40 protein-coding genes, 1 tRNA gene and 5 pseudogenes are annotated in these 49,074 nt (G+C 39.9%); 18 read left to right on the top strand and 28 right to left on the bottom strand.

All coding sequences use genetic code 11. The annotated features are described in order from the left end of the window. Positions 1–61: 61 nt before the first annotated feature. The 9 genes from G6069_RS08115 to valS all read right to left on the bottom strand — a co-directional run bounded on the left by G6069_RS08115 (position 62) and on the right by valS (position 7,775). The gene (locus tag G6069_RS08115; protein ID WP_000622757.1) at positions 62–247 is read right to left on the bottom strand and encodes a hypothetical protein; all 186 of its coding nucleotides are present in this window, start codon (positions 245–247) and stop codon (positions 62–64) included. Positions 248–320: 73 nt separating this feature from the next. Then, a complete protein-coding gene (locus G6069_RS05300; RefSeq protein WP_197293598.1) occupies positions 321–1,112 on the bottom strand; it encodes an NYN domain-containing protein in 792 nt (263 codons plus the stop codon). A 383-nt stretch (positions 1,113–1,495) separates the two neighbouring features. Beyond that, on the bottom strand, positions 1,496–1,852 hold the full coding sequence (rplS, locus tag G6069_RS05305) for a 50S ribosomal protein L19 (RefSeq protein ID WP_000797732.1): 357 nt from the start codon (positions 1,850–1,852) through the stop codon (positions 1,496–1,498). A 21-nt stretch (positions 1,853–1,873) separates the two neighbouring features. Then, positions 1,874–2,563, bottom strand: a complete 690-nt coding sequence (trmD, locus tag G6069_RS05310) for a tRNA (guanosine(37)-N1)-methyltransferase TrmD (RefSeq protein ID WP_197293599.1) — start codon at positions 2,561–2,563, stop codon at positions 1,874–1,876. Continuing rightward, the gene (gene rimM, locus G6069_RS05315; RefSeq protein WP_197293600.1) at positions 2,564–3,109 is read right to left on the bottom strand and encodes a ribosome maturation factor RimM; all 546 of its coding nucleotides are present in this window, start codon (positions 3,107–3,109) and stop codon (positions 2,564–2,566) included. Between the two features lie 9 nt (positions 3,110–3,118). Continuing rightward, entirely contained in the window at positions 3,119–3,475 is a 357-nt protein-coding gene (locus G6069_RS05320; RefSeq protein WP_197293601.1) for a KH domain-containing protein, read from the bottom strand. Between the two features lie 16 nt (positions 3,476–3,491). Further along, a complete protein-coding gene (gene rpsP / locus G6069_RS05325; protein WP_000216132.1) occupies positions 3,492–3,722 on the bottom strand; it encodes a 30S ribosomal protein S16 in 231 nt (76 codons plus the stop codon). A gap of 73 nt (positions 3,723–3,795) precedes the next feature. Beyond that, entirely contained in the window at positions 3,796–5,142 is a 1,347-nt protein-coding gene (gene ffh, locus G6069_RS05330) for a signal recognition particle protein (protein ID WP_197293602.1), read from the bottom strand. 14 nt (positions 5,143–5,156) lie between these two features. Beyond that, entirely contained in the window at positions 5,157–7,775 is a 2,619-nt protein-coding gene (gene valS, locus G6069_RS05335) for a valine--tRNA ligase (protein ID WP_197293603.1), read from the bottom strand. 137 nt (positions 7,776–7,912) lie between these two features. On the opposite strand from valS, the gene fliW reads away from it, so the two are divergent. The 6 genes and pseudogenes from fliW to fic all read left to right on the top strand — a co-directional run bounded on the left by fliW (position 7,913) and on the right by fic (position 16,671). Further along, positions 7,913–8,320 carry a flagellar assembly protein FliW gene (gene fliW, locus G6069_RS05340; RefSeq protein WP_001105858.1) on the top strand — a complete coding sequence of 136 codons (408 nt, stop codon included), beginning with the start codon at positions 7,913–7,915 and terminating at the stop codon, positions 8,318–8,320. An 11-nt stretch (positions 8,321–8,331) separates the two neighbouring features. After that, entirely contained in the window at positions 8,332–9,393 is a 1,062-nt protein-coding gene (gene murG / locus G6069_RS05345; RefSeq protein WP_197293604.1) for an undecaprenyldiphospho-muramoylpentapeptide beta-N-acetylglucosaminyltransferase, read from the top strand. A gap of 107 nt (positions 9,394–9,500) precedes the next feature. Then, positions 9,501–11,585, top strand: a complete 2,085-nt coding sequence (gene hopI / locus G6069_RS05350; protein WP_197293605.1) for a Hop family outer membrane protein HopI — start codon at positions 9,501–9,503, stop codon at positions 11,583–11,585. A gap of 22 nt (positions 11,586–11,607) precedes the next feature. Next, the gene (gene hopL, locus G6069_RS05355; protein WP_197293606.1) at positions 11,608–15,330 is read left to right on the top strand and encodes a Hop family outer membrane protein HopL; all 3,723 of its coding nucleotides are present in this window, start codon (positions 11,608–11,610) and stop codon (positions 15,328–15,330) included. Positions 15,331–15,345: 15 nt separating this feature from the next. Next, a complete protein-coding gene (gene proC / locus G6069_RS05360; protein WP_197293607.1) occupies positions 15,346–16,143 on the top strand; it encodes a pyrroline-5-carboxylate reductase in 798 nt (265 codons plus the stop codon). Between the two features lie 5 nt (positions 16,144–16,148). Next, positions 16,149–16,671: pseudogene (fic, locus tag G6069_RS05365) on the top strand (protein adenylyltransferase Fic). Between the two features lie 14 nt (positions 16,672–16,685). Here the strand turns inward: fic and G6069_RS05370 are convergent. From G6069_RS05370 to G6069_RS05390, 5 genes and pseudogenes are all read right to left on the bottom strand, one after another. Continuing rightward, positions 16,686–17,449 (bottom strand): annotated as a pseudogene (locus G6069_RS05370) (TauD/TfdA family dioxygenase). 5 nt (positions 17,450–17,454) lie between these two features. Next, positions 17,455–17,932: pseudogene (locus tag G6069_RS05375) on the bottom strand (glycine-rich domain-containing protein). A 95-nt stretch (positions 17,933–18,027) separates the two neighbouring features. Beyond that, entirely contained in the window at positions 18,028–18,456 is a 429-nt protein-coding gene (ybeY, locus tag G6069_RS05380) for an rRNA maturation RNase YbeY (protein WP_197293608.1), read from the bottom strand. 55 nt (positions 18,457–18,511) lie between these two features. Then, positions 18,512–19,006, bottom strand: a complete 495-nt coding sequence (locus tag G6069_RS05385) for a flavodoxin (RefSeq protein ID WP_000516051.1) — start codon at positions 19,004–19,006, stop codon at positions 18,512–18,514. Positions 19,007–19,097: 91 nt separating this feature from the next. Beyond that, positions 19,098–19,679 carry a DedA family protein gene (locus G6069_RS05390; RefSeq protein WP_197293609.1) on the bottom strand — a complete coding sequence of 194 codons (582 nt, stop codon included), beginning with the start codon at positions 19,677–19,679 and terminating at the stop codon, positions 19,098–19,100. A gap of 124 nt (positions 19,680–19,803) precedes the next feature. Here G6069_RS05390 and ccoS point away from each other — a divergent pair, with 124 nt between their 5' ends. Then, positions 19,804–19,995, top strand: a complete 192-nt coding sequence (gene ccoS / locus G6069_RS05395) for a cbb3-type cytochrome oxidase assembly protein CcoS (protein WP_001090948.1) — start codon at positions 19,804–19,806, stop codon at positions 19,993–19,995. Positions 19,996–20,020: 25 nt separating this feature from the next. Further along, on the top strand, positions 20,021–20,995 hold the full coding sequence (locus G6069_RS05400; protein ID WP_197293610.1) for an NAD(P)-binding domain-containing protein: 975 nt from the start codon (positions 20,021–20,023) through the stop codon (positions 20,993–20,995). Between the two features lie 6 nt (positions 20,996–21,001). Here G6069_RS05400 and G6069_RS05405 read toward each other — a convergent pair. Further along, positions 21,002–22,163, bottom strand: a pseudogene (locus G6069_RS05405) (HP1165 family MFS efflux transporter). A 63-nt stretch (positions 22,164–22,226) separates the two neighbouring features. Here G6069_RS05405 and pgi point away from each other — a divergent pair. After that, positions 22,227–23,864, top strand: a complete 1,638-nt coding sequence (pgi, locus tag G6069_RS05410; RefSeq protein WP_197293611.1) for a glucose-6-phosphate isomerase — start codon at positions 22,227–22,229, stop codon at positions 23,862–23,864. A 303-nt stretch (positions 23,865–24,167) separates the two neighbouring features. Further along, complete coding sequence (gene hofH, locus G6069_RS05415; protein ID WP_197293612.1) at positions 24,168–25,583, top strand: outer membrane beta-barrel protein HofH; 1,416 nt, start codon at positions 24,168–24,170, stop codon at positions 25,581–25,583. A 481-nt stretch (positions 25,584–26,064) separates the two neighbouring features. On the opposite strand, the gene G6069_RS05420 is transcribed toward hofH, so the two are convergent. Beyond that, a complete protein-coding gene (locus tag G6069_RS05420) occupies positions 26,065–28,128 on the bottom strand; it encodes a carbon starvation CstA family protein (RefSeq protein WP_197293613.1) in 2,064 nt (687 codons plus the stop codon). Between the two features lie 208 nt (positions 28,129–28,336). On the opposite strand from G6069_RS05420, the gene G6069_RS05425 reads away from it, so the two are divergent. The 5 genes from G6069_RS05425 (at position 28,337) to G6069_RS05445 (ending at position 31,966) form a co-directional block, all read left to right on the top strand. Beyond that, entirely contained in the window at positions 28,337–28,990 is a 654-nt protein-coding gene (locus G6069_RS05425; RefSeq protein WP_197293614.1) for an amino acid ABC transporter permease, read from the top strand. A 1-nt stretch (position 28,991) separates the two neighbouring features. Beyond that, positions 28,992–29,663, top strand: a complete 672-nt coding sequence (locus tag G6069_RS05430) for an ABC transporter permease subunit (protein WP_197293615.1) — start codon at positions 28,992–28,994, stop codon at positions 29,661–29,663. A 1-nt stretch (position 29,664) separates the two neighbouring features. After that, positions 29,665–30,411, top strand: coding sequence for an amino acid ABC transporter ATP-binding protein (locus G6069_RS05435; protein ID WP_079341923.1), 747 nt, complete (start codon positions 29,665–29,667; stop codon positions 30,409–30,411). A 49-nt stretch (positions 30,412–30,460) separates the two neighbouring features. Continuing rightward, positions 30,461–31,294 carry a transporter substrate-binding domain-containing protein gene (locus G6069_RS05440; protein ID WP_197293616.1) on the top strand — a complete coding sequence of 278 codons (834 nt, stop codon included), beginning with the start codon at positions 30,461–30,463 and terminating at the stop codon, positions 31,292–31,294. 120 nt (positions 31,295–31,414) lie between these two features. Then, positions 31,415–31,966, top strand: a complete 552-nt coding sequence (locus G6069_RS05445) for a hypothetical protein (RefSeq protein ID WP_000120141.1) — start codon at positions 31,415–31,417, stop codon at positions 31,964–31,966. A 272-nt stretch (positions 31,967–32,238) separates the two neighbouring features. On the opposite strand, the gene G6069_RS05450 is transcribed toward G6069_RS05445, so the two are convergent. From G6069_RS05450 to G6069_RS05480, 8 genes are all read right to left on the bottom strand, one after another. After that, positions 32,239–33,462: a sugar MFS transporter gene (locus tag G6069_RS05450; protein ID WP_197293617.1), complete on the bottom strand. Its 1,224-nt coding sequence runs from the start codon at positions 33,460–33,462 to the stop codon at positions 32,239–32,241. A 129-nt stretch (positions 33,463–33,591) separates the two neighbouring features. After that, complete coding sequence (locus G6069_RS05455; protein WP_197293618.1) at positions 33,592–34,899, bottom strand: NCS2 family permease; 1,308 nt, start codon at positions 34,897–34,899, stop codon at positions 33,592–33,594. Between the two features lie 417 nt (positions 34,900–35,316). After that, positions 35,317–37,242, bottom strand: a complete 1,926-nt coding sequence (gene hopQ / locus G6069_RS05460; protein ID WP_197293619.1) for a Hop family adhesin HopQ — start codon at positions 37,240–37,242, stop codon at positions 35,317–35,319. Between the two features lie 533 nt (positions 37,243–37,775). Continuing rightward, a complete protein-coding gene (locus G6069_RS07980) occupies positions 37,776–38,000 on the bottom strand; it encodes a hypothetical protein (RefSeq protein ID WP_231628046.1) in 225 nt (74 codons plus the stop codon). Between the two features lie 76 nt (positions 38,001–38,076). After that, positions 38,077–38,778: a purine-nucleoside phosphorylase gene (gene deoD / locus G6069_RS05465; protein ID WP_197293620.1), complete on the bottom strand. Its 702-nt coding sequence runs from the start codon at positions 38,776–38,778 to the stop codon at positions 38,077–38,079. Then, entirely contained in the window at positions 38,775–40,016 is a 1,242-nt protein-coding gene (locus G6069_RS05470; protein WP_197293621.1) for a phosphopentomutase, read from the bottom strand. The genes deoD and G6069_RS05470 overlap by 4 nt, the downstream gene beginning before the upstream one ends. Positions 40,017–40,027: 11 nt before the next feature. Beyond that, positions 40,028–41,284, bottom strand: a complete 1,257-nt coding sequence (locus G6069_RS05475) for a NupC/NupG family nucleoside CNT transporter (RefSeq protein ID WP_197293622.1) — start codon at positions 41,282–41,284, stop codon at positions 40,028–40,030. A 105-nt stretch (positions 41,285–41,389) separates the two neighbouring features. Next, positions 41,390–41,467, bottom strand: a tRNA-Met gene (locus G6069_RS05480). 181 nt (positions 41,468–41,648) lie between these two features. Between G6069_RS05480 and G6069_RS05485 the strand changes: the two genes are divergently transcribed. Together G6069_RS05485 and G6069_RS05490 are read left to right on the top strand one after the other, a co-directional pair. After that, positions 41,649–42,941, top strand: a complete 1,293-nt coding sequence (locus tag G6069_RS05485; RefSeq protein WP_331459020.1) for an MFS transporter — start codon at positions 41,649–41,651, stop codon at positions 42,939–42,941. Positions 42,942–42,959: 18 nt separating this feature from the next. Continuing rightward, on the top strand, positions 42,960–43,721 hold the full coding sequence (locus G6069_RS05490; RefSeq protein WP_000312853.1) for a tRNA 2-thiocytidine(32) synthetase TtcA: 762 nt from the start codon (positions 42,960–42,962) through the stop codon (positions 43,719–43,721). A gap of 4 nt (positions 43,722–43,725) precedes the next feature. On the opposite strand, the gene G6069_RS05495 is transcribed toward G6069_RS05490, so the two are convergent. From G6069_RS05495 to G6069_RS05505, 3 genes are all read right to left on the bottom strand, one after another. Beyond that, positions 43,726–44,877: a cation:proton antiporter gene (locus G6069_RS05495; RefSeq protein WP_108302907.1), complete on the bottom strand. Its 1,152-nt coding sequence runs from the start codon at positions 44,875–44,877 to the stop codon at positions 43,726–43,728. 25 nt (positions 44,878–44,902) lie between these two features. Next, complete coding sequence (locus tag G6069_RS05500) at positions 44,903–46,282, bottom strand: HP1184 family multidrug efflux MATE transporter (RefSeq protein WP_197293624.1); 1,380 nt, start codon at positions 46,280–46,282, stop codon at positions 44,903–44,905. 168 nt (positions 46,283–46,450) lie between these two features. After that, positions 46,451–47,626, bottom strand: coding sequence for a sugar transporter (locus G6069_RS05505; protein WP_197293625.1), 1,176 nt, complete (start codon positions 47,624–47,626; stop codon positions 46,451–46,453). 271 nt (positions 47,627–47,897) lie between these two features. On the opposite strand from G6069_RS05505, the gene G6069_RS05510 reads away from it, so the two are divergent. Continuing rightward, positions 47,898–48,641 carry a carbonic anhydrase gene (locus tag G6069_RS05510; protein ID WP_197293626.1) on the top strand — a complete coding sequence of 248 codons (744 nt, stop codon included), beginning with the start codon at positions 47,898–47,900 and terminating at the stop codon, positions 48,639–48,641. A 231-nt stretch (positions 48,642–48,872) separates the two neighbouring features. Here the strand turns inward: G6069_RS05510 and G6069_RS05515 are convergent. Further along, positions 48,873–49,074, bottom strand: a pseudogene (locus G6069_RS05515) (DUF874 family protein); the annotation flags it as partial.

Below are 49,074 nucleotides of genomic sequence, written 5' to 3' on the forward strand. Positions count from 1 at the left end.
TTAGCGGCTTTTTAAAAAGCCCTTGCTGAAACAAGGAAATGAAAGTATAGTCATAGAAAGCTTAAGGTTTGCTTAAAATATAAAAATTTTTGACAGAGTAAGTTAAAATTTTAAAACGATTGGGTTTTGAGAAATCTAAATACCGCCAAAAACACGCACACATTCCCCATAAAACCACTATTATAAGCGCTAATTTATCTCTGTTCTCAAAAATCACTCCATAATAGAGAGCAAAAAATGAAATCATGGATTAGAAAAATCCGCTTAAGCTAACCCTTTTAAATTGGGTGCTTTTTTGTCCCCTTGGTGGGGGGATCGTGTTAGTTCTTCTTAAAGAGTTGGTCTTTAAATGGGTTGTTAAAAGGCTCGTTGGGGGAAAAGTTCTTTTTCTTGGAGGTGTACTGATTTTTTGGCAAGTTATCTACAATGTCAGCGACACTGCGTTCTCTCACATTGCAAGACTTCTTCAAGTCTGAAGGGACAGAATTGGGGCTTTCTTGAATGTTGGCGATGAAGACTTCAAAGCCTTTCTCCCAAGCGGCTTCTAACACAGGCACAAAATCGGTATCCCTGCTGAACAGCAAAATACACCCTCCTTGTTTGGTGCAATACAGCTTGGTAATATCGTGCACCAACAGCGCATCAACTTGTTTTTGACGCAACTTTAAGTAAGGTATGAAAATCTTGGCTTCTAGACCATTATAGACTTCTTTGTCTTCGAACTTATATACGAATTTGAACTTTATCCGCCCGACTCGTAATTTCACTTGATTTTGTTGGGCGATCGCATGGTTGAAAAATTGGATAATCCCTGATTTATTCACTCTTTCCTCATAATCTTTAGGATTCTTCTCTTTATACTCCTCAAGTTCTTCGTTTTTATTGCCCTTGATTCTAGGTTCAACTTCTGTGAAAGGCTCAGATACATAAAAATAGATCCGCTTCAATTCCTCTTCAGGCTCCAAAAACGAACGGATTAGTGCTAAGAGTTGATCGGGATTGTTGAAATTAAAATTAGGCTCTTTTAAACGCTCATCCGTTTCTTGGATTGCTTTCAAATCAGCGAGAAGATTTTCCCAATCCACAAAAATCGTGGTTTCAGTTTTTTCCATGCTTTCTCCCAAAATATGAATTTTGCCATAAGGGTTGAGTATAGCATGGGGATTTAAACATGCCTTGTTTCTTAAAAAAATAAAAGTTCTGTTAAGGTTCTGTTCTCATCAAACAGACACTCAAAGCCTTTTTTTAAATTTGACAACCAACGCTCCATTAAAGCCAAAAATTCAGTTTAACAGATAGCAGGTAGAGAAAAAAGTTATTGAAATTTTGCCTTGAAAAAAAACGAACGCTAACGCTAAAAAAAGTTTTAAAAAGTTGGTAATAAAAGCTAAAAGAAAAACTATTCTTAAAAGAAAGGGTTAAGAACTCATTCTAACCCTTAAAAACCAGAAACGTCTTCCTAATCAGTCTTTTTAAAAAAGAATCTTAACAGAAATTAATGGCGGACCTCTTTAATCCTTGCTGCCTTACCTCTCCTATCGCGCAAGTAGTAGAGCTTCGCACGGCGCACCCTACCCACACGCAACACCTCAACGCTCGCCAAACTTTCGCTATAAAAAGGGAAAATTTTCTCCACGCCGATATTGTTAGCCCCTATTTTACGCACGCAAAAAGTCTTATCCACGCCATTGCCTCTAATCGCAATGCACACGCCTTCAAAATACTGAGTTCGTGTTTTTTCGCCTTCTTTAATGGTAATACCCAATCTCAAAGTATCGCCGGCTTTAAATGTTGGCATGCTCTTGTCTTTTAATTGAGCGTCTTCAAACTGCTGAACGTAGCGGTTTTTCATGTGTTTTCCTTAATGTCAATTTCATGATTTGTGCTGTTTGAATAAATCAAGGCGGTAAAATTTTGTCCTTAATTTTGACAAATCAAGTTTTAGTTGCTTGATTCTAGCATGATTTCCTTTAGAATATTCTAAAGGAGCAGGGATTTTATTGATTTCTTTGGATTTAAAAACAGCGTTAGCGAAATTAGGGGCTTCCAAATAATGGTTTTCAAAGCTCTCATTTTCTAAAGATTGGGCGTTACCCAAAACCCCTTGAATGTGGCGAGCGATACTATCTATCAAGCACAACGCCCCAAGCTCGCCCCCTGTTAAAATAAAATCGCCTATACAAAAAACCTCATCAGCGCTCAATTCAATAGAGCGTTCATCAAAGCCCTCATAACGCCCGCACACCAAAACGACATGCTTTTTTTGAGCCAAACGCATCGCATCTATTTGCTTGAAAGGCTTGCCCACCGCGCTTAAAAAAATTGTGTGTTTAGGGTTTTTAACAGAATGGAGTGCGTTTTCTATCATCTCAGGGTCTAAAATTTGCCCCGCACCCCCACCAATGAGCATGTGATCCGCTTTTTGATATTTATTAGCGCTAAAATCTCTAAGGTTTAACACTTCCAATTCAAAAAGGTTTTTTTCTAACGCTCTTTTTAAAATAGAATCTTCAAAATAAGGCAAGATGAGTTGCGGGAAAAGGGTTAAAACGCTGAATTTCACTCAACTATTCTCTAAAAGCGTTTTAGCGTTATGGGTGGTTATTTTTTTGTCTTGCAAAAGGATTTCTTGGATATAAAAATCCCTATAAGGGATTAAAAAAATCTTAGCCAAACCTTTTCCAACCAAATTCAGCGTGGTTTCAACCATGAAATAATCTGTTTGAGAAATCCTTTGGATTTCTATGACTTTTCCTAGAATCTCGTTTCCTTCCACCACGCTAAGCCCTATTAAATCGCAATAAAAAAACTCGCCCTCTTTTAAAACGCAGAGCTTCTTGCTCTCTTCTTCGCTCATAAAAAGCCCTAAATTAGTCAGCTCTTTAGCCTTTTCGGGCGTGCGGATAGTTTCTAAAAATAACAGGTTTTTAGCATGCTCATAAGAATGGATCACATAGTCTTTAAAAGAAGAAGCGCAAGAGAAAGCGTTGGTTGGAGCGACGCTCACCTTAACGCCCTTTTTTAAACACTCCGGGAAATCGCTCTCTAAATGAAGCTTTAACCCCCCATTAAGCCCCACGCTTTTACCAATCCTACCCACTAAAAGCATGAAAAAAATTCAAGGCGTTTGATCGCCTAAAACATGGGGGGGATTTTTATCGCCATTTTTATCATTACTCGCAAAAACAACGATTTTATAAGAAAACCCATCTTTGGCTTTCACACCTGAAACGAACGCCTTAATCGCGCTCACCATTTTACCCTCTTTGCCAATCACATGCCCCATGTCTGATGGGTGGGTATAAATAGTGATTTGTTTGACTTTATCTTCTAAAAGCGTGTACTCCACGCTCAAAGCTTGCGGAAAAGAAACAACCTTTTTTAAATATTTTTCTAAAAAAGTTGCCACGCAATACGAATAGTCCTTACATTCAGCTTGAGAAAAAGGCGTGTTTAAAGGATCTAATTCGCGCATTTAGTCTCACAAAACCTTAGGCTTTTTGAGAAAGTTTTTCCACCCTCTCGCTCATTTTAGCCCCCACGCCTTTCCAATAATTCAAGCGCTCCTTATCAATCTTAACATCTTTAGGCTCGCTTAAAGGGTTGTAATACCCAATGGATTCAATCCAGCCTCCATCTCTTCTTTTCCTAGAATCGGTTACCACCACCCTATAAAAAGGCTTTTTCTTTCTCCCGATGCGAGTGAGTCTAATGACTGTCATTACAAAAATCTCCTAAAATATTCGTATTAAATTTGAGATTATACAACAAAAGCGCCTAAAACATGCTTAAAAGTTAGCGCATTTTAGGGGGCGTTTGATTTTTAGCCTGACTCATGAGATTCATCAAATCGCTAATACCCTTTTTATTGGTTAAGCGTTTCGCCATTTTGCTCGCTTGATCAAAGCGTTTGATGATGCGATTGATTTCAGACACTTCTAAGCCGCTCCCTAAAGCGATCCTTTTTCTTCGGCTGCCGTTTAAAATCTCGGGGTTTTCTCGCTCTTTTTTGGTCATGGAATTGACCATGGCCTTGATTTTTTTCACTTCTAAAGAACTTTCTAAATCCGTGTCTTTTAGTGCACTTGCCATATTCCCTAAACCTGGAATCATAGAGATCAGAGAACTCATAGAGCCTAATTTTTTCACCTTTTCAATTTGGTTTAAAAAATCGTTGAAAGTGAATTGCCCTTTTTTGAGCTTTTTGCTTAAATCTTTGGCTTCATTAGGGTTTAAAACGCTGGCGGTTTTTTCAGCGAGCGAGATAATATCTCCAGCCCCCATCAAACGCCCCACAATCCTTTCAGGCACAAACACGTCTAAATCAGGGATTTTTTCCCCGCTCCCAATAAAACGCAAGGGTAAGCCTAATTGGTAAGTGATGCCTAAAGCGATACCCCCTTTAGAATCGCTGTCAAATTTGCTTAACACCACCCCACTCACGCCTATTTCTTCATTAAAGGTGTTCGCGCTTTTGACCCCATCTTGCCCACTCAAGGCGTCTGCAACATACAGCACCTCATGGGGGTTTAAGACTTCTTTGACTTCTTTTAATTCTTGCATAAGCTCTTTATCAATGGCTAAACGCCCCGCGCTATCCACGAGCAAAACATCAAATTGCGCTTCTTTAGCCCTTTTTAAAGCGTTGTTAGCGATTTCTTTCACGCTTTTATTTTCTTCATAAAAAACTTCCACGCCCACCTGTTCGCCCAAAACCTTTAATTGATCCACTGCCGCTAGGCGTTGCAAATCGCATGCACATAAAAGCACTTTTTTATTTTTGGTTTTTAAATAATGAGCGAGTTTAGCGGTGGTGGTTGTCTTACCGCTCCCTTGCAAACCCGCCATTAAAACCACGGTGGGAGGCGTTTGAGCGAAAGTAAAACCACTGCTCCCTTTAGCGCTTAAAATTTCTAACAAACTCTTTTCTAAAGCGTCTAAAAATTGCTGCTTACCGATGCCACTCGCTTTAGTTTGACTTTCCACTTTTTTGAGCAATTCTCTAGCCACTTTATGATGCACATCGTTTTTTAAAAGCGTTTTTTTCAATTCATCTAACGCCCTGTCTAGTGCTTTTTCATCATCTTGAAAGCGGATTTTATTGAGCGCGTTTTTAAACCCATCGCTTAATGCTTGAAACATTTTCTATCCTTTTATTATGGTTGTTCTAACAAATCCAATTCTTGTTTAATTTTACTTTCTTTTTCTAAAAGCGTTTTTAAACCCTCTTTGGCTTTTTCTAGCACGCTTTTAGGTGCGTTTTTGACAAAATTTTCATTGTGCAAATTGAGTTTTAGTTTTTCTTTTTCTAGTTTTTCTAGCTGCTTTTTTAAACGAGCAACAAGCGGGCTTAAATCAAGATTTTCTAAATCCGCATGAGTTTGGCAAAATTCCCCCACATCGCTCACGCTTTTTAAAGGCTTGAGAGTTATCACGCTGACTTTTTCTAATTTCGCTAATTTTTGGGCGTAATTTTGCAAACGCTCTGTGTTTTCTATTTTTTCCCTCAATCCCACGCTCGCTTCTTTTAAAACAATCGGTGGGGTTTCTAGCATGATTTTCAAACGCCTTAAAGACACGATGCAATCTTTGATCACTTCAAATTCATGCTCTAGTTTTTCATCTTGTGCGATTTCTTTAGGGTAAGGCATGACCATAATAGAATGAGCGTTTTCTAGTTGAGTGTTACTGAGCTTGTGGTATAAAAATTCGCTGATAAAGGGCATGAAAGGGTGCAAGAGTTTTAAAGCCTCTTTTAACACGCTCCCTAACTCGTCTATCGCTTCATTTTCCACTTTAGAAAATTCAATAAACCAATCGCAAAATTCCCCCCACAAAAAGCGGTATAACAAAGTCGTGGCGTCATTAAAACGATAATTGTCTAAAGCGTTACGAACCTCTTTAGTAACAAGATTTAAGCGCGATTTCGCATAACGCCCCAAAGCCGTTTGGTATTCATCCAAACGCTCTTTATCTTTGAAAGATTCTTGTTTGAGTTTCAAGTAACTCGCCGCATTGAAAATCTTGTTGGCGAAATTCTTGTTATTTTCTAAATGCGTAGTAGAAAGCTTAATGTCCCTGCCCGTAGCGCACAAATTGGCTAAAGTGAAGCGCAGGCTATCCGCGCCGTATTTTTCTATCATCTCTAAAGGATCTATCACATTACCTTTAGATTTGCTCATTTTTTCGCCCTTTTCATCCCTAACCAAGGCGTGCAAGTAAATGTCTTTAAAGGGCAATTCGCCTAAAAGCGACTCGCTGCAAAAGAGCATCCTAGCCACCCAAAAAAAGAGGATGTCAAACCCGGTAATGAGCGTGGTGTTAGGGTAGAAATCTTTCAAATCGTTTTCATTAAACAAACCGCTTTTTTCTTGCCCCCACCCTAGAGTGGAAAACGCCCATAGCCCTGAACTAAACCATGTGTCTAACACATCTTTATCTTGCTCTAATTTTTCACTCTTGCAAGTAGGGCAATTTAAAGGGGTATCAAGGCTTACGAACTGGTGGTTATTCTCGCAAGTGAATACCGGTATTTGATGCCCCCAAAACAATTGCCTGCTGATACACCAAGGGCGTAATTCCCTCATCCAAGCGTTATAATTATTGATCCAATTAGAAGGGTAGAATCGTGCCAAACCTTGTTGGATTTTTTCAATAGAACTTTGAGCGATTTCAGGCTTGACAAACCATTGCTTAGACACATAAGGCTCTACCACATTATGGCAACGATAGCAATGCCCCACTTGATGCGTGTGTTCTTCTATTTTTTCCAATAAGGCGTTTTCTTTTAATCTTTCTACGACCTTATCTCTGGCTTCTAATCGCTCTAAATTTTCAAACTCCCCACAATGCGCGTTTAAAATCCCTTTTTCATCAAAGATTTTAATCGTTTCTAAATGGTGGCGTTTGCCCACTTCGTAATCGTTAAAATCATGCCCAGGGGTAACTTTCACACACCCTGTGCCAAACTCCATTTCCACATGCGCATCAGCGATAATAGGGATTGTGCGATTGATTAAAGGCAAGATTACTTGTTGCCCCACTAAATGCCTGTACCTCTCATCGTTAGGATTGACCATAAGCGCGCTATCGCCAAACAAAGTTTCAGGGCGCGTGGTAGCCACCACTAAATAATCTTTTTGATTTTCTAAATAATATCTAATATAATACAATGCCCCCTTACGCTCTTCATACTCCACTTCAATATCGCTCAACGCCCCATCTTTAGTGCACCAATTCACCATGTAGTTATCTTGAACGATGAGACCCTGTTCATACCATTTCAAAAACGCTAATTTAACCGCTCTTTGCAAGCCCTTATCCATCGTGAAACGAGTCCTAGAAAAGGCCGCGCTCACGCCTAAATGCTTCATTTGCTCTAAAATCGCTCCCCCGCTCTTTTCTTTCCACTCCCACACTTTTTGAATGAACTCTTCACGCCCTAAATCTTCTTTTTTAATCCCTTGATTTAAAAGCTGCTTTTCTACGACATTTTGCGTCGCAATGCCGGCGTGATCTAGCCCAGGCTGATACAAAGTCTTATACCCGTCCATGCGTTTATAACGCGCTAAAATATCTTGCAAGCTTAAAGTCAAAGCATGCCCTATGTGTAAGATGCCGGTCACATTAGGAGGGGGCATCATCAAGCAAAATCGTTTGTTTTTTTCTTGGATTTTTTCATTGCCATCAATTTCAAAATACCCCCTATGAGAGCAAATTTCATAAATCTTTTTTTCTATCTCTTGGGGTTGGTAGGTGGTGGGTTCTTGTTTCATTGTTATTATTATCCTAAAATAGAGCGTTCTTTCAAAAATGGTTGGTTTTTGGAACGCCTTTTGCTTTTACGCTTTTAATTGTTGCGTATTTTTTTAAAATTATACAACAAAGCATTTAAATTAAAAAGGATAGTCTAGTGAATTACTTTTTAAAAGCCCCTATTTTAGGATTTGAGCATATCAATGAAGTGCGTTTGGAAAAAATTGATTCCTTATTCAGCCGATTGGTTAGTCAAACGAACTCGCCCATGGCGTTGGATATGGTCTTAGTGAATCCTTATTGTTTGAGGGAATACAGCTTTGTGATACCCAAATACATAGAATTACTGCTAGAATTAGATTCTCATTCCAAAGTGGAGGTGTATTGCGTGGTCGTGTTGCAAAAAAATTTAGAAGATTCTATGGTTAATTTCTTAGCCCCTTTAGTGTTTAATTCCAAAAATGGCTTTGGCGCTCAAGTGGCGCTTTCTATGATGGATTACCCGGATTTTGGCTTTAGAGACCCTTTAAAAAGCTTTGTGATTCAAGAAAGAGAACGAGCTTAAAGGTTTTTAGCATGAAATTCGCTCTTACAGGGGGAGGCACAGGGGGGCATCTCTCTATCGCTAAAGCCTTAGCCATAGAATTAGAAAAGCAAGGCATAGAGGCTATTTATTTAGGCTCCACTTATGGGCAAGATAGAGAATGGTTTGAAAACAGCCCCCTGTTTAGCGAACGCTATTTTTTCAACACGCAAGGCGTGGTCAATAAAAGCTTTTTTAAAAAAATAGGCTCTTTATTCTTGCAAGCTAAAGCCGCTTTTAAGGCTAAAGAAATTTTAAAAAAACACCAGATCACGCACACCATTAGCGTGGGAGGGTTTAGCGCAGGGCCGGCGAGTTTTGCAAGCTTGCTCAATCACATACCCCTTTATATCCATGAGCAAAATGCGATCAAAGGCTCTCTTAACCGCTATCTTTCCCCTAAAGCTAAGGCGGTGTTTTCAAGCTATGCGTTTAAAGATAAGGGAAATCATGTTTTAACCTCCTATCCCGTGCAAAATGTTTTTTTTGATTCCGCTAGGACTCGAACTGAAATCAAGCACATTTTATTTTTAGGCGGTTCTCAAGGGGCAAAAGCGATCAATGAGTTTGCGTTATTAAACGCTCCTAAACTCACCAAACAAGGGATTAAAATCACGCATATTTGCGGCTCAGACGCTCATGAAAGAATGCGTTTTTTTTACCAGGAATTAGGGCTGTTGGATAAGGTAGAATTGTTTGCTTTCCACACCAATATTATAGAAGTCATGCGCCAAGCGGATTTGTGCGTGAGCCGAGCGGGTGCTAGCAGCGTGTGGGAATTGTGCGCCAATGGCTTACCCACGATTTTTATCCCCTACCCTTTTGCGAGCAATAACCACCAGTATTACAATGTCTTAGAATTTGAAAAAGAAAACCTGTGCTATGTTGCGCCACAAAATGAATTGTTACCCAAAAAGCTCTTTGAAGTGATTAGAAAGCTCAACCAAAAAGACGATCAAGGCAATAAAAACCTAACCATTATCAGCGCTAAATTGCAGCAAAAAATCGCTAAAGACGGCGCAAAAACCATCATTGAAACGATTTTGAACGCCTAAAATAGCCCATTTTAATCAACAATTAAGCGACTAACCATTAAACTTAAGCGATAAATAAGATAAAATTTAGGATAGCTCAAATCTTTTAAAAAGAAAAGGATAACCCCTTGCAAAACTTTGTTTTTAATAAAAAATGGCTTATCTATTCTAGCCTACTCCCCTTATTTTTTCTCAATCCCTTAGCGGCAGAAGATGATGGGTTTTTTATGGGGGTGAGTTATCAAACTTCTTTGGCCATTCAAAGGGTGGATAACTCAGGGCTTAACGCCAGTCAAGACGCATCCACCTACATCCGCCAAAACGCTATCGCTTTAGAATCTGCAGCAGTGCCTTTAGCCTATTATTTAGAAGCGATGGGCCAACAAACGAGGGTTTTAATGCAAATGCTCTGCCCTGATCCTTCTAAAAGATGTTTGCTCTATGCGGGGGGCTATCAACAAAACGCCCAAAATGGCGATACAGGCAACAACCCCCCAAGAGGCAATGTCAATGCCACCTTTGATATGCAATCTTTAGTCAATAATTTAAACAAGCTCACCCAACTCATCGGCGAGACTCTAATCCGTAACCCTGAAAATCTTCCTAACGCCAAAGTCTTTAATGTCAAATTCGGCAATCAAAGCACTGTTATTGCATTGCCTGAGGGTCTAGCCAATACCATGAACGCTTTAAACGATGATATTACCAACGCTTTAACCACGCTTTGGTATAACCAAACCTTAACGAATAAATCTTTTAATAGCGGTAATTCCGTGAATTTTAGCCCTGAAGTCTTGCAACACCTTTTACAAGACGGGTTAGCCACAAGCAATAGTAATCAAACCATTTGCAGCACTCAAAACCAATGCACCGCCACTAATGAAGCTAAATCTATCGCTCAAAACGCCCAAAACATCTTCCAAGCTTTAATGCAAGCAGGGATTTTAGGGGGCTTAGCCAATGAAAAGCAATTTGGCTTCACTTACAACAAAGCCCCTAATGGCAGTAATTCCCAACAAGGCTACCAAAGTTTTAGCGGCCCGGGTTATTACACTAAAAACGGCAACACCACGCAAGCGCCCTTAAAAGCATTACCCGCTGGAGCGACAATTGGATCAGGCAATGGCCAATACACCTACCACCCTAGCTCGGCAGTCTATTATTTAGCCGATAGCATCATCGCTAATGGCATTACCGCTTCTATGATTTTTTCAGGCATGCAAAATTTCGCCAATAAAGCCGCTAAACTGACAGGTACTTCAAGCTATAACCAGATGCAAGATACGATCAATTATGGGGAAAGCCTGCTCAATAACACCGTATCGTATGGGGATTTTATCACCAATTGGGTCGCCCCCTATTTGGATTTAAATAACAAAGGTTTGAATTTCTTGCCTAATTATGGGGGGCAATTGAATGGATCTAATAGTCAAACCCCACAATTAACCCCACAACAAGCCCAACAAGAACAAAAAGTGATCATGAACCAACTAGAGCAAGCCACAAACGCCCCCACCCCTGCGCAAATAGACAGGATCTTAGCCAACCCCTATTCCCCCACGGCAAAAACTTTAATGGCTTATGGGCTTTATCGCTCTAAAGCAGTGGTTGGTGGGGTGATTGATGAAATGCAAACTAAAGTGAATCAAGTCTATCAAATGGGCTTTGCTAGGAATTTTTTGGAGCATAACTCTAATTCTAATAACATGAACGGCTTTGGCGTGAAAATGGGCTATAAGCAATTCTTTGGCAAAAAGCGCATGTTTGGGCTTAGGTATTATGGTTTTTATGATTTTGGTTACGCTCAATTTGGCACAGGACCTTCTTTAGTGAAAGCCACGCTCTCTAGCTATGGGGCAGGCACAGACTTTCTTTATAATGTTTTTACCCGAAAAAGGGGGACTGAAGCGATAGATATCGGTTTTTTTGCCGGTATCCAACTTGCAGGGCAAACCTGGAAAACGAATTTTTTAGATCAAGTGGATGGCAACCATCTTAAGCCTAAGGACACTTCTTTCCAATTCCTTTTTGATTTAGGCATAAGGACTAATTTTTCCAAAATCGCTCATCAAAAAAGATCCCGTTTTTCTCAAGGGGTAGAATTTGGCCTTAAAATACCGGTGCTTTATCACACCTATTACCAATCAGAAGGCGTTACAGCGAAGTATAGAAGAGCCTTTAGTTTTTATGTGGGCTACAACATAGGCTTTTGATTAAACAAAATAAGGGAAAAATATGATAAAAAAAGCTAGAAAATTCATACCATTCTTTTTAATTGGCTCTCTCTTAGCTGAAGACAATGGCTGGTATATGTCTGTAGGCTATCAAATCGGCGGCACGCAACAATTCATCAATAACAAACAACTTTTAGAAAATCAAAATATCATCAACAGCGTAACCCAAAGCGCGATCAATATTGCAGGGCCTACTACCGGTTTAATCACTTTAAGCTCTCAAAGCGTCATTGACGCTTTAGGCTATGGCGTGAGTAACACTGTTGGCAACCAATTAGAGGGCATTTCTAATATCCTAAATCAAATTGGCAAAAGAAAAGACTTTTATTCTAGCCGTCAAATCTCTAGCATTTCCCAGCAAATCATAGGGCTTAAAGGAAGCTCTGATCCCTTAAAAGCCCACTCTTCACAAATCACAGCCAAACTCCTTTCTAACACCCAAAGCGCGTTTGATCAGGGCATCGCGCTAAGCTCTAGCATCATTAGTTCTGTTAATAGCCTTAATCCCAGCAACAACACCCAAGAAGTCAAAGCCCAGCTCCAAAACACCGCGCAATCCATGGCAGAATTATTGCAACAAATTGAACACAGCATCACTAAAACCACTAGCACCACTTACGCGCAATCCTTACTCACTAATCTAACCGATGCGGTGAATGCCTCTAGCAACAATACCACTTATGTGAGCGCTCTTGTTAACGCTTTAAACACTTTAGGGGTGGGGGTTTTCCCCACCACAACCTCAACGCATGTGGTGTTAAACCCACCGGGACAAGTCGTATTCTATCCAACTAATTCCCTTTTAGGCTCTACTTCTTCAAACAGCAACAACCAACAACAATACAACAACACCCTTTTAATGAACACCTTACAAGGGGCATTAAGCGCTAATAATCAAAATAACCCCAATGGTTGCACCAATCAAGTCCAGTGTTTGGAGCAATTCATCCAAAATTTAGCCCCTTTAGCCGCAACCCCCACTTCAAACAACCAAGCCAACCAGCAAGTCCAAGCCATCGCTCAAAAACTTCAAAGCGTCGCTATCAACGCTTTAGACAACAATGCGATCAACAACACCACTTATAATTTAAACAACTTGCACAACGCTTTGAATTTCCAAGCCTATGAAAGCACGATAGAACAATACAATAACGCTTTAAAACAAATTTCTTGGATCAGTTTTACTGAGCCTAAAAACTTGCTCAAAAACACTTCTAACAATTACCAAATCGGCACCGTAACCAACGCTCAAGGGCAAAATATCAGCGCCTATGATTGCGCAAGCGCTACCGGAAGCCTTTCTAGCAACGCTTCTAGCGGGATTTCATGCTCAGCCACAAGCTCCACAAGTTCCACAAATGGCTCTACAAACAGCTTTGACAATTCTTTAGTCGCTACCTCCAAAGTCCAAACCATAGGAGGCAAAGAGCAGATCGGCGTGAATTCTTTCAACTTGGTTTCTCAAGTGTGGAGCGTTTATAACTCTTTAAAAACTTCAGAAGAAAATTTGAAAAAAAACGCCAGTATTTTATGCACTAATGGGACGCAATCTGGGACAAGCTCATGCAATAGCTCTTCAGGGGGTTTGAGCATCAGCGGGAACGCCCAATTGCAAAACATTTTAAGCTCTACTAATGGGGCTAGCGCTACCGCTCAAGCTAAAAGCAACGCTCCCAAACTGAAAGCGATGGTGGTTGTGAATAATGAAGAAGAAGCTAAAACGGCCAATTTAGCTCAAAATAGCGGAGCTACCACTCAATCTCCTAACAGCACGGTAGTGGGAGCTTTAAACACCGTATTGCAAAATGTCAATAATTTCCAACAAAGCATTCAAAACGCTTTTCAAAGCCAAAGCAGTAATATCCAAGCTTGGGCGAACGCGCTTTATAACACTAGTAACCCTAATGGGAGTCAATCGCAAAATTTAACTGCTAGCAATAACCAAGATTTACGCATCCAATTGAGAGCGAATTTCTACCAGCTCATCAATACGATTGACCAGCAAGTGCCTACAGACATGAGCGCTTTAATCGCTCAAAGCCAACAAACCCAACAAACAAGCGGATCAGCAAATAACAATCCATGCAGTAATGGTAATGGAACCGGTAGCACCAACTGGTGCTATCAGCAGTGGTCCGATTCTAAGGCTTATTACAGCGGGTTGCAAAGCGCTTTAGGGTATCAAACACAAGCAACAACTCAAAGTAAGAGCAGTGGTGGGAACACTATCACCTACAACGTCCAACAAATCACGCTCACTAGCGGTGGTTTGCTCAATCAAATCATCACAAATCTTAAGGGCGTTAATGGGGGCAATGGCGCGAATAGCGGAAGCGGAAATGGCACTAGTCAAATCACCACAGCCTACCAGATGCTCACAGACGCCAGTGATGGGAAATTAGGGACTTATAATAGTAGCGGTAATAGTGGCAGTAACAACGGCTATCAAACATGCACCAACGGGAGCAACGGGACGAGTGGGAGCAATTGTTATGAACCCAACAAACAACAAAACACCACAAGCGCCACAAGCACAAACACAGCCACCACAACCGACAGCAATTTACAAAAAGTCTATAATGACGCCCAAAAAATAGCCGACATTATCGCTAGTTCAGGGAATAACAAAGGCGTTGAAAACGGCTTAAAACAATTCTTTGAAGCCTTAAAAAGCAGTAACGGCACGCTTAATAGTTTATGCACTAATGGTAGTAGCGGTAGCAGTAGCTCTACTTGCTCCGGTGGGCTTATCAACCTTTTAGGGGCAATCCCCACTAATGGGGTGAGCGATACGAATAATTTAATCCATTTGCTCACTGAATTTATCAAAACCGCCGGGTTTATCCAAAATAATGATAGTAATGTATCTACTAGTCTTACAAGCGCTTTTCAAGCCATTACGAGCGCTATTTCTCAAGGGTTTCAAGCCTTACAAAACGATATTAGCCCTAATGCGATTTTAACCTTGCTCCAAGAAATCACTTCTAACACCACCACCATCCAAGCGTTCTCGCAAACCTTACGGCAGCTTTTAGGGGATAAAACCTTCTTTATGGTGCAACAAAAACTCATTGATGCGATGATTAACGCCAGAAATCAGGTTCAAAACGCGCAAAATCAAGCCAATAACTACGGCTCTCAACCCGTTTTAAGCCAGTATGCGGCCGCTAAAAGCACCCAACACGGCATGAGCAATGGCTTAGGGGTTGGCATAGGCTATAAATACTTCTTTGGTAAGGCTAGGAAATTGGGCCTTAGGCATTATTTTTTCTTTGATTACGGCTTTAGTGAAATAGGCCTAGCCAATCAAAGCGTGAAAGCGAATATCTTTGCTTATGGGGTAGGCACGGATTTTTTATGGAATCTATTCAGGAGGACTTACAACACTAAAGCGTTGAATTTTGGGCTATTTGCTGGGGTCCAATTAGGCGGCGCAACTTGGCTTAGCTCCTTAAGGCAACAAATCATTGACAATTGGGGGAACGCCAATGACATCCATTCAACGAATTTTCAAGTGGCGCTGAATTTTGGGGTGCGCACCAACTTTGCAGAGTTTAAGCGTTTCGCTAAGAAATTCCACAATCAAGGGGTCATCAGCCAAAAGAGCGTGGAATTTGGGATCAAAGTGCCTCTCATCAATCAAGCGTATTTGAATAGCGCCGGGGCTGATGTGAGCTACAGGAGGCTTTATACTTTCTATATCAATTACATCATGGGGTTTTAAAAAAGGGGTGCATCAATGGAAATCTTACAATTCATCGGCTATGGGAATATGGCTCAAGCGATTTTAGAAGGCTCTCATGAAATTTTATCCAAGCACTTTATTTTAGAGATTACCGGGCGAAACCCTGAAAAAATCGCCCCCTTTTTACAAGAAAAAGACATTCAAGCGCACATCATTCCCTATAAAAACGCTATTGATATACACCAAAAATTCGTGTTTTTACTTTTTAAGCCTTATAACCTTAAGGATTTTAATTATCAAGGGCAAGCCCAAAGCGTTTTGAGCGCGTTAGCTGGCGTAAATTTTGAAGCTTTAAGCAATGCGATTAATTCTTTACATTACTTAAAATGCATGCCTAATATTGCGAGCAAATTCGCCCTTTCTTCTACGGCGGTGTGTGAAAAATCGGTTGCGCCTTCAATAAGCGAGAAGGCTTTGAGCATTATTGAAAGTTTTGGGAATTGCGTGCGAGTGGGAAATGAAGAGCAGGTGGATGCCAGTATAGCGACCAATGGGAGCGCGCTCGCTTTTTTAAGCTTGGTAGCGAGCGGTTTGAAAGATGCTGGTATTAGAGAGGGCTTGAGTGCTAGAGATTCTTTAGAGTTGGTAAAAATGAGTTTTAAAGGCTTTGCCAAACTGTTAGAGAAAGAACGCCCTGAGGTGATCATGGAGCAAATTTGCACCCCTAAAGGCGCAACGATTGAAGGCTTGAGCGTTTTAGAAAAAAAGGGGGTTAGGGGAGCGTTCATCAAAGCATGTCATGAAAGCGTGAAAAAAATGCGCCCCCTAAAAAATTGCGCCCCTAAAAAATAAGCGCGATGCATTTAGACAGGCAGAGTTTAGAAAAAGCCAAGCATTTGATCCAAAGCGGTCTGATTGACACCATAGAAGTAGGCACGATCAAGGGCTTGTAAGAAATCCATCGGTTTTTGTTTGAAGGGTTGTATGAATTTGCTGGGAAAATCAGGGATAAAAATATTTCAAATTTCAGGTTCGCTAACTGCTTGTATTTGGATTTGATTTTACCCAGAATTGAGAGCATGCCACAAAGCCATTTCAATCAAATCATAGAAAAATATGTGGAAATAAATATCGCTCACCCTTTTTTGGAGGGTAATGGCAGAGCGACTAGGATATGGCTTGATTTATTGCTTAAAAAGGAATTGAAAAAAATCGTGCGATAGGATTGATAAAGCCGCTTATTTGAGTGCTATGGAAAGGAGTCCGGTGAATGATTTGGAAATCAAAACGCTTTTAAAAAAGCATTTGAGTTCTAATACCAACGATCCCTTAACTTTCATTAAAGGCATCACGCAGTCGTATTACTATGAAGGGCTTTGAATCAAGGATTTGTTTTATAGAATATCTGATTTTACAAATGCCACTTCTACGATTCTAGCGTGTAATTTGCCATCCTTGTAAAGAGCGTTGGTTGCTCCTCTAGAATAGAGCATCAAATGGTTATTGACAATCAAAATATCATTCTTTTTTAGTGAGTGATAAGAGCTATGTTCTTTACAGAGTTTAGAAAAAGTATTGAGCATGTGGGACTGCCCCTTGGTGGGTTTTATTTTATTTTGTGCATAATAAGACATGATCCTACTCAATGAAAAACGCACCACCTTTAACAAGCCGTATTCATCTAAAGTCAAAATAGGGAATTGCTTAGTGCCATCTTGATTGCTAAAAAAGGTGTGCGAACTTAAATAATCTATCCATTCAGAGCCTAAATTATCTTTAACCAAACTAAACGCATCTACAATCCCATTTTTCCAAAGTCTTCGCCCAAAAAATCTGGCTGTATCATTTTGATAAAGACAAAATTCGGAGGAGGGTCTAGATAGGCAAAATCTGTGTGAGAATCTAGGGGGCTAAAATCAAAGCCTTGCAATTTTTCCATAGGGTTATCGCTAATATAGGGCTTTAGCATGATGTGATGGTGTTCGTTGATGGGGAGTTTTTTTCTAGGTCTAACGCATGCACCAAAATAACTCGTCAAGTCGTTTAGGGCAATTTCATAGCCCAAGGGACGCGCAATCACAAAGCCCACTTCATTTAAAATGGATTTGATAGATTGCTCAATATCTTTCGTCAGACGCTCTTCAAATGCAAATACCATATTTTTTAATCCTCGTCATCCTCGTCATCCTCGTCATCATCACCTCTTGACCAACAACTTCTAGACCTACAAGGGTTTTGATCACTCATGCCATAAAGCTTCGTTTTAAAATGATGCTCATACACTCGCTCGCTTGAATCAGACGCTTTATTCCAACTCCTTTCGTCTTCTTTTCCCCTTAATCCAAAATAAGGATAATGCTCTAAGAATTTTCCAAAAAGCATGTTGCAGTCTTTTCTGTATTTAGCGGTATCCAAAATATGCTGGTGCCACGCTTCATCAATCATGCCATTTGGCACAAAATCCACATCCTTATAGACCATTCTGCAAAACTAAAAAATTTTTATATTGTTGCATGCACGCCATAACATAATCTTTATCCAATTTGTTATACTCTATCATCTTACTAATTTGAATAGAAAAATCTACTTGAGCGACCTTTTCTTGCACTTTTAAGATTTCTTGTTCGCTTACAAATTCCATTAGGAACTCCTTTATAATAAAAATATTGGTGATTATACTAAATAGGGGGGGTGTCAAGGCTATAAGACTAAAAAGTTTTATTTTTACAAAAAATATTAGTTTTCTACTAAAATCCGTTCAATCAAACTCAAAGGCAAGTCAAAAGCTTTAATGAGTTCGCCCTCTTTTTGGCGTTGTTCGCCCTTATCTTTTTCATGGTCATAGCCTAACAAATGCAACACCCCATGGATGAATAAAAGAGCGATCTCATTTTCTAAGCTATGCCCTAATTTCAGGGCGTTTTGTTGAGCTAATGGCGCATTAATCACCACGCTCCCTAAAGGGGCGTGAGGGATCGCTTCTAAAGGGAAGCTCAAAACATCGGTGGCGTAATCGCAACCCCTTAAATCCCTGTTGATTTCTCGCATGGTTTCACCGCTCACCAAAACAAGCTCAATGATTTGAGTGGGGGCTAAAACATTTGCGATTTTTTCTAATAATAAAAAGTCTGATTCTAGTGGGGTTTGGTTGTCTATTTCTAGCATCAATAAGATATAAAAAGAAGTTTAAAAAAGCCCTAAAATTTAGGGCTTATAAAGATTAAGCGAAAGAACCTTTAACTTGTTCTACCCATTTTGAAATCCTCTCATCAGTGAGATCGTCTTGATTGTCTTCATCAATCACTAGACCCACGAATTTACCGCCTTCTACCGCTTTAGAAGCTTCAAAATGATAACCATCGGTTGAAGTTTGCCCTACCACTTTGCCGGCTTTAGCTTTTTCATAAATATGGAAAATGCCTTCTGCAAAAGTTTCGCTGTAAGTGTCTTGATCGCCCAAGCCTACAAGCCCAATGGTTTTATTCGCAAAATCGCTCGCTTCTAGTGTGCCTAAAAAGTCTTCCCAATCTGTTTGCAAATCGCCCGCACCGGCTGTTGGAGCGACTAAAATAACCTTTGTAAAGCCATTAAATTGCTCTTTAGAAGCCTTAGCCACATCAATCACTTCGGCATTACCAATAGCCTTGCTGATTTTTTCAGCGATAGCTTCAGCGTTCCCGCTGTCTGTCCCAAAAAAGATACCAATTTTTCCCATGTTCTCAATCCTTGTGTTTAAAGATATTAACGCACCCGCTTTTAGCGAATGCTTGTGGGCGTAGTTTAGCGCATTTAATTAAACATCTTGCTTAAAAACCCATTTTGCGCGAATATCGTTTCAACAAAAACCATATTAAAAGCGCTATAAGAACAAAACTTATGACAAAAAACGAAGTGTAATGAGAAAGCCTTTCATACAGCGTTTTCACCCAATCGCTCGCTTTAAAAGAAACGCTCCCCACGATTAACGCCCACAAAAAACTGGAAAAAACATTAAGCCATAAAAACTTTTTTAAAGGGTATTTGCTAAAACCAATTGCCAAAGGCACAACGCTTTTAATCCCATACAAATATTTATTGACAAGAATCATTAAAAAAGCGTAGCGTTTCACCCACAAACTCGCCAAAGCAAGCTTTCTTCTATGTTTTTGGAAATACTTTAAAAACTCTCTTTTTTGATAGCGGGCAAAGATTACAAGAGCCCCACTCCCTACCATATTCCCTAAAAAAGCGACAAGAATCGTTATTTTTATATCTAAAGCGTGCGTGGTAGCGCTCAAAATAGAAGCGATGACAATCCCCACATACCCACCCCCTAAAGAATATAAAAACAAAATAAGATAACCCCACTCCTTAAAACCCTCTTGAAAACGCAACAACGCTTCTTGCATTCAAACCCTCTTTTTAGTTTTCTCATTTTCATGTTATCCAAACTTATTAACCTATTGGTGATTTAAACGCTATCTTTTAGTATAATAATCAGTTCATGCAATCCTAATCATAAAGATTAAAGAGATGAATACAGAAATTTTAACCATCATGTTAGTTGTCTCAGTGCTTATGGGATTGGTAGGCTTAATAGCGTTTTTATGGGGGGTTAAAAGCGGTCAGTTTGACGATGAAAAACGCATGCTTGAAAGCGTGTTGTATGACAGCGCGAGCGATTTGAACGAAGCGATTTTACAAGAAAAACGCCAAGAGAATTAAAAAGAATTAAAATAAAAGGATAGGAATGGACCAAGAAAATTTAGACGTGTTGATAGTGGGTGCAGGGCCTGGGGGCATTGCCACGGCCGTAGAATGCGAAATAGCCGGCGTTAAAAAAGTGCTTTTATGCGAAAAAACCGAAAGCCATTCAGGCATGCTGGAGAAGTTTTATAAAGCCGGTAAAAGGATTGATAAAGATTATAAAAAGCAAGTCGTAGAGCTTAAAGGGCATATCCCTTTTAAAGACAGCTTTAAAGAAGAGACTTTAGAGAATTTCACTAACTTTTTAAAAGAGCATCATATCACGCCAAGCTATAAAACCGATATTGAGAGCGTGAAAAAAGAGGGCGAGCTGTTTAAAGTTACCACCACTTCTAATACAACCTATCAGGCTAAATTCGTGGTGGTTGCGATCGGGAAAATGGGCCAGCCAAACCGCCCTACTGCTTATAAAATCCCTGTTGCGCTCTCCAAACAAGTGGTTTTTAGCATCAATGATTGTAAGGAAAATGAAAAAACCCTTGTGATCGGCGGAGGCAACTCAGCGGTGGAATACGCCATTGCTTTGTGTAAAACCACCCCAACCACTCTCAATTACCGCAAAAAAGAATTCAGCCGTATCAATGAAGACAACGCTAAAAACTTGCAAGAAGTCCTAGACAACAACACGCTTAAAAGCAAGCTTGGAGTAGATATTGAAAGCCTAGAAGAAGATGGCACTCAAATTAAGGTTAATTTCACTGATAACACGAGCGAAAGTTTTGATCGCTTGCTGTATGCGATCGGCGGCTCTACCCCTTTAGAGTTTTTTAAACGCTGTTCTTTAGAATTAGATCCTAGCACCAATATCCCTGTAGTGAAAGAAAATTTAGAGAGCAACAATATCCCTAATTTGTTCATCGTGGGCGATATTTTATTCAAATCAGGGGCGAGCATCGCTACCGCGCTAAACCATGGCTATGATGTTGCACAAGAAATCGCTAAAAGGTTGCGCTCTTAAAGCCGCTCACTCATCAAACGGCTTAGCCTTATACAAAAAGAAAAAGAGGATGATAAGCGTTAGAGCAAAATGCATGGTGATGATAGTTAGGGGTGAAAAGTAACGCAGTTCCAAACTGCTGAGCGATAAGATTAGCACAGAGACCACGCGCACACAGCTTGATGAAAGCGATGAGAGCGAGGAAATGTTGTTTTTAGAAACAAATTTGGAGAATTGATACCCCAAGCAATAACTCATGTAAGTGAAAAACGCCACCATGAGCGCATACACCCCTATGAAACAATAAGGGATATTGCTAAGCAATAAGGGGCTAACGCCAAGCAACACCAAAAGCGAACTTGTGGCGATTTTTTGGCTGTAATTTTTGGCTTTTAAAAAATGAATGAGGATGGAAATCACTTGAAAAGCGATATAGAACATAAAAAGGTATTGCTCTTTAATGCCTTGTTTTAAAAAATACGCTTGCCACATTTGAAAATGGCTCATAAAAAAGACGGGCGTAATCAAATGCCCCACTAATAAAATTTTAAGCTTGGGGTTATCTTTAAGCTCTTTAAGGCTGCCTTTGACTTGCTCTTTAAGGAGTTTCAAACTTTTTTGGCTTTTAAAATCCCCTTCTTTCTCTTTAAAATAAATGATGATCGTTAGCGCGCAGAGCATGATTAAAAAAATCCCCACAATATACAGCATCGCATGGACTTTGAGATACAAAAACGACCCCAAAGAACTCCCTATAATCATGCCTAAATAAGTAATTTGATTGTTTTTGGCTAAAAACTTGGATAAATCTTTTTTGTTTTCCTTAATGTCTGTGATGAGTGAAGCTTCAATCGTGCCGCTAGAGCATGCACTATACAAACCATACAACCCCCACGCTAAAAGCATGAAGATAAAGCTATCAAAAAACAGCACAAACGAAAAACTAGCGATTAAAAAGGCGTTAGAAACCAGGAATAAATTCTTCCGGCTCATCAAATCCGCTAAAACACCGCTTGGGTATTCAGCCACTAACACGCAAAAGCTAAAAAAGGTTTGCACGAGCAAGATTTCACTCAAACTAAGCCCTTTAGAAAGCAACAAGGGGGTTAAAATCGCATGGGGCAAGCTTTGAAGCGATGATTAAGAGAAAATTCGCCCCATAGTAAGCTAAAATGTTTTTTCTTAACATTTGAAAATTATAATTAAAACTAGCTTATAATAGAGCGTTATATCTTTTAATTAAGGGGTATTGATGCTAACCCAATTAAAAACTTATCCAAAATTACTCAAACATTATGAAGAAATCAAAGAAGTGCACATGCGCGATTGGTTTTCTAAAGACAAAGAGCGAGCGAGCCGTTATTTCGTGCAATTGGAAAGCTTGAGCTTGGACTATTCCAAAAACCGCTTGAACGATACCACTTTAAAGCTTCTTTTTGAATTAGCGAATGATTGCTCTTTAAAAGAAAAGATTGAAGCGATGTTTAAGGGCGAAAAAATCAACACCACCGAAAAAAGGGCCGTTTTACACACCGCTTTAAGAAGCTTGAATGACACTGAAATTTCACTAGACAACATGGAAGTGTTAAAAAGCGTTCGGAGCGTTTTAAAACGCATGCGAGCCTTTAGCGATAGCGTGAGAAGCGGTAAAAGATTAGGCTATACCAATCAAGTGATCACCGACATTGTCAATATCGGCATTGGGGGGTCAGATTTAGGCGCTTTAATGGTTTGCACCGCCTTAAAACGCTACGGCCACCCGAGATTAAAAATGCATTTTGTGTCTAATGTGGATGGCACGCAGATTTTAGACGTTTTGGAAAAAATCAATCCGGCTAGCACGCTTTTTATCGTGGCTTCTAAGACTTTTTCCACTCAAGAAACCTTAACCAACGCCCTAACCGCTAGAAAATGGTTTGTAGAAAGGAGCGGCGATGAAAAGCATATCGCTAAGCACTTTGTAGCGGTATCCACCAACAAAGAAGCCGTGCAACAATTTGGCATTGACGAGCATAACATGTTTGAATTTTGGGATTTTGTAGGGGGGCGTTATAGTTTGTGGTCGGCTATTGGCTTATCCATTATGATCTATTTAGGGAAGAAAAATTTTAACGCCCTTTTGAAAGGAGCGTATCTGATGGATGAGCATTTTAGAAACGCCCCTTTTGAAAGCAATTTACCCGTTTTAATGGGACTAATTGGCGTGTGGTATATCAATTTTTTCCAATCCAAAAGCCATTTAATCGCTCCTTACGATCAGTATTTAAGGCATTTCCCTAAATTCATCCAGCAATTAGATATGGAAAGCAATGGCAAACGCATCAGCAAAAAAGGCGAAATCATCCCCTATGACACATGCCCTGTTGTTTGGGGCGATATGGGTATTAACGCTCAGCACGCCTTTTTCCAGCTCTTGCATCAAGGCACGCATTTAATCCCCATTGATTTTATCGCCTCTTTGGATAAAAAACCTAACGCTAAAGGCCACCATGAGATTTTATTCAGCAATGTTTTAGCGCAAGCGCAAGCCTTCATGAAAGGCAAGAGTTATGAAGAAGCGCTTGGGGAATTGCTTTCTAAAGGCTTAGACAAAGATGAAGCCAAAGACTTGGCCCACCACAGGGTGTTTTTTGGCAACCGCCCCTCTAATATCCTTTTATTAGAAAAGATTTCACCAAGCAATATTGGGGCGTTGGTGGCTCTTTATGAGCATAAGGTCTTTGTGCAAGGAGTCATTTGGGATATTAACAGCTTTGATCAATGGGGCGTGGAGCTTGGGAAGGAATTAGCCGTGCCGATTTTACAAGAATTAGAGGGGCATAAAAGCAACGCTTATTTTGACAGCTCCACTAAACATTTAATAGAATTGTATAAGAATTACAACCAATAGGTTTTTTTGCGGCAAAGTAAAACCTAAAAACAATGAAGCGAAGCTTAACCCCATTCTCAAGCGCTCCGTTCAAAATAATCCGTCAATCATAACGGATTTTAGCGCCATATATTAGCTATTTGAATTTAAAGAGAGTAAATTTTCCACAAATTAATCGTTTTTAGCTTTTAAAAGCTTGACTTTCTCATCATATGCATTATTTTACATATTATAATTACTTCAAAGCTAAGAATAATAAAAACTAAAGAATAGATTTATCTTTAAAAGCATTTGCATTTATTAATCTCATTTTAGGAGGCATGCATGAAAAAGGCAAGTCAGGTTTTATTCTTTGGAGCGTTTTTAAGCACTTCTTTACAAGGTTTTGAAGCTAAGCTCAATGGCTTTGTGGATCAATCCAGCACGATCGGTTTTAACCAGCATAAAATCAATAAAGAAAGAGGCATCTACCCTATGCAGCAATTCGCAACGATTGCGGGCTATTTAGGGCTTGGTTTTAGCCTGTTACCCAAAAAGGTTTCAGATCATGTTCTAAAAGGCAAAATAGGGGGCATGGTCGGATCTATTTTCTATGACGGCACGAAGAAGTTTGAAGACGGCTCTGTGGCTTATAATCTCTTTGGTTATTACGATGGGTTCATGGGGGGCTATACGAATATCTTACAGACCGATAGCCTTGAAACGCAGAACATGAAACACAACAAAAATGTCCGCAACTATGTCTTTAGCGACGCGTATTTAGAATACGCTTATAAGAATTATTTTGAAATAAAAGCCGGGCGCTATCTCTCCACTATGCCTTATAAAAGCGGGCAAACGCAAGGCTTTCAAGTTTCTGGGCAATACAAGCATGCGCGTTTGACTTGGTTTAGCTCATGGGGTAGGGCGTTTGCTTACGGTTCGTTTTTAATGGATTGGTTTGCCGCTAGGACCACTTATAGCGGAGGCTTTACCAAAAACGATAAGGGAGGTTATGATAGCCATGGGCGAAAGGTGCTTTATGGCACGCATGCGGTGCAACTCACCTATAAACCTCATCGTTTCCTCATAGAAGGCTTTTATTACCTTTCGCCTCAAATCTTTAACGCTCCGGGCGTTAAGATTGGTTGGGACTCTAACCCCAATTTTAGCGGCACAGGCTTTCGCTCTGATACGGCTGTCATAGGATTTTTCCCCATTTACTACCCTTGGATGATCGTTAAATCCAATGGCAGCCCGGTCTATAAATACGACACGCCTGCCACTCAAAACGGGCAAAACCTCATTATCCGCCAACGCTTTGACATAAACAATTATAATGTTTCAATCGCCTTTTATAAGGTCTTTCAAAACGCTAATGGTTGGATAGGCAACATGGGGAATCCAAGCGGTGTGATCATGGGGAGTAACAGCGTCTATGCCGGTTTTACAGGCACAGCCCTTAAAAGAGACGCCGCTACCATTTTCCTTTCTTGTGGCGGCACTCATTTTGCCAAAAAATTCACATGGAAATTCGCCACACAATACTCCAATTCAGTAGTCTCTTGGGAAGCGAGAGCGATGATCTCTTTAGGCTATAAATTCAATGAATATTTGAGCGGTAGCGTGGATCTTGCGTATTATGGCGTGCATACTAACAAAGGCTTTAAACCGGGTGAAAACGGGCCTGTGCCTAAAGACTTCCCCGCCCTTTATTCTGACAGGAGCGCATTATACACGGCTCTAGTAGCATCATTTTGATGCTACCCCTTACGAATATGGTAGGCGTCTTTTGATGCTACCCCCTATGAATATGGTGGGCGTCTTTTGTACTACCCTACGAATATAGTAGGCGTTTTAACGCTGTTCCTCTAATCTCTATATATCAAATTTCTTTTCAAGCAAAAGCCCTTTTTTAAATCGCATACCCATTATGTGAGTGGGGTGGTGAGTAAAATGCAAGTTCATTTTTAATTTAAAGCAAGCGATAGCTTTTTAAAAGCGCTTCTTTTAGAGTTAGGCGGATTTAGTTTGGGGTTAAAAGGAGGAATGATCTCAAAAATACCCCCTATCCCCTTCAAGAAATGGGTTTAAAACGAAGCAGCCAAACCCCATTTTTAAGAAATTAAAATAAAGTTTTAATACCCCTATTAAATTAACAGAGCCAAAATTTTAATCGCTTCTTGTAAGGATAGGGTCAAATTTTCAATGGATTTAAAGGGGGTTAAAACCCCTTTTTTATTCAAGCGGCTTTGATATAGGGCGTTTCAGCCAGCGGCGGGTAAATTTGATTTTTAAAATAAGCGTTTGAGCAAATCCTAACGCTCACTATTAAAACCAATAGTGCCACCAGCATGAAAAACACGCACAAAATCGCATCAATCGCATGGTTAAAAAAGGATTTTTGGAGCGTTTTTAGCGCTTTTTCATCGGTAGTGGTAGCCATTTTTTCTTTGATGATTTGCATTTGCGCCACATGCGAAACGTTATTCAGCACGCTATCATTGCTCTTTGGCATTACTTTTAAAATACCGCTATAAAAAGTGATAAATAAAATCAAAACTGCCGGCAAAGCGCTTATCATCGCCCCCTTAAAACGCCCCATTTTAAACAACACCACCGTAACCAACAACAACGCCATGCCCGCTAACATCTGATTGCTCACGCCAAATAAAGGCCATAGCGTATAAATCCCCCCTTTAGGATCGATCGTGCCTTGATACAAGAAATACCCCCACCCTGCCACACACAAAAGAGTGGCAAAAATCCCAGCCTTATAAGAGCTAAGATTACCCAAAGGCTTATAAACATTACCGAGCAGATCCTGAATCATGAAACGAGCGGTTCGCGTGCCAGCATCCACAGCGGTTAAAATGAACAAAGCTTCAAACAAGATCGCAAAATGATACCAAAACGCCATCACGCTTGGATCCCCTAAAATGTGATACACAATCATCGCTAAACCGATCGCAAAAGTGGGCGCCCCACCGGTGCGGCTCAAAATGGAGCTTTCACCGATGTTTTTAGTCATCTCACTGATTTCTTCAGCGCTGATATTAAACCCCCATGAGCTAATCACCGAAGCCGCATCGGCTATATCTTTACCGATGCTCACTTCTGGGGAATTGATAGCGAAATAAAGCCCTGGGTGCAAAATCCCCGCGCACACCAACGCCATAAGAGCCACGATGCTCTCCATCACCATAGATCCATAGCCCACTAGTCTGGAGTCGCTTTCTTTAGCGAGCATTTTAGGGGTCGTGCCTGAAGAAATTAAAGCATGGAATCCGCTAATCGTCCCGCAAGCCACCGTGATAAACAAGAAAGGGAACACGCTTCCTGCAAACACAGGCCCACTGCCATCTACAAAGGGCGTGATTTTAGGGATTTGTAAGGGCGGAGCGACAAAAACAATCGCCACAACCAACACCCCTATAACGCCAATTTTTAAAAAAGTGCTTAAATAATCTCGTGGAGCGAGTAAAAACCATACCGGCAAAATAGAAGCCACAAAGCCATAACCCATGATCATCCACGCTAAAGAGCCGGCCTCAAAAGTAAAAATTGACGCTAGTTTGGGATCTAAAGAAATATATTTGCCCGCATAAATCGCTATAATCAACAAAATAAAGCCGATAACAGAAACTTCTAAAATCTTATGCGGCCTGAAAAACCGCATGTAAAGCCCCATAAGAATCGCAATGGGAATAGTCATTGCGATCGTAAAAAAGCCCCAAGGCGAATGCGCTAAAGCCTTCACCACCACCATCGCCAAAATCGCAATGATAATGAGCATGATCCCTAAAATGCCAAGACTTGCGATCATCCCTACAAATTGACCCATTTCAAGCTTGATCATTTCGCCTAAAGACTTGCCATCGCGCCTAATGGAAGCAAAAAGCACCACAAAATCATGCACGCAACCCCCTAGAACCGAGCCTATCAAAATCCATAGAATAGAGGGCAAGTAACCCATTTGAGCGGCCAGTATCGGGCCTACTAAAGGGCCAGCCCCAGCAATAGCGGCGAAATGATGCCCAAAAGTGATGGCTTTATCGGTTGGCACAAAATCCTTGCCGTCATTCCTTATGCATGCAGGCGTGGCTCTGTTATCGTCTAGCTTTAACACCCGATAAGCGATAAAATGGCTATAAAAACGATAGCCTATGCTATAAATGCAAGCGCTCGCTACTACAAGCCATAGCGTGTTAATGCTCTCACCCTTGTGTAAGGCTAACACCCCTAAACAGATCGCCCCTAAAATAGCTACAAAAACCCAAGCCAAAGAAACTAAACTTTTTTGCATGTCCTCTCCATTTAATGATTATTTAATCATTGTTGTTAATTTCAGCCAGTTTTTTATTATAATCCAAATTTTCTTTGAATAGTGGAAAAACGGCTCATAAACTTCCCGCATAAAGGCTTGGGTTTCCAAACTTCTAACAATTAGGGCAAATAAGAGCTGTTTTTAAACATGATGCTTTAAAGCGTCATTAATTTTAAGGTATAGCGTTATGGCATTAGATTGGGATTTTATGTTTCACTCCATCCCTATGTTTTTTAAGGGGTTAGAACTCACGCTTTATATTTCTTTCTTTGGGATTTTGCTCTCTCTTTTGGTGGGGTTTTTGTGCGCGATCATTTTGTATTTTAAAACGCGCTTTATCTCTCCTATTGTCTATATCTATGGCGAAATCGCCAGGAACACGCCCCTACTCATCCAGCTTTTCTTTTTGTATTACGGGTTGAATGAAATCGGTTTGAGCGCTTTAGAATGTGCGATTTTAGCGTTAGGGTTTTTGGGTGGGGGGTATATGAGTCAAAGTTTTTTACTCGGGTTTAAGAGCTTGGCTTCCATTCAAAGAGAAAGCGCTTTGAGTTTAGGGTTTGGCCCTTTGAAAATGATGTATTATATTATTCTGCCTCAAAGCTTAAGCGTTTCCATGCCTTCCATAGGGGCGAATGTGATTTTTTTACTCAAAGAAACTTCGGTGGTGGGCGCGATAGCCCTAACCGATATTATGTTTGTGGCGAAAGATTTTATTGGCATTTATTACAAAACGACTGAAAGCCTGTTGATGTTAAGCCTCACTTATTTGATCGCTTTACTCCCTTTAAGCGTTTTGTTTGTGATTTTAGAGCGTTCCTTTAAAAAGAAAGTGGCTTAAAATGGGAGTTTTGTTAGAATTAGACAATCTCAAGCGTTTGTTAGAAGGGTTTGAAACCACCCTTTTGATCGCTCTTAGCTCTGCGATTGTTTCAATCATTGTTGGAATGCTTTTAGGGAGTTTGATGGCGTTTGGCTCTAAAATAATGGTTTTAGCGTGTCGTGTGTATTTAGAAAGCATTCGCATCATCCCGCTTTTAGCATGGCTGTTTATCGTGTATTTTGGGTTAGCGAGCTGGTTTGATTTGCATATTAGCGCGGTTTTAGCGAGTATTATTGTTTTTAGCTTGTGGGGGGGCGCTGAAATGATGGATTTGACTAGAGGGGTTTTAACTTCCGTGAGCAAACACCAAGTAGAAAGCGCTTTGGCTTTAGGCTTAGATTCAAAAAGGGTGATTTTTAATATTATTTTCCCTCAAAGCTTTTTGTCTTTATTGCCCTCAAGCCTTAATTTATTCACGCGCATGATTAAAACCACGGCTTTAGTCTCTCTCATTGGAGCGATTGATTTGTTAAAAGTGGGCCAGCAAATCATAGAGCTTAACCTCTTACGCATGCCTAATGCGAGCTTTGTGGTTTATGGCGTTATTTTAATGTTTTATTTTAGTTTATGCTATAGTTTGAGCCTGTATAGTTCCTATTTAGAAAAAAAATTCCAATACATTAGAGGGTAAAATGAGTGCGATTTTAGAAACCAAAGGGTTAAAAAAAACCTATCAAAACCATTTGGTTTTAGACGGCATCAATTTCACTTTAAACAAGGGTGAAGTGGCAGTGATTTTAGGGCCTAGCGGGTGCGGGAAAAGCACTTTTTTAAAGTGTTTGAACGGGCTTGAAAAGATTGATGAAGGTGAAATTCTTTTTGAAAACACTAACCTCAACACCAACGCCACTAACTGGAATCAAATGCGCCAAAAAATAGGCATGGTGTTTCAAAATTATGAATTGTTCCCGCATTTAAATGTGTTAGATAATATCTTACTCGCTCCTATAAAAGTGCAAAAACGATCCAAAGATGAGGTCATTTCTCAAGCCGTAGAGCTTTTAAAACGAGTGGGTTTGGAGCATAAACAACAAGCTTACCCTAAAGAATTGAGCGGCGGGCAAAAACAACGAGTAGCGATCGTGCGTTCTTTGTGCATGCGGCCAAAAATCATGCTTTTTGATGAAGTAACCGCCTCTTTAGACCCTGAAATGGTTAAAGAAGTTTTAGAAGTGATTTTAGAACTAGCCACAACGGGCATGAGCATGGTGATTGTAACGCATGAAATGAAATTCGCGCAAAAAATCGCTAGCAAAATCGTGTTTTTTGATAGCGGTAAGATCGCTGAAGAAAACAGCGCTAAAGAATTTTTTAACCACCCGAAATCTCAAAGAGCGCAAAAATTTTTAGAAACTTTCCATTTTTTAGGGAGCTGTTAAATAAAGTTTGCTAAAAAGATGATTTTAATTTCAAAAAAAAGGTGTTTTTATGAAAACAAACGGGCTTTTTAAGGTATGGGGGCTGTTTTTAGTTTTAATCGCTTTAGTCTTTAGCGCATGCTCTGATAGCCATAAAGAAAAGAAGGACGCTTTAGAAGTCATTAAACAAAGAGGGGTTTTAAAAGTGGGGGTTTTTAGCGATAAGCCTCCTTTTGGCTCTGTGGATTCTAAAGGGAACTATCAAGGCTATGATGTAGTCATCGCTAAACGCATGGCTCTTGATTTATTGGGCGATGAGAATAAAATAGAGTTTATTCCTGTAGAAGCCTCAGCTAGGGTGGAATTTTTAAAAGCCAATAAAGTGGATATTATCATGGCCAATTTCACGCGCACTAAAGAAAGAGAAAAAGTCGTGGATTTCGCTAAGCCGTATATGAAAGTCGCTTTGGGGGTGATTTCTAAAGATGGGGTCATTAAAAATATAGAAGAGTTGAAGGATAAAGAGTTGATTGTGAATAAAGGCACGACAGCGGATTTTTATTTCACTAAAAATTACCCCAATATCAAACTTTTGAAATTTGAGCAAAACACAGAGACTTTTTTAGCCCTTTTAAATAATAAGGCTACCGCTCTAGCTCATGATAACACTTTGTTGCTCGCTTGGATAAAACAACACCCTGAATTTAAATTAGGCATTACAAGCCTTGGCGATAAGGATGTGATCGCTCCAGCGATTAAAAAAGGCAACCCTAAGCTTTTAGAATGGTTGAATAACGAGATTGATTCCCTCATTTCTAGCGACTTTTTAAAAGAAGCTTACAAGGAAACTTTAGAGCCTGTTTATGGCGATGGAATCAAACCGGAAGAAATTATTTTTGAATGATTTCTTTAGGCCTGATTTCTTGACAGGGTGCGTTTTTATTGCTAAATTAGCAATTTTGTGATCTTTTTGTTTTTCATTTTGGGATATATTTGTTTGATTTTACATTGAAAGGATTTGTTGATGAGCTATTTTTATAAGCGTTGTTTGAAATTTTCATTAATTGGGTTGCTAGGGCTTTTGAGCGTTCAGCTTGATGCTAGGAGTTTTGTTGATGGGGATTTAGACATTCAAAAATTCAGCTATGAAGATTCTTTGCTTAAAAAGGGAGATCCTAATGGCGTGCATAAGGTTCAGGTGCGAGATTATAAAGGCAAAATGCAAGAAGCTGAGATCCACTCAGAAATACGCATTGCGGTTAAACCGGGGGTTAAAAAAGAAGTTAAAAAAGGCAAGATTTATAGCGCTCAAATCAATGATGGCATGTGCTATGCTTTTAGAATGCTCCAAACCGGCGATAATACCACAGGCCTTGATTCTAAAGAGTTCCCCAAGCAAAGCCGTGAAAAAAAGGGGCGAGTGATTACTTTAATCGGTAAAGATGAAGTGCCTTATCTTATTTTAGAGACCGATTGCCAAGTGGGTGATATTGCAAAGATCTCTTTGGTGGGTAATTTTGATGGGACTGGGTTTCTTACGGAATATAAATTCAAAGACGCTAAACCCATTTACTAGTCTTTATTCTTCGCTTCATTCTTAAAATCTCTTAATCTTTTGTAATTAGGGGATTTTTTTATTCATTAGCAGTGTTTTTGATCGCATCTTAAAAATTTTAAAAACCCTATTTGTGTTTTTGCCTCAAGTTGTTAAAAAAGCTCTGTCCTCATCAAATACTGACAAATAAAACCTTTTATAGAGTGCTTGCTTGATTAAAGTCAAGTTCTTTATTACTGATTTTTAAAACAAGATAAAAGAAAGAAAATAAAAGAGAAACCCCCCCCCTTTTTTTAGGAGTTTTCTTCTTGCTTATACCCTTTAAGCGCAAAGAAGAGGATATAAAAATAGCACAATAACGGCACACCATAAGCGTAGAGCAAATTTGATTCGGTTGCTGTTAGCATGTCTGTAACCGCACCTTGAATGGGGGGGATTAACGCTCCTCCCACAATCGCCATGCTAATCACTCCAGAAGCCTTAGAAGTGAGATGCCCTAAATTGAGCGTAGCCAAAGAAAAGATCGTAGGGAACATGATAGAGTTGAAAAAGCCCACAAAAGTCAGAGCGAATAAAGCGATCTTGCCTCCAATGAGAATAGCCAAAGCGATAAGAATGATAGAGCTTAATGCGTTGAAAGCCAGGTATTTATTAGGAGCGATCTTATTCATCAAAACACTGCCTAAGAAACGGCCCACCATCGCGCCTCCCCAATAATACACCAAGTAATGCGCACTTGATTGAGGGTCTAAATTCAAAAGCTTTTCAAAGCTTAGCACCAAGAATGAGCCAATCGCCACTTCTCCCCCCACATAAAAAAAGATCCCCAAAGCCCCAAAAACAAAGTGTTTGTGCGAAAACAGGCTTTTTTGCGTCGTCTCTTTGGGCATTTCTTTTTCCACATCAGGCAATTTCAAAAGATACATGATGAGCGCTAAAATGAGCGAAAACACCGCCAAGCCCAAATAAGGCATTTGAACGCTTTTAGCGTCCGCTAATTTGTCTATCAAACTTGCATTATCGCCCATTTTAGTCGTGCTAAAAATCAACAAGCTCCCAAAAATAGGCCCTAAAGTCGTGCCAAGCGAATTGAACGCCTGGACTAAGACTAGGTTTCTGGCTTCTTTACCTTTAGAAAGCAAGGTTACAAAGGGATTGCCGGCGGTTTGCAAGCACACAATCCCGCTCGCTAAAATAAATAACGCCCCCAAGAAAAACCCGTAAGAGCCAAAATGCGCCGCCGGGTAAAACAACGCGCACCCGCTCGCTGTGATCACAAAGCCAAGCACCACGCCAAAAGGGTAGCCGATTTTACTGATCACATTCCCAAAAACGCCTCCCATGATGAAATACGCCCCAAAAAAGCAAAATTGAATGAGTGAGGCTTCAAAATAGGTCAAATCAAAAATGGGTTTTAAATGCGGGATTAAAATATCGTTTAAAACCGTGATAAAACCCATTAAGAAGAATAACGCTGTTAAACTCCCCAGCGCCAAGGTGTTAGAAGTTTTTTGCATACCATTTCCTTTTATTGAACTGATACAATAATAATAATGCTATTGTAATTGTTTTGAGATAATAAATTACCCAAATTAAGGAAAAAAGCCACAAAATGGGTAAAAAATGCAAAGCCCCTTAAAAAGAGCTTAACGAAAGATAAATACAGAAACAGAAATGATGCAGAGAATGATGATGCCTGAATTGAGCGCTTTGAAGTCTTTTTGAACCAATTTGATGATACTATAAGACAAAAAGCCAAAGGCTAAGCCATCGGCAATGGAGAAGGTTAAGGGCATCATCACCACGGTTAAAAAAGTGGAAACGCTAATGGCCATGTCTTTAAAATTCACCCCCTCTAACACACTAAACATCAAAACCCCTACTACCACCAGCACCGGATAAATCGCATTGCTAGGAATAGCTTTTAAAAGAGGCAAGCAAAAGAGCGTTAAAACAAAAAATAATCCGGTAAAAACCGCTGTCAGCCCTGTGCGGCCCCCCTCTTCAACCCCACTCGCGCTCTCTATAAAAGCTGTCGTGGTAGAAACGCCCACCACCGCGCTCCCTAAAGAAGCCACCGCATCCGCTTCCAAAGTCTTTTCCAATTCCTTATTTTTTTCTTCATCATTGAAAAAATCAGTCTTGTGGCCAATCCCTGCAAGCGTGCCTAAAGAATCAAACAAATCGGTTACAAAAAAAGTGATGATGACTGGCACTAACGCTAAAGTGAAAGCCCCACTCGCATCAAAAAAAATGCCCTTAAAGTCTAATTGAAAGGCGATAGAGCCAATGCTAGCGGGCATGGAAAAAAACTCGCTAGGGTAAGGGGCTAGCTTTAAAATCCATGCGAGAATGGAAGTGATTAAGACCGCTATAATGAAAGAACCCCTGATTTTGAGCGTGTAGAGCGCGAAAGTTAGAATGATCCCCACAACCCCCAATAACACATGCGGATCGCCAAAATCGCCTAAGGTTACAAGCGTAGCCTTATGGGTAACGACGATATGCATTTCTTTAAGGCCAATAAATGCGATAAAAGCCCCTATCCCCGCGCTCACCGCACGCCTTAAATCGCTAGGAATGCTTCGCATGACCCAACTTCTAAATTTAGTGAAAGACAAAATCACAAAAATCGCTCCCGAGAGCGCTACGATGCCTAAAGCGCTCTGCCAAGGGAGTTTTAGCCCTTGAACCAATCCAAAGCTAAAATAAGCTGACAACCCTAAGCCTACGCTCATAGCGATGGGGGTGTTTGCCCATAACCCGTTAAACACGCTCGATAAGATAGTGATAATGGCAGTCGCACTCAAAAGGGCTTCATAAGGCATGTTGGCGTGAGAAAGGATAAGAGCGTTTAAGGGCACGATGTAAATCATGGTGATAAAGGTCGTTAAACCCGCTCTAAACTCGGTGGCAATGTTAGTGTTGTGTTCTTTAAGCTTGAAAAACCCCATGTTAGATAACTCCTTACTATTTGGTATAGATTAATTTAATAAGGGGCTTTAGGGTTATGTTAGCACTATTTTATTTTAAATTGCCTTAAGATGCTTGATTGTGTTGTGTAAATCAAGAGAAGTGAGTAAAAAACCCTTTTTTTAATGGAAACCACAAAAAAGCCCATCTTGTAAGGTCATTTTACTCTTTAATGGTTTTTAAAGAGAGCGTTTTTTAAATTTGGAAAGATTGTTGTAAAAGCCCCCATAAGAGCGGTTGTGGGGATAAATTCTAAAAAGGAGTTTGCCATGGAAAATTAAAAGTGGCGAAAACATTATACCTTGAAATTTCTTTTTTAGGGTTTAATCATTGTTTTTTGAAGATTTTTAGCTTTAAAGGTTTTTTAGAAACCCCTCCTTTTTTAAAAAAGAAGGTTTTTAATAAGCGAACACATAATTGAGATACACGCTATAAAGCCTTCGGTATTCTAGTTTAGTGTCTAGAAAAGAATAGTAATTCGTGTTAATGGTAGGGATTTTCACGCCCAATTCCATGCCATGTTGAGCTGCATGATGGCTATCTTTTTTCTTAGGTCTAGCGAGATTGGTTCTCAAGCCCAAATTGAATAAAAATTGGAAGTTAGCCGTATTCACTTTAGCGCTATAGACATTGCTGATGGTTTTTAAATTCACGAATTGAGAATTAAGCCATGAAGTCCCTGCTAAGGCGATGCCTCCAAAAAGCCCAAAAGAAATCTGGTTATTCTTGCCTAAAAAGTTGGTTTTTTTATCATTGATGAAGTTAAACAATAAATCGCTGCCCACCCCATAAGTCCACACATCAGAAGCCGAGTTAAAGAAATTGGATTTGATATAGGCGTGGTTGTAATCAAAGAAACCATAATACCTTAACCCCCATCTTTTCTTTTCTCCAAAAAATTGCTTATAGCCCGCTTGCACGCCAAAGCCATTCATGGCGCCGTTATTCGTGGTTGAAGAAGCGATCATGCCCATATTCCTAAAAGGGTTGTTGCCAAGTTCTTGAATAAGGGTGTTGGCTAGGTTTTGCGCTTGATTGATTTGTGGCGTTTGGTTGTTAAAATCAGCGGCGCTTGTTTTTAATGAATCCAGAGTTTCTTCCACGCCAGCACACCCGTTCCCCCAATTGTTCTTTTGATTTTGCATTGTCATATTCGCGCTGCTTATAGCGCTCGCATCGCATTTCCCTATGTAGTCTTTAAGATGGCCTGAAGAAAGTTTGTTAAAATCGCTCTCCACTTGATTGGCTAGTTTTAAAATTTCTGCTTGAGATTGCACGTTTTTGAGCATTTTTTGAGCTAAAGCCGTAAGACTGCTAGGGGTGTTAAGGTTGAGATTATGGGGTTGTGTGATATTTTTTGGTTGGTTGGCGCTGAGTTGTTGGGTTCTTTTAACGATTTCTTGCGCATTATTAATCATGTCTGAAGCGGCACTAAACTCCGCACCAAAAGTCGCGCATGAATTTTTGCCGCCACCGCTTGTTTGCCATGAAGGGGTGTTTGCGTTATTAGTGCTGCCATTACTACTACTAGATTTCGCTATCAACATGGGGCAATAATCTTTAAGGGTATTGACAATCGTTTGCGCTTGAGTCAAAAGATTTTGTGCATCGTTAGTCGTATCAATAACAGAAGTTGTCGTTTTAGTTTGATTATCTTGTTGATACTTTGATGTGGTTACATGCGCTTCTAATTTTTCCCCTTTGCTATTTAAAGGAGCAAGCCCAGCTTGTTTTAAAGCTTTTGAAAGAATCTGATAAGCTTCATGGATTTTTTCATATTGCTCAATAGATAGAGAAACATTTTTGTCTGCTTTTAATGTATTTGTGCCACTAGGACTATGAGTGCCATTACTATTTGTACTCCCACCGCAATTGATTGTAGTGCCGTTGCCATTCTCATCGGTGTAGTGGAAATTTTTTTGATTGTTTTCGCCTGGACTTTTGGTATAGCCTCCGCATATGACCGCATAACCCATGCTATTCCATAGCCCTAACACCGATCTCAATGCTAAAAGCGTGGCTTGATAGGCAGGGGAATTGGTTGTCCCACCGGCTAAAGTTTTTGCGCGTTCGTTCAAATTATTAACCGCTTGGTTGATCGCTTGTGCGCTTGTCTTTGAGTTTGTGCCATTATCGTTGGTTAAAAGCCGGCTTAATTGTTCATAAGTGTCTGAAAGTTTTTGCACCTTGTCGGCGTTTTTCACTTTTTGAACCGCTTCACCGATTTGATAGCCCACGCTTAAAAAAACGCCGTTGTCTTCAGCATGGAGCAATGATGACGCAAGAGTTAGAGAAAGCAGAATCGTTTTTTTCGTTTTTTTCATAAGATGTTCCTTAAAGTAATGTTTTATTGCAAAAAATGTGTCAAAATGAGAATTTATTTACAATACGTTTAATTTTATCATAAATTTATTGGATTTCAAAAAAATTTTAGGGTGTTTTGATGCGCTCAATCAAGCTTTTAAGAGTGTTTTTATTTGATTGGGATTTGGTTTTTAGAAAGATTGTTGTAAAATAAACACCCCCATAAGTCGGATTATGGGGATAAATCCATAAAAGGAGTTTGTCATGGCTACCAAACATGGCAAAAACTCTTGGAAAACATTATACCTTGAAATTTCGTTTTTGGGGTGTAAAGTTGTTGTTTTATTGAAGCGATAGTTTTGTCAAACGAAGTTTCTGTAAAACGATAGCTTTAGTTTTTCCAAAGTTCCCTTAAGGCTTTTAGCTTTAAGGGTTTCCTTAAAAGTTTATCCTTAACTTATGGGGTTATAAAACTCTTTTAAATTAGCCCTAACATTCTTTTTAGCGTTCTTTTTTAGTGTTCTTTACTTGGGGTAAGGTTTTCTTTTTTAATTTAGATTGGGGCTTTAAGAAAAATTGTTGTAAAATAAACGCCCCCATAAGTGCAATTATGGGGATAATTTTTAATGGGAGTTTGCCATGAAAACAGAAAATGGTAAAAACTCTTGGAAAACATTATACCTTGAAATTTCATTTTTGGGGTGTAAAGTTGTTGTTTTATTGAAGCGGTAGTTTTGTAAAACGAAGTTTCTGTAAAATGATAGCTTTTGTTTTTCAAAAGTTCCCTTAAGGCTTTTAGCTTTAAGGGTTTTCCTTAAAAGTTTATCCTTAACTTATGGGGGCAACAAAAAAGGCTAACTCATCATCTCTAAGGCTAGAGTGATCATGTTATCAAAGCTTTCTATTCTTTCTTTAGGGCTTAAGGCTTCTTTAGTGATTAAGTGATCTGAGACTGAGCATAAGCATAAAGCCTTAGCACTCAATTCCATCGCCGTGGCGTATAACCCTGCCGCTTCCATTTCAATAGCCAAATGGTTGTATTGGGCCATTAAATCAAAAGCATGCGTTTCAAAAGAATAGAAAAAATCGCTTGAAAAAACATTGCCCACTTTCAAATCAATACCCAAACGCTTTGCTGTTTGATACGCTCTTAAACTCAATTCAAAATCAGGCGTTGCGCTCAAATCGTGGTTTAAAAAACGCACCCGATTGGTTTTAGAATCCGTTGAAGCTCCAATCGCCATGATAATGTCTTTCAGGCCAACTTTTGGGCTAATCGCCCCGCAAGTGCCAATCCTTAAAAGCTCTTTAACCTGATAGGTTTTAATGAGCTCCGTTACATAAATCGTGCATGACGCAATGCCCATGCCATGCCCCATTAAAGAAATCCCCTTACCCTTATACTTCCCGCTAAAGCCTAGCATGTTACGCACATTCGTGATCTCTTTAGCGTCTTGTAAAAAATTTTTCGCAATGTAGCTCACTCTTAAGGGATCGCCGCATAAAAGGCATTGAGGATAAAAATCGCCGATTTTAGCGTTGATGTGAGGGGTCATGGTTGTCCTTTAAATTTTAGTAAGTTTTTGCCATAATCTAAGGGGCTTAATCCCAAAAAGTGAGCGATACTCTGCCCAATATCCGCAAACGACTCGCTCTTGCCTAAAAAGGCTGGTTGCAAATCTTTATGGTAGAACAAAACAGGAATGTATTCTCGTGTGTGATCGGTGCCTTTAAAGCTGGGATCACACCCATGATCGGCGCAAAGAATGAGCAAATCGTTTTCTTTTAAATTGTCTAAAACCTCTTTTAAACGCGCATCAAAATACTCTAAAGCGTTAGCATACCCACTAATATCACGCCTGTGCCCATAATCGCTATCAAAATGCACAAAATTCGTAAAAATCAAGCTGTTATTTGGGGCGTTTTTGACCTGCTCTAAAGTAACATCGCATAATTCCATTAAACTACTGGCTTTGAACTTTTGAGTGATCCCCACATGGGCGTAAATATCAGCGATTTTTCCAATGCTAATGATTTCGCCTCGCTTTTCTTCAATGAATGTTTCAAAAAGCAATTTTTTATGGGGCTTTATCGCATAGTCTTTGCGATTGGCGGTGCGTTTGAAATCCTCTCTATTGGTGCCAATAAAGGGGCGTGCGATCACTCTGGCGATCTTTAAGGGCTCTAGAATTTGAAACGCTTCTTCACAAAGAGCGTATAAGTTATCAAGCCCAAACTTTTCTTCATGCGCAGCGATTTGAAACACCGAATCCGCTGAAGTGTAAAAAATGGGGTATAAAGTTTCTAAATGCTTTTCGCCTAAATCTTTAATGATTTCTGTCCCTGATGCGTGGCAATTCCCTAAATAGCCCTTAATCTTAGTTTTGTGCATGATTTCATCTAAAATTTCTTTAGGAAACGAATGGGTTTTGTCTTTAAAATACCCCCATTCAAAAAGAACGGGCGCACCCATCATCTCCCAATGTCCAGAAATCGTATCCTTAGCGCTAGAAAGTTCTTTGGCGTAAGCGTAAGCCCCTATTAAATTAGGTTGGGATTGAAAGCCTAAGGGCAATTCATTTGCAGCTTTTAAAGCGCTCAAACCTAAACCCAAACTCTCTAAATAAGGCAGTTTCAAAGCCCCACTGCGATCGTTAGAATCAGCCAAGTTATTAAAACAAGCCTTAGCGATATTGCCTAAAGTGTTCGCCCCCAAATCGCCAAAATCTTTAGCGTCTTCACTAGCCCCTATACCAAAAGAATCCAATAATAAGATTACCACTCTTTTTTGCATGTTTTATCCTTTTAATGAGCGTTTAGTCCTATGAATAACCCGGCGATAGTCGCGCTCATGAAATTAGAAAGCGTGCCTACAAGCACCGCTTTTAAAGCAAGCCTTATAATGAGATCCTTCTTTTTAGGCACTAAACTGCCAAGCCCTCCAATGAGCATAGCGACTGAACTTAAGTTAGCAAATCCGCACAACGCAAAGGTGATGATCGCTTTAGTTTTCTCGCTCAAGATTAAAGGAGGGTTATCGCCCAAATAAGGCAAAAATTGCATATAGCCCACAAATTCATTGAGCGCGATTTTAATGCCTATGATTTCTCCGGCAATCCCGGCCTGGCTCCAAGGAATGCCTAGCATAAAGGCTAAGGGTTTTAAGAGCGTGCCTAAAATCAACCCTAAAGACAAATGCTCCATGCCTAAAAACCCCCCTACAACCCCTAAAAGCCCGTTAATGAGCGCGAGCATCCCCACAAAGGCTAAAAGCATCGCTCCCACATGCAAGGCTAAATTTAGCCCTGTACTTGCCCCATTAGCGATAGCTTCTATGGCATTGACATGCTTTTCTGCAGAAACATCTGCATGGCTAGAAATGGTTTCGTTTTGCGGGTAAATGATTTTAGCGAACAACAAACCCCCAGGAGCGGACATAAACGATGCGGCGATTAAATAAGGCAAAGGAATGCCCATGCTCGCATACCCGGCTAACACAGGCCCCGCAACGCTAGCCATGCCCACGCACATGACCGCAAAAATCTCTGAATCGCTCATGCTTTTCAAATAAGGCTTAATGACTAAGGGCGCTTCGGTGTGCGCTACAAAAATATTAGCCGCTGCGCTCATGCTTTCTGCTTTAGAAGTGCCTAAGCATTTTTGCAACGCCCCGCCGATGAGGTTGATAAATAAAGGCATGATTTTTAAATAATAAAGAAGTGAAATCAAGCTAGCAAAAAAGATAATGATCGCTAAAACGTTGATCGCAAAGATAAAGCCTCCTATCCCTTGATCGCCCTTAGCGTTTGGAGCGAGACTCCCAAATAAAAAACGCACCCCCTCATAGCCGTAAGAAATCACGCTTTGTATGCCGCTGGCTAAGCCTTGCAGCATTTCCCTACCCAAAGGCACATATAAAGCCAACGCCCCTAAAGCCACTTGGATCACAAAGGCGCTGACAATCGTGCGATAATTTATAGCCCTTTTATTGCTAGAAAACACCCAAGCAATAAGAAAAAGCACCGCCATCCCTACAACACTAAAAAGAGAGCTAAAAATCATCGTCAAATCCCTAATGTTAAGAAATTAAAAGATGCAACGCTATTGTAGTTTAGGTTTGCTAAAAAAAAGATTAAACGGATATTAAATGAAGATTAAATCAAATCATGGTGTCAAGAGGGGGACTTGAACCCCCGACCTCCGGCTTATGAGACCAGCGCTCTAAACCAGCTGAGCTACCTTGACACAAGCAATTTTTATAAAAAATAAAGAATGAGATTATACAAAAAATTTTCTTAAAAATCCATTAAAATTAAACTTTTATTATACAATCCTACTTTCCTAAATTAATGATAGAAATTAGAGATTTTCTTGTAAAATACTACGCATGTTTAAGAAAATTTTTCCATTAGCGTTAGTGTCTTCGTTGCGGTTTTTAGGGCTTTTTATCGTTTTGCCTGTCATCAGTTTGTATGCGGATAGTTTCCATTCAAGCAGTCCCTTGCTCGTGGGTTTGGCGGTGGGTGGGGCGTATCTCACGCAAATCATTTTTCAAACCCCCATGGGCATTCTTAGCGATAAAATCGGCCGTAAAGTGGTCGTTATGGTGTGCTTATTATTGTTTTTAATTGGCTCGTTAGTGTGCTTTGTGGCGAACGATATTATCACGCTCGTTATCGGGCGCTTCATTCAAGGCATGGGGGCTTTAGGGGGGGTCGTTAGCGCGATGGTGGCGGATGAAGTGAAAGAAGAAGAGCGCACCAAAGCGATGGCGATCATGGGGGCGTTTATTTTCATTAGCTTCACCATAAGCATGGCGATTGGCCCTGGGGTTGTGGCGTTTTTTGGGGGGGCAAAATGGCTCTTTTTACTCACGGCGATCTTAACTTTATTGAGTTTGTTAATGCTTTTAAAAGTCAAAGACGCCCCTAAAATTTCTTACCAGATCAAAAACATAAAAGCTTACCAACCCAACTCTAAAGCCTTGTATCTTTTGTATCTAAGCTCTTTTTTTGAAAAAGCGTTCATGACGCTTATTTTTGTATTAATTCCTTTAGCCTTAGTGAATGAATTTCATAAAGATGAAAGCTTTTTGATCTTGGTGTATGTACCTGGAGCCTTATTAGGGGTTTTAAGCATGGGAATAGCGAGCGTTATGGCTGAAAAATACAATAAGCCTAAGGGGGTGATGCTTTCTGGCGTGCTGTTGTTTATTATGAGTTATTTATGCTTGTTTTTAGCCGACTCTAGCTTTTTAGGGAAATATTTATGGCTTTTTATTGTTGGGGTGGCGTTTTTCTTTATTGGCTTTGCCACCTTAGAGCCTATCATGCAATCTTTAGCGTCTAAATTCGCCAGAGCAAACGAAAAAGGCAAGGTTTTAGGGCAATTCACTACTTTTGGCTATTTAGGGAGCTTTGTTGGGGGCGTGAGCGGGGGGTTAAGCTACCATCATTTAGGCGTTTCTAACACAAGCTTAATCGTTGTAGCTTTAGGGCTTATTTGGGGACTATCGCTCTTTTTACTCAACAACCCTTCCAAGCAAAAAAATGTCTATTTCCCTTTAGACGCTTATAATGAGGAACAATTTGAAACTTTAGGGGATAAAATCATTGAATGGTATGTTAATATTAGCGAAGAAATCATTATTGTGAAATATAATTCCGATCACATCAGCGAAGAAGAAATCATTCGCTTAGCGCAAAACTTTAGAAAATAAAACAATTAAGGATCAAAAATGGCCTATGAAATTTCCAAAAAAGTCTTGCACATTGTAGGCAAGACAAACGCCACTTACAAACTCATAGAAGAAGGCGATAAAATCTTGTTAGGATTGAGTGGGGGCAAGGATTCTATCATGCTCGCTTGCATCTTAGCCAGGATGCAAAAACATGCCCCTTTCAAATTTGATTTTAAAGCAGTTACCGTGCATTATGGTTTGGGCGAAGATTTGAAATGGTTGAGCGATTTGTGCCAAGAGCAAGGCATTGAGCATGAGATTATTTACACCCAAATCGCTGCCACGATCAACGAAAAACGCCGTGAAAAAAGCTCGTTTTGTTCGTTTTGTTCTCGTTTGAGGAGAGGGACTTTGTATTCTAAAGCCTTAGAAGAAGGCTATAATAAAGTCGCTATCGCGCACCATTTAGATGATGCGGTGGAGAGCTTTTTTATGAATTTCACTTATAACGGGAGTTTGAGGAGCATGCCCCCCATTTATAGGGCTGAAAACGGCTTATTGGTGATCCGCCCTTTGATTAAGGTTCGAGAAGCCAGTAGTATCCATTTTGTCACTTCTCAAAATATCCCGGTTGCCCCTGATTGCAATTGCCCAGCCAAACAGCCCACTTCCGATAAGCCCCCTATCGCGCGATTAGCCACCAAAAATTTCTTAAAAGAAATGCAAAACTTGCACCCTCATTTCTTTGACAGCTTAGAAAACGCGTTTAATAACGTTCAGGCGAACAGCTTTAGCGACGCTAAGTATTTAGACGCTTAAAGCTTTAAGCTTTTTTGTTGAGTATTTTGATCGCAATCGTGAATAATACCCCTTCAAAGATAGCTGCCATGAGCAATGCGTAGTAGGTGTTTTGCGAGATCGCTTGTGCTTTTAAGCCTACCGCCGCAGTGGTTACTAAAAAAGTTAAAGGCATGGAAGCCCCTAAGGCGAATGAAAATAAATGCTTAGCTTCTTTAAAGTATTTGTGCCACAATAAGGTTGAAGTGATCAAGTGCAAACTCAACATCGCTATGACAATCAATATCCCTTGGAGAATCAAATGCGGGTTTAAAAACACTAATTTTAAGTCTAAAGTAGAGCCTACATGGATGAAAAACAAAGGCACAAAAAACCCAAAACCCACATCATTGAGCTTGTGGATCAATTCTGATTTGTGAGGGAAGAAAGTAGAAACGACTAACCCTGCTAGAAACGCCCCTAAAACCATTTCTATTTTGAGCCACACCACGATCGCAACCAGTGAAAAAAAGAGCATGAGCGAAAAGCGCACGTCTTGGTTGAACTGACTGCTTTTAGGCATCACAAAAAGCTTTAAATGCGGGAACCACCAAAACAAAGTCTTAAAGATTTGAAACGCCACGATAATTAAGATGAGAAAAACAATGAGAATGCCTAAATCTTTGATTAAATCCACGCCCAAACCATGCGAATACACCCCATCCACGACCACCAAACCAAAAATGCTTAACAATTCCCCAATAACGCCCACTTTCAAAACCAAATCAAGCCACAAAATCTCTTTACGATAATCTTTGACTAAAGTCATGATCATGCCCAAACTGATAATAGGGAAAATCACCATAAAAATAGGCTCTAAATTAAGGCTAAAAGTAAGGATGAATGAAAGCGTGTATAAAATCAACAGATAAGCAAAAATGCGTTTTAAAAGAGAAACCCCTAATTTTTTGAACAAATAAATTTCAACTTCCAAACCGCATAAAAACATTAAAAACAAAAAGCCAATTTCAGACATGATTTCAAAGCCCTTAGTTGGCTCAATAAAACCCACATACGCCCCAACAGATCCAAATAAAATCTCCACAACCGTGATAGGCAAACGAGAGATTCTAGACACATAGGGAGCTATCACGATTAAAAGCATAATGAGCGCGAAAGTGAAAAATTCTGCATGCATGTCTTAATTTTACCTTATTTATTGGTTAAGTTTTCAAAATAACGAGATTTTGCTCTTTATAAGTGGTGAAAACCCCTTTTTTGATTTCATAATAAGTTACCCCTAACGCTACTAAAAACGCTAAAAATTGCGCGATAGGGTAAGTTACCCAAACGCCATTAATCCCATAGAAATGACTTAAAATCGGCAATAGGACAATAATAAACCCTAGTGTGTGCGAAAGGGTGATAACAAACGAACTTTTAGTGCGTTGGATGGATTGGAAAAACACCGCGCACAACAAAGTCATGCCTAAAAAAACATAGCCGATGTAGTAAATATTCATCGCTCTTTTAGTCTCTTGCATAAAAAGAGGGTCTTGTTCGCTTGGCTGCAAATAAAGCTTGATTAAAAATTCATCTAAAAAATAATAAGCGCCATAGAAAACAATCCCTATACAAAACGCTGCTTTCAAACCAAAAACAAACACCTCTTTCACGCGCTCTAAATTTCTAGCCCCATAGCTAAAGCTCGCAATCGGTTGGATGCCTTGAGAAATCGCAAATAAAGTCGTAAAAAAGATAATCGCATTATACATAACGATCCCATACATGCTCACAAACCTTTCCCCAGCCGTGTGCATGATAGCGGTATTAAACAACAAAATCATAATAGAAGCGCTAAATTCTGCCGTGCTTTGAGGCACGCCGCTTTTAGCTGAAGAAATGACTGAAGACAAAGAAAATCGTTTGATAAAATACAATTGCCCTTTTTTAAACCAAAAATGTTGCATTAAGACTAAAACCCCTATCGCATGCCCTATCACGGTGGCTATCGCGCTGCCTTGAACCCCCACTTCCAAAACAAAAATAAACCAATAGTTGAAAAAGATATTCGCTAACGAGCCAATCAGCATCGCTACCATCGCTAAAATGGGGCGTTTGTCATTCACCACAAAAACATCCGCTAAAGGGTGGAGGACCATAAAAACCGCGCCCATTAAAATGATTTCAATGTAGCGTTTGGACATGCTCAATAAAGCGTCATTGCTCCCAAAAAAACGCGCGATATTTTCGCTAAAAGGTAGTAGCGCCATGCTCAAAATAAAGGTGCTAAGAGCGACAAAATAAAACACGCTACTAAACACAAGCCTAGCCCTATGGGTTTTATTTTGACCCAAAAAATACCCCACAATGCTCGCTGCCCCAAAACCAAAAAGCAATTCATACGCAATGAGTCCTGGAAAAATAGGCCATGCGATATTGACCGCAGCGATAGCTTCTTTACCCAGTTTCTTGCCCACAAACATGCCATCTATCATAGAATAAGTGGAAAGTGAAATCATAGAAAAAGCTAAAGGGATAAAATAATAAAAAAAGAGCTTCCTTATCGAATCTTTATGCAAATCAATCTTTTTTTTGAGCATTTAAACCACACACCGCTTAAAATTTATGACAAATTTTTCTATTTTAACATAAAAAGAGAGACAATCTGTCCGTTAGCGCGGTTGGATTCAAGCCGTATCACTAAATTTTAAAAATGGTTTTTAACGCAAAAGGGATTTCCTTTATTGGGCTAATCCTTTTAACGCTCTTTATGTTTTTTTAAATTTTATCGTAATGAATCTAAGCCAAAACAGCGCCAACAACCCCAAAGCCCCACCCACAAAGCCAATATACCCTAGCCCTAATTGGTGGATCACAATACTGCCAAACAGCGCTCCTGATCCAATCCCTACATTATAGCTCCCCGAAAAAATCGCGCTCGCGACATCCGTGGCATCTGGGGCGAGCTGTAACACCCTCATTTGCAACGCAATGGTGAGTGAAGTGATCCCAATCCCCCATAAGAAAATTTGCAAAAAGATCACCCACTCTAAGTTTTTAAACACAAAAAGCAAGAGTTGCGGGCAAATGACTAAAACCATTGCAAAAGCGATAAATTTTCTTGAATTTTTCGCGTACAAACGGCCGAATAAAAAACTCCCCGCCACGCCCGCTAACCCAAAAACAAACAGCATTAGCGTCGTAATGTCAGGAGAAAATTGGCTGATTTGAATGATAAAAGGCTCAATATAGCTATAAGTGGTGAAATGCCCAGAGATGACCATGATCACAAGCAAATAAATCCCCACTAAAAGCGGCCGTTTCATTAATATGGGGACACTTGCGAGCGTGCCGGCGTTTCTACTGGGTAGATGCGGGAGCAATTTCCACATGAGCAACGCTATAAGAGTCGCAACGCCCCCAATCACGCCAAAAGTGGAGCGCCAATCTAACATTTGCCCGATGATCCTCCCAAGCGGCAAACCCAAAATCATCGCTAACGAACTCCCTAGCGCTAATAACCCTAAGGCTTGCTGTTTTTTATTTCTTGGCGCGACACGAATGACTAAAGAAGCCGTGATAGACCAAAAAATAGAGTGGGCAAAAGCGATACCCATACGAGAAAGGAGTAGCACCCAAAAATCCCACGCTAACGCTGAAAGGATATGGCTGAGAATAAAAAGAGCAAAAAGGAAAAGCAATAAGCGTTTCCTTTCAATTTTAGCGCTAAGCAGCATCAAGGGCAATGAGCCAAGAGACACCACCCATGCATAAGCAGTGATCATAAGCCCCACTGTCGCGCTCTCCATTTCAAAACTTTTCGCAATATCTGATAACAATGCGACAGGGACAAACTCCGTGGTGTTAAAAATAAACGCCGAAAGCGAAAACACAAAAACCCGCATTAAAGCGAACTTTTGATACGATTGTTTGGTTATCATCATTTAAATCTTAAGGGGTTAAATTTTATTCAATTTGAAAACTTGGAGTATAAGACAAAAATTTTAACCGCTTGTAAATTGGGAACTGGTTAAAACAAATATTCCCGCTCCATAGGCGCATTAATCCAAGGGAGTTGTTACCATATAAAACAGAATTTAAAACCATTTCCAACTTTTAACCAATCTATTTTTTGTAGCTGCGGTCATTGTTTATTGAGCGCTAGAATTAATTGCTTTTTAATATTTTAGAATTTTAGAATAAAGGATAATTAAAATGAAAAAAACTTTTTTGATCGCTTTAGCGCTAGCCACTTCTCTTATAGGCGCTGAAAACACCAAATGGGACTATAAAAATAAAGAAAACGGCCCGCACCGCTGGGACAAATTGCACAAAGATTTTGAAGTGTGCAAAAGCGGTAAAAGCCAATCGCCCATTAACATTGAGCATTACTACCACACGCAAGATAAAGCCGATTTGCGATTCAAATACGCCGCTTCCAAACCTAAAGCGGTCTTTTTCACCCACCACACTTTAAAGGCTTCTTTTGAGCCGACTAACCACATCAATTATAGAGGGCATGACTATGTGTTGGATAATGTGCATTTCCACGCCCCTATGGAGTTTTTAATCAATAATAAAACCAGGCCTTTGAGCGCGCATTTCGTGCATAAAGACGCTAAAGGGCGTTTGTTAGTGTTAGCGATTGGTTTTGAAGAAGGGAAAGAAAACCCCAACCTTGATCCTATTTTAGAAGGCATTCAAAAGAAACAAGGTTTTAAGGAGGTGGCTTTAGACGCTTTCTTGCCTAAAAGCATCAATTACTACCATTTTAACGGCTCTCTCACCGCTCCTCCTTGCACAGAAGGGGTGGCATGGTTTGTCATAGAAGAGCCTTTGGAAGTCTCTGCTAAACAATTGGCTGAAATCAAAAAACGCATGAAAAATTCGCCCAACCAACGCCCCGTCCAACCTGACTACAACACCGTGATCATTAAAAGCTCAGCTGAGACCCGCTAAAGACCCACTAAAATGAAAACTCTCTCTTTATATAAAGAGGGAGATAAAAATTATTCTAATAAAACACCGCTAAAAATTGCAACCGCTTGTATTTTGTGAAACGCTCAAACGCTAAAAACGATTAGGATTCCTACTAAGGAGTTTAAAAAAGGCTCTGTTCTAATTGGGTGATATAGAGTCTTTAAAACACCATAAATAAGCTAAAAACGATTTTATGGTGTTTTCTTATGCCTACATCCTTTTACTATAACCATAACTTGCTTTTTCTACTTTTTCTCAGTCTTAGCAGCTGCTTCTATTTCTTTACTGACATCAGCAAATATTTTTTGAACGAGCAAAAGGCTCTGAGAGGTTGAAAGGTGGGCTTGTGAGTCTGGTTTTAAACTCCTCATTTCAAGCATTTTAGCTTGAGCTTTAGAGCGTATTTTTAGAT

Origin of the sequence: Helicobacter pylori, from assembly GCF_017594925.1 — a bacterium.
Taxonomy (GTDB): Bacteria; Campylobacterota; Campylobacteria; order Campylobacterales; family Helicobacteraceae; genus Helicobacter; species Helicobacter pylori_DP.

Coding starts and splice junctions, on each gene's coding strand:
- G6069_RS08115 (WP_000622757.1), bottom strand. CDS start 247: ATGATTTCATTTTTTGCTCTCTATTATGGAGTGATTTTTGAGAACAGA.
- G6069_RS05300 (WP_197293598.1), bottom strand. CDS start 1,112: ATGGAAAAAACTGAAACCACGATTTTTGTGGATTGGGAAAATCTTCTC.
- rplS (WP_000797732.1), bottom strand. CDS start 1,852: ATGAAAAACCGCTACGTTCAGCAGTTTGAAGACGCTCAATTAAAAGAC.
- rimM (WP_197293600.1), bottom strand. CDS start 3,109: ATGCTTTTAGTGGGTAGGATTGGTAAAAGCGTGGGGCTTAATGGGGGG.
- G6069_RS05320 (WP_197293601.1), bottom strand. CDS start 3,475: ATGCGCGAATTAGATCCTTTAAACACGCCTTTTTCTCAAGCTGAATGT.
- rpsP (WP_000216132.1), bottom strand. CDS start 3,722: ATGACAGTCATTAGACTCACTCGCATCGGGAGAAAGAAAAAGCCTTTT.
- ffh (WP_197293602.1), bottom strand. CDS start 5,142: ATGTTTCAAGCATTAAGCGATGGGTTTAAAAACGCGCTCAATAAAATC.
- valS (WP_197293603.1), bottom strand. CDS start 7,775: ATGAAACAAGAACCCACCACCTACCAACCCCAAGAGATAGAAAAAAAG.
- murG (WP_197293604.1), top strand. CDS start 8,332: ATGAAATTCGCTCTTACAGGGGGAGGCACAGGGGGGCATCTCTCTATC.
- hopL (WP_197293606.1), top strand. CDS start 11,608: ATGATAAAAAAAGCTAGAAAATTCATACCATTCTTTTTAATTGGCTCT.
- proC (WP_197293607.1), top strand. CDS start 15,346: ATGGAAATCTTACAATTCATCGGCTATGGGAATATGGCTCAAGCGATT.
- ybeY (WP_197293608.1), bottom strand. CDS start 18,456: ATGCTAGAAATAGACAACCAAACCCCACTAGAATCAGACTTTTTATTA.
- G6069_RS05385 (WP_000516051.1), bottom strand. CDS start 19,006: ATGGGAAAAATTGGTATCTTTTTTGGGACAGACAGCGGGAACGCTGAA.
- G6069_RS05390 (WP_197293609.1), bottom strand. CDS start 19,679: ATGCAAGAAGCGTTGTTGCGTTTTCAAGAGGGTTTTAAGGAGTGGGGT.
- ccoS (WP_001090948.1), top strand. CDS start 19,804: ATGAATACAGAAATTTTAACCATCATGTTAGTTGTCTCAGTGCTTATG.
- G6069_RS05400 (WP_197293610.1), top strand. CDS start 20,021: ATGGACCAAGAAAATTTAGACGTGTTGATAGTGGGTGCAGGGCCTGGG.
- pgi (WP_197293611.1), top strand. CDS start 22,227: ATGCTAACCCAATTAAAAACTTATCCAAAATTACTCAAACATTATGAA.
- hofH (WP_197293612.1), top strand. CDS start 24,168: ATGAAAAAGGCAAGTCAGGTTTTATTCTTTGGAGCGTTTTTAAGCACT.
- G6069_RS05420 (WP_197293613.1), bottom strand. CDS start 28,128: ATGCAAAAAAGTTTAGTTTCTTTGGCTTGGGTTTTTGTAGCTATTTTA.
- G6069_RS05425 (WP_197293614.1), top strand. CDS start 28,337: ATGGCATTAGATTGGGATTTTATGTTTCACTCCATCCCTATGTTTTTT.
- G6069_RS05430 (WP_197293615.1), top strand. CDS start 28,992: ATGGGAGTTTTGTTAGAATTAGACAATCTCAAGCGTTTGTTAGAAGGG.
- G6069_RS05435 (WP_079341923.1), top strand. CDS start 29,665: ATGAGTGCGATTTTAGAAACCAAAGGGTTAAAAAAAACCTATCAAAAC.
- G6069_RS05440 (WP_197293616.1), top strand. CDS start 30,461: ATGAAAACAAACGGGCTTTTTAAGGTATGGGGGCTGTTTTTAGTTTTA.
- G6069_RS05445 (WP_000120141.1), top strand. CDS start 31,415: ATGAGCTATTTTTATAAGCGTTGTTTGAAATTTTCATTAATTGGGTTG.
- G6069_RS05450 (WP_197293617.1), bottom strand. CDS start 33,462: ATGCAAAAAACTTCTAACACCTTGGCGCTGGGGAGTTTAACAGCGTTA.
- G6069_RS05455 (WP_197293618.1), bottom strand. CDS start 34,899: ATGGGGTTTTTCAAGCTTAAAGAACACAACACTAACATTGCCACCGAG.
- hopQ (WP_197293619.1), bottom strand. CDS start 37,242: ATGAAAAAAACGAAAAAAACGATTCTGCTTTCTCTAACTCTTGCGTCA.
- deoD (WP_197293620.1), bottom strand. CDS start 38,778: ATGACCCCTCACATCAACGCTAAAATCGGCGATTTTTATCCTCAATGC.
- G6069_RS05470 (WP_197293621.1), bottom strand. CDS start 40,016: ATGCAAAAAAGAGTGGTAATCTTATTATTGGATTCTTTTGGTATAGGG.
- G6069_RS05475 (WP_197293622.1), bottom strand. CDS start 41,284: ATGATTTTTAGCTCTCTTTTTAGTGTTGTAGGGATGGCGGTGCTTTTT.
- G6069_RS05490 (WP_000312853.1), top strand. CDS start 42,960: ATGGCCTATGAAATTTCCAAAAAAGTCTTGCACATTGTAGGCAAGACA.
- G6069_RS05495 (WP_108302907.1), bottom strand. CDS start 44,877: ATGCATGCAGAATTTTTCACTTTCGCGCTCATTATGCTTTTAATCGTG.
- G6069_RS05500 (WP_197293624.1), bottom strand. CDS start 46,282: ATGCTCAAAAAAAAGATTGATTTGCATAAAGATTCGATAAGGAAGCTC.
- G6069_RS05505 (WP_197293625.1), bottom strand. CDS start 47,626: ATGATGATAACCAAACAATCGTATCAAAAGTTCGCTTTAATGCGGGTT.
- G6069_RS05510 (WP_197293626.1), top strand. CDS start 47,898: ATGAAAAAAACTTTTTTGATCGCTTTAGCGCTAGCCACTTCTCTTATA.